This is a genomic window from Chlorobium sp. (assembly GCF_036528655.1).
GTDB lineage: Bacteria > Bacteroidota > Chlorobiia > Chlorobiales > Chlorobiaceae > Chlorobium.
Genome location: NZ_JAIGND010000012.1, coordinates 1 through 57,671 on the forward strand (window position 1 = coordinate 1; position 57,671 = coordinate 57,671).

Below are 57,671 nucleotides of genomic sequence, written 5' to 3' on the forward strand. Positions count from 1 at the left end.
GGAGAGTGACGAATAGGACAGATGGGACGTATGAAAGTGCTCAGCAAGTTGTTTCTTGCTTTCAATAGTTCTATTCCATAGGTCACATAAGTCTCATTCGTCCCATCTGTCCCATTCCCCCAAGCCCCCGGCAGCGCCGGGTTCAACACGAAAATCACATAAAAAAAAGGCCCCTCGTATGAGGGGCCTGCGAAAGAACTGCGCCGTAGCGCTGTGCCGTTTCGGCTCAGTAGGTCAGATCCACGCCAAGCACGAAGCTTCTGCCCGGAGCGCGGAACCATTCGGCTTCTTCATACTGCTCGTTCGTGATGTTTTTCACGAGGAAGTTCAGGCCGATGTTGTCGGTCGCCTGGTACTTCGCGCCGGCATTGAATACCACGAAGTCGCCGGGGTAGTTCTCTCCGTCGATGTTCGAATAGGTGCTGACAGCTTTGTACTTGCCGACATAACGACCGGTCAGGTTCAGGGCGAGTTTCTCGACAGGTTTCCATGTCGCGCTGACTGAACCAGTGTGTTCAGGCCGGTAGGCCAGCCATTCCGGGTCCGGATTGTCGGATGCAAGCGATGCCCCGTCACCCGTTTTGTCCTTTGCGTTCATGTAAGCATAGCCAAGGCTGAAGTTCCACTGCGGATTGGGGCGATAGTTAAGATTGGTCTCGATGCCCCAGATACGGGCTTTTGCTATGTTCTGATACTCGAAAACGATCACAGGTCCCGAACCGATATTCCTCGATTCTATCAGATTATCGTAATCGTTGAGATAAGCTGCGACGTCAACAGAGACCTTGTCACCAAACTGTTTGTATACGCCGATTTCATACCCGGTCATGGTTTCCTTGTCAAGAGCCGGATTCGGGTTGCCCATGAACAGTCCTGCATCACGTACAAAGCGCTCGGCAAGCGTCGGTGCCCGGAAACTCTTGCCCCATGACGCCCGGAAACTCATGTCATCCATGGCTTTGTAGTTCAGAGCAATACGAGGGCTGATTGCATCGACAGACTTGTTTTCAATTTTTTCTGTGATGTAAGTATACGGAGGAATATAATCCCGATAGTCGCGATAGGAAACCTCATCGGCATCTATGCCGCTCCAGTCATAACGCAAAGAAAATAGTGCAGTTAGCCTATCAGTTATTTTCCATTCGTCCTGCAGGAATACTGCTATGTTTTTCTCCTCAACCTCACCAAATTCGTTTGGTGCTGGAATCGTAGCGCTGTATTGGGTTGATTTTACATTAATAATGTTGCCATCTACACCGAAAAGTAAACGATGGTTTTCGGCAGCACGCCAGTCGAGCTTCACGCCTGCACCATAACGGCTCGAACGGTTCTCGTTGAATTCGCCCGGATCACGGTTATAAATGAAGCCATTAAAAGTTTCCATTGGATGACCCGGTGGAAAATACGGGTAAAGCTGAGTATCTTCAGTCGGATTATAATCGATCCTGTATTTGTTGTAGGTATAGTACAGCCGTCCCTCAAGAGTCAGCTTGTCGCTCAGCATGTTTGTATATGTCAGGCCCGCGAACGCATCTTTTCTACTGACGATGTCGTCGGTATAAACATCATCGGCAAGATCATAGGCATACTCGGGATGGGCAATAAACATGCCACCCGGTCCACTGCCACCAGCACCTAGCTCATACGGCCATGTGCTCACATAACCGGCCTCGGTTTCACTATACGAAGCGCTGAGCTGCAGGTACTGCTTCGCGTTGATGTCGTAGCGGGCTTTCAGCTTGACGTCGTTGAGCAGGGTCTGCGAGTTGTCGCGGTAGCCGTCGTCGTCGCTGTGCGTGTAGAGCAGGCTGTAGCTGAGCTTGCCGGCTTTATCGCCGATACCGACATAGCTGTTCCAGAACCATGGCGTATAGCCGTCGCGATAGACGCTCTGGTCGCTTGAAGGAGGAGCATCGTAGAAACCGCCGCTGATGCCGGCTTTCACTTCGAACTTGTCGGGCAGGTAGCCGTATACATTGACGACGCCGCCCATTGCGCCGGAACCGTAGAGCGTGGTCGATGCACCTTTAACCACTTCCATCCTGTTCGCGGAGTTCATGTTGATGTTGGTCCAGACGATACCGCCGGTTTCAGGTGTGGCCAGAGGGATGCCGTCATAAAAAGCCGCTACGCGGGTGCCGATGCCGCCGCCCTGGAAGGTATTGGAACCGCGGATCTGAACGGTAGATGCGCTGTAACCGCTCGATCGGTTGATATTGACGCCGGGAACGGTCTCAAGCGTCTTGTCAAGCGAAGGATTCGGCTCTTCCTTGATCTTTTCTGCCGAAACAACGTTGGTCGTTGTCGGTACATCAAGCCTGTCCTGCTTGTAGAGCGCTGCGCCGACTACCACTTCGGAAGCCATGATGGTGGTCTGGCCGAGCGAGAGGTTCACGACTGCGGTCTGGTCCGCGCCGACGTTGACGACCTGGCTTGCTGACGCGTAGCCGACGATGGAGACGGCGATTTTCTGCTGTTTTGCGGGAACGCCTTTGAGCGTGTAGTTGCCGTTCATGTCGGTAGCGGTACCGATGGTGGTGCCGGCAACGGTTACGGATGCACCGTAAACGCCCTCTCCGTCAGCTTTGTCTGTGATTTTGCCTTTCACGGTGCCTGTATCCGCTGCGAACGACGGAGTCGGCACCAGAAGGGCCAGCAGGCAGAATGCTGAAAGCACAAAACGGACAAGGGGGATCACTTGCGCTTGTTTTGTTTTCATTGTTTTGTGTTGTGTGGTTGCAATGTTAGGTACTGCTAAAGAACATGGTTAGAATTTCCGTCTGTCAGGCATCAACATAAACATCGGCAAGCACGTACAGCAATCTGGCCAATAGAAATAAGCAATCATTCATCTGGTTTTCACGCATACCGTAAATCTATCAAAAAAAAAGAAAAGCGCAACTAATACGGTATGAGAGCAATTTGTCCCATCAGTCACATTTTCCTGAATCTGCGGGGTGCTTTGGCTGGCATTGAAATGCAAATCCCCGGTGGCAGCCGGGGATTGCAAACAGGATGTGAGAACTGGAGTGCCGGCTCAGATAACGCCGAGTTCCCTGCCGATGGTGCAGAATTCGGCGACGACCTTGTCGAGATGCTCTTTTTCGTGAGTGGCCATGAAGCTCGTGCGGAGCGCTTCGTGGCCGGGCATGACGCCGGGACGGATGAAGGCGTTAACATAGACGCCGGCATCGAACAGCTTTTTCCAGAATACAAGTGTTTTCATCTGGTCGCTGATAAGCACGGTGACGATTGCCGTCCGCGACGGCATGAGCTTGAAGCCTGCCTTGAGCAGTCCCTGGCGTACGTAGTCGGTATTGGCGATGAGTCTTTCCATGAGGCCCGGTTCGGTGCGCAGGATATCGAGAGTGGCAAGGACCGCGGCCACGCTTGCCGGAGTGGGCGAAGCGCTGAAAATGAGCGATGAGGCGTTGTGCTTGATGTAGTTGATGACCGAGCGGTCGCCGACGACGTAGCCGCCGAGCGAACCGAAGGTTTTCGAGAAGGTGCCCATGATGAGGTCAACTTCGCTTACCAGGTCGAACTCGGAAGGGGTTCCGCGTCCGCCCTTGCCGATAACGCCGACGGCATGCGCGTCGTCGATGACGATTCGGGCATTGTATTTCCTTGCCAGTTCCACAAGCTTCGGCAGATCGACGATCTCGCCGGAAACCGAAAAAACGCCGTCCGAAACGATCAGTCTGCCTGCGTTTTCAGGAATTTTCTGAAGCACGCGCTCCAGGTCTTCCATGTTGTTGTGGTTGTATCGTACCTGGTTGGCTCCTCCTCCTATGGCCATGATCGAAGCGGCTACGAGGCTTGCATGGTTGTCGCGGTCGGATACGATGTACTCGCCCCTCTGCACAAGGGTGGGAATGATGCCCTGTCCGGTCTGGTAGCCGGTACTGAAAAGAAGGCAGCGTTCCTTTTCGAAATAGTCGGCAAGCCTGTCTTCGAGTTCGATATGCAGGTTGACCGTTCCGGTCATATAACGCGAACCGGAGCAGCTGGTGCCGTATTTGTTGATGGCGTTTATCGATGCCTGCTTTACACGCGGGTCGGCAGTAAGCCCGAGATAGTTGTTGGAGCCGGCCATGACGAGCTTTCGTCCGGCAAAAGAGACTACAGGCCCTTCGGTTTCGTCGATGGGATGAAAAAAAGGATATATCCCCTGCGCCTTCACTTCGTCTGCAAGGGTGAAGTCAAAACATTTCTTGAACAGATCTTTAGGTTTCTCCACAGTCATGCAAAATTTACTTCAGCTGTAGCGGGGGATCAAGCTGGAATTTCTCGTTTTTACGGTCGTCTCTTTTTGTTATTCTTCTCGTTGACCGGGTTTCAGTGTCGGGGGTTTACCCCGAACCGAAATGTATTAAAATTTTTAAATTTTCGGTAAAACGCGGTTTCGTTTTTTTAACACCGGCGGCAGGGTGACGATATATAACGGGTAAATACGGGATATGGTTGAAACGATACTGATTACGGGGTCAACGGGGTTTATCGGCGCAAGGTTGCTGAAGCATCTTGAAACGGAGGGCGCCAGGGTGCGGGTATTCCTTCGCCCCGAGAGTGCGGGGGGCCTGCCGAATGAAAAAATTACGGCAGTGAGAGGCAGGTTCGACGATCCCGAGGCTCTCCGGCAGGCTGTAGCGGGCGTCGACCGGATCGTGCATCTTGCCGGTGTTACCAAAGCCGCCGACGAAGCCGCTTTCGATGCGGGGAACGTAGAGCCGGTGCGCAATCTGCTTGACGCCGTCAGGGAGCATAATTCCGGCCTGAAGCGGTTCGTGCTTGTTTCGTCGCTTGCCGCGGCCGGTCCTGCAGCGGAAGGGACGCATGGCGTGCAGGAATCCGACGAGCCGCGTCCGGTAAGCGCTTACGGGCGCAGCAAGCTGCGGGGGGAGAAGCTGTGCCTGGAAGCGGCAAAGAGCGTTCCGATCACCATCGTACGTCCTCCTGCGGTTTACGGTCCGGGGGATCGCGACGTGCTGCAGGTCTTTCAGATGCTCGCAAGAGGGGTTCTCGTATCGGCCGGCCGGCCGGAGAGGCAGCGCTTCAGCATGATCTATGTCGACGATCTCGTGCAGGGCATCATGGCCGCGGCTCGTTCGGACAGCGCGACAGGAAGCACCTACTATATCACCTCCGCGCAGTCGTGGTCATGGGAGGATGTCATTGCCGCCGCCCGTCCGGCGCTGGGTTTCGGCAGGCTGCATAGAATCAGGCTTCCGCAGCCGCTTGTCCGGCTCATCGGCGTCGCGGGAGGACTTCTCGGCGCGCTTTCCGGCAAGCCCCCGCTTATCAACCGCGACAAGGCGAACGAACTCGTGCAGGACTACTGGGTCTGCTCGCCCGAAAAAGCCGCTGCGGAACTTGGATTCATAGCCGGCACTACGCTTGAAGAGGGCGTTTCGAAAACAGTGGAATGGTACCGGGAAAAAAGGTGGATGTGAGGGAGGAGAGCGGGTAGTAGGTAATGGGTAGTGGGTAATGGGTAGTGGGTAATGGAGACAGGAGGGAGGAGTTTCTTATGTCCTATAGGTCTCATTTGTCCCATAAGTCCCATGCATCGAAGTCCCATGCATCGAAGTCCCATGCATCGAAGTTCATGCATCGAAGTCCCTCGGGTGAAAGCCTTCAGGCTTTTCCGAGAATTTTCTGCATCAGGCAGAGGAGCAGGTGGCGTTCGTCGGAGTATGGCAGAAGTCCTTTGAGCGCGGCATCGGTTTCCCTGAGCGCAATGATTGCCGCTTCCGTTTCTCTGAGGGTGAATTTTTTCGCGTAGCCGAGGTAGTTGCGTACGAAGAATTCCTGTTTTCCGTACATGCCGAGAATTCGCGCGATGTCTGCTTGCGGGAGCTGCTGGACGGCAGGTACGGAGAGCTTCCAGATGCGCATGAAAAACGTCGTCATGTAGCGCACGATGCCTCCGAGTCCATCCTTTGCTCCTTCGTGCTCCATGATCATGAGGGAAATACCGCTTGAAAGCCTGAGGTTCCGTTCGGCAAGCGCTTTTTCAAGCTCGAAGACGTTGTAGGTTTTGGATATGCCGACGCATTCGCAAATATCTGTCGAGGCAATGGTGTTACCCGCATGTTTCGACGATGCGTACAGGATGATTTTATCGATTTCATGGGCGATTTCCCGCGAAGAGGGCTCTACGTAGGCTGAAAAGAGTTTCAGGGCTTCGGGTTCGAAATCCCAGCCGGCGGCACGGGCCCTTTCTGTTGCGAATGCGTCGGCGCTGCGGATTGCGGGAAAATCCGTCCTGAATTTTTTCAGCTCGCTGAACGGTGATTTGTCGAGCTCTTTTTTGTCCGCGCTGTCGGTATCGAGGATAAGTACCGTAAAATCCGCCGGGTCAGCCAGGTACGAGACGAACCGTACCTCCTGATGCTTCTGCTGTTCTTTCGATCCGGTTCGTTTGATTTTATCGAATTGTCGGACCACAAGCAGTTTTTTCGGGGTGAACATGGGGTACTCCGATGCTTTCGACGCGAGTTCTTCGAGCGTCATGTCCTGACCGTACGCCACCGAAGTATTGAATGCGGCTTCTTCCGGCGACGGAAAAAGAGCCGCCTTGATCAATCCGGCAAGCTCTTCCTTGATATAGCTTTCCGGGCCGGTAAAAAAGTAGACCGGATCTATTTTACCCGACCGGATTTTTTTCTTCAGGGCTTCCATGATATCACTGTACGCTCATGTGCGGCATGGCCGACGCAGACGGATTACCCCGGAAGGGGGGGAATGTTTCCGTCGGCCATGCAATGCGCCACGAAGTTTCAGAAAGGCAGGTCGTCCTTGTCGTGTTCCATCGCCGGCCCGGAGGGCTGCGAAGAAATATCGGAGGAGCTTTGACGGGTCTCGCGCGACATCTGGTTGTATTGCGGCTGCGGACGCTCGAACGAGGTACCCGTTTCGCCATATCCCCCGCCCTGTTCCTTTGCCGAACCGAGCATCTGCATGTCGGTGCAGACGATTTCTGTCGCATATTTTTTTTCGCCGCTTTTGCTGTCGTCCCAGCTGCGGGTCTGCAGGCGCCCTTCAATGTATACCTGACGTCCCTTTTTCAGGTACTGGCTGCAGATTTCGGCGAGTTTACCCCAGACGACGATGCGGTGCCACTCGGTTCTGTCCTGCCAGTTTCCGGAGGCATCCTTGAAGCTCTCGCTGGTCGCTACGGTGAAATTTCCTACCGATTGTCCGGATGCCGTCGTTCTCAGTTCCGGATCGTTGCCGAGGTGGCCGATGAGCATTACTTTGTTAAGACCTTTTGCCATAATAATCCAAGCTGCTGATTAAAATAATTTATCTTCGTAACCGGACTCCAGTCATTCCTGATGAAATAGTATTGCGTCAGACAAGTTACAAAACAAGTCGTTCTCCGTCAATGACCGGCCCTTCGCGACACAGAAGAATCGTACCGATGCCGCCATCAGGCGTTCTGACTTCGACTGAACAACCGTAACAGATTCCTATGCCGCAGCCCATGACCGATTCCAGCGAAAGCTCGCAGGGTATGGCGTGCGTTCTGCAGAAAACCGCTACGGCTTTGAGCATCGGGTTGGGTCCGCAGGCAAACACTTTAAGCTTTCCTTTCGATTTCAGTGCCGTTATATCGTTAGCCAGCAGATCCACCACCGTTCCCCTGAACCCCGCCGATCCGTCGTCGGTAGCGATTCGACAGTTCGAGAGGTTTTCCTGCAGCAGATCTTCCGATGTTCTTCCACCAATATAATTAATGCATGAGATCCCGCTGGTTGTAAGGGTTTTTTCAAGAAACAGCATCGGAGCGGTTCCAATGCCGCCTGAAACCAGCAAAGCGGTATCAAACGAGGCATCACTGGTGTTGAAATTGTTTCCGAGTGGTCCCAGAACCTGCATGGTTTTGCTGCACGGCGAATCGGCGAGAATAGCTGTTCCGCAACCGACAGTTTTTGCCATGATGTCTATTACTGTTCCGCGAACATCATGGATGGAAAAAGGGCGTCGCAGCAGTGGCTGCGTCGAATCGTTGACCTTGATATTGACAAAATTGCCCGGCTGTGCAGCTATGGCAATTCCAGGACAATCGAAAGTGATGATGGAGACGTCCCTGCTGATCTTTCGCGAAGCGGTGATCGTGGCAGTCACATCTGCAATCGTTGCGTTTTCTTGCATCATGGCAGGAACGGTATAAAAAAGAATATGGATGTGAAAAACTGTTCAGCGTAATAACGCAACATACTGCCGATTATGCAAATGGAGACAGGAGGATCCGCTCCGGAGTACATTTTTGTCCCATATGTCCCATTCTTCACTCAGCACTCATTTCCATTCTCCCCGCAGCATAACAAAATGCCGGTTTAATTTTTTAACGTGGCCGGAAGTGTGTATGTTAGATCTTTTGTAGAGTCCAGAGAGAGTTATATCTTTTGTCTTTCGATCGTATTCACAAAACCAATGTCCGGTTCATGCGTATCTTAACATTTACAGGTAAAGGCGGAGTAGGCAAAACCAGCGTGTCGGCAGCAACTGCTGTCCGTTTATCAGAGTTGGGCCATCGTACCCTTGTCCTTTCAACCGATCCGGCTCACAGCCTTTCGGATTCATTCAACCTGCCGCTCGGCGCCGAACCCACCAAGATCAAGGAGAACCTGCATGCCATCGAGGTCAATCCCTATGTCGATCTGAAGCAGAACTGGCAGTCGGTTCAGAAATACTACACGAGAATTTTTATGGCTCAGGGCGTCTCCGGCGTCATGGCCGACGAGATGACCATTCTTCCCGGAATGGAGGAACTCTTCTCTCTCCTGAGAATCAAGCGGTACAAGACCGCCGGCCTGTACGACGCGCTTGTGCTCGATACGGCGCCTACCGGCGAAACGCTCAGGCTGCTTTCTCTTCCCGACACGCTCTCATGGGGTATGAAAGCGGTCAAGAACGTCAATAAATATATTGTCCGTCCTCTCAGCAAGCCGCTGTCGAAAATGTCCGACAGGATTGCCTACTACATTCCTCCCGAAGACGCAATCGAATCGGTCGATCAGGTATTCGACGAGCTCGAAGATATTCGCGAAATCCTTACCGATAACGTGAAATCGACGGTGCGTCTTGTCATGAACGCCGAGAAGATGTCGATCAAGGAGACCATGAGGGCGCTGACCTACCTGAACCTGTACGGCTTCAAGGTCGATATGGTGCTGGTCAACAGGCTGCTCGATACCAACGAGAACAGCGGTTACCTGGAAAAATGGAAAGGCATCCAGCAGAAATATCTCGGCGAAATCGAAGAGGGCTTCTCACCGCTGCCGGTCAAGAAACTGAGGATGTACGAGCAGGAAATCGTAGGTCTCAAGTCGCTCGAGATGTTTGCCCGCGATATGTACGGCGATACCGATCCGTCGGATCTCATGTACAACGAGCCGCCGATCAAGTTTGTCCGTAACGGAGATATCTACGAGGTTCAGCTCAAGCTCATGTTTGCCAATCCCGTCGATATCGACGTATGGGTAACAGGAGACGAACTCTACGTGCAGATCGGCAACCAGCGCAAGATCATCACACTGCCCATCAGTCTTACGGGGCTCGAACCCGGCGATGCGGTCTTCAAGGACAAATGGCTCCATATTCCGTTCGATCTTAACCATCAGGGCAAGCATCATCGCGAGCGCGAGTTCAATAAGGTGTGATTCTGCAGTTGAATGGCTGTTTGTATGATGAAGGATTTTTATTAATTTTCATCATCAATAAGAAGGTATCCAAAAACCATGAAAACAGGGGAAAGCAGCAGCATTGCCCTGATTAAACCGGAGAGAAAACATGTCAGAATCCTATCAGAAACTTCGCAAGGATTTTAAAGAGCTCGATTTTACCGACCGCCTCACCTTTCTTGCAGAAAGTGTGCTTCTTACCGGCCAGAGCGCTGTTGTGGGCGGCCTTGAGCTCGCAGGCAGCGTCGTTGAAACCGTAACCGGCACCGTTGGCTCGCTGATCGACGCTACGGGTATCGGCAACATGCTCGGCCGCACAGGCGGAGTCGTCGGCGAAACCATCGACAGGGTTGCCATTACCGTCAAGGATGTTTCCCGTTCCGCAGGCGAACTCTACACCGACGCGGTGAAAAATGTCGAAAATGTCACGGACAACGCAGCCAAGGCGATTGGCGACGCAGGCGTTACCGCTTCCGAAGCGGTTAAGAACATCGCAGGCTCATTCCAGAAAGGCGGAGCCAAATAAATAAAGACGAAGAGGCGCTCCCGGGAGCGGGCCTGAATTCTTTGTTTGTGTTTTTCTTTTTATTGCTGTAAATTAGGTTAAAGTTTCTATTTCCAAATCCGGGTAAATTTCCAATAATAAAATTCCAAAAGGAGGAATTATGAGTGGTGGAGGTGTATTTACCGATATCTTAGCTGCCGCCGGCCGCATTTTCGAGGTTATGGTTGAAGGGCACTGGGAAACTGTCGGGATGCTGTTCGATTCTCTGGGCAAAGGCACCATGAGAATCAATCGCAATGCTTACGGCAACATGGGCGGCGGCGGCGGAAGCCTCCGTGGTTCGTCACCTGAAGTTTCTGGTTACGCTGTACCTTCCAAGGCAGTCGAATCGAAGTTTGCAAAATAAGCAGATTTTCGAAACGGTATTTCTGGCAGTGAAAAGCTCATGTTTTCACTGCCTTTTTTTTTGCCTGTCAGATATCGACACCGTCTGCATGAGGTGCAGAATCCGGTATTGGTTAGAATATCCCGCTGTTTTTCCTGCGCATCCCTGTCTGTAAGGTTTATGCCGACCTGCAATCACTTTTCGGAGGAGTTTCACTTTCTTTTCATATTTTATTAGATTTAAAGTTCAACCGATAACACGTCTAACGCGATCAGGACACTGGTAATGGCCACAATTTCTTTATATGTATCCGGACAGACAGAGCTGAACGATGTCACTGAGTTTTTTCAGAAGAATCTCATGAGTGCCGGAGAGAATCCTGTCGCTTTTTTCGATGGGGTTTTCTATGAATCTCATCAGGAGCGCGTAGGAAATATCGTTTTTCAGGACTACCTGATCTATACCGATAAAGCTGTATATCTCTGGGCAAGAGGCGCGAACAAGGATTTTCTCGATCGTTTCAGTCTTGGTTCTGTTTCCGTCAACAGCCGGAACAAGGACGGCGATTTTGCAACGCTCAACCTCAAGATCAGGCGGGAGGAGAAAGATCCTGTCTATGTTATTTTCGATATGGTTGAAATACGAGAGGCCGAGCTTATCACCAGATTGCATACCGTCGTTGAATCGACTATCGAGGATGCTCTCGGTGTCAACTTCAGGAAGGAAATTCCCGATGCCATAGCGGCAAGAGTGCTTCAGGCGGGAAGGGCTGTCTGTCCTCCCCACTCATTTTCCATTGCAATGGCGCCAGCGGCGCCGAGCCATCAGGACAGTTCGATCGGTTATGGCCAGGACCTGCTTGAACAATACAAGGCATCAATCGGTTATCCGCCTGCGGATGATCCGCAGCAATACAGCGAGCATGCCCGGGACAGGCAGAGCGGCGCACCTTCCGGTCAGGCCGGGCAAGGCAATCCTGCCGGAGACGCATTGAAAGGACTTGAGAATATTCTTCCAACCGACCCGGCAGCTCTCAAGAGAATCGCATCGTCTATCAAGGATATGGTCGGCGAAGCACCCTTCAAGCTTCGCGAACAGGTAATGAAAGATCTGCAGCATGTGCCGGGCGATGTGGCGACGGTACTGACAGCAATGAATGAACTGCTGGCCAATATCGCAGGAAACCCCCAGGCAGAGCGTTTCGTTATGACCGCCATAACAACGGCAGTCCGCAATGACGGCGTACTCGGTTCTATCGGCAAAATGCTCAAGCTGACGACAGGATTCGGCAGCGATAAAAAACAACCATCCAGAAATGATCGTCGCAGCCGCAGCGATAATGCCGGAGGCCAGGAGCGAAGGCCGTCTTTCGATGAGGATGACGACAGTTCGACAATCAGAAGAAAGAAAATCAGCATCAAGGACGATGACGCAGGTTCCTCCTCTTCAGGTATGTTTACAGCTGGACTTCCTGACGACGAAGGTTTGCCGCTTCCCGAAGAACGCATCAGAAAAAGCGCGGTTTCCGGGGATGACGATTCGGATAACAACATCAAGCGCAAAAAAATAAGCATCAAGGCTGAAGAGAGTTCGGCATCGGCGCTTGTGCGGGATATGATGGCCATGGACACGCCGCCCTCGGATGTTCATGCCGGAGAGAAGCATCGTGATGAACATCGCCCTGCACCTGTATCGGAAACCGATCAGGAAGTACGCCGAAAAAAAATCCGGATAGTCGAGAACAGCGATGCGCCGACGCATCGGCAGGAAGATCTTTCCGGAGCTTTTAACGAAGAGCCGTTATCGGGATCTGTTCCCGACGAAACCGAAACGTCCGGGGTACAAAATAAAAAGATATCGATCAGGGATGAGTCAGCCGACGATGCCGGCTTTTCCATTTCTGAAGAGATGCTTGCTGGCGCGCTTTCAGAAGTTTCATCCGGGTCCGGGAACTCCGATGTATACAATACAATCGAATCCGATGGAGACGCCCATGCCGGGCACACTGATTCTGCTGAAAAGAAACATGCAGCGGACTCAAGCGATCCTGGTGCCGCAGCAGATCCGAAAACATCGGAAGAGCAGCCTGCAAAACGTTCAATAAAGGTCAAGTCTACTCAATAGTTTCGTAAAAAACATGAGAATTATTCTTTATCTGGGGAAGGGCGGAGTGGGAAAAACCACCGTATCGGCTTCAACGGCTACGGCAATTGCCCGTCGGGGAGAGCGCGTGCTGATTATGAGCACCGATGTGGCTCACAGTCTTGCTGACGCGTTCAGCAGAGAATTAAGCCAGACTCCCATAGAGGTCGAAAAGAACCTCTTTGCCATGGAAGTGAATGTCCTTGCCGAAATCAGGGAAAACTGGACCGAGCTCTATTCCTATTTTTCATCGATTCTCATGCATGACGGAGCCAACGAAGTAGTTGCCGAAGAGCTTGCCATCGTGCCTGGTATGGAGGAGATGATCAGTCTGCGTTACATCTGGAAAGCAGCGAAATCCGGCAAGTACGACGTCGTTATCGTCGATGCCGCCCCGACAGGAGAAACCATGCGCCTGCTCGGTATGCCCGAATCTTACGGATGGTATTCAGACAAGATCGGAGGCTGGCATTCGAAGGCTATCGGTTTCGCAGCGCCGCTGCTTTCGAAGTTCATGCCGAAAAAGAACATCTTCAAGCTCATGCCCGAGGTCAACGAGCACATGAAAGAACTTCACGGGATGCTTCAGGACAAAAATATCACCACCTTCCGCGTCGTGCTCAACCCCGAAAACATGGTTATCAAGGAAGCGCTTCGCGTGCAGACCTATCTGAACCTTTTCGGATACAAACTCGACGCTGCCGTGGTAAACAAAATTCTTCCGGAAAGTTCCGCCGACCAGTACCTGCAGAGCCTCATCGATATCCAGCAGAAGTATCTTAGAGTGATCGACAACTGCTTCTATCCTCTGCCGATATTCCGAGCGCATCAGCAGACGTCCGAAGTGATCAATACCGACCGGCTGCATGTGCTGAGCCAGGAAATTTTCGGCGACAAGAACCCTGCGGCAGTGCTTTACAGCTATGATAAAACCCAGACGCTCGAAAAAATCAACGGCAAATATGTGCTCAGCCTTCATCTTCCGAACGTCGAAGTCAAAAAGCTCAACGTCAATATCAAGGGCGACGAACTGCTTGTGGACATCAACAACTTCCGAAAGAGCATCATTCTGCCGAACGTACTGGTAGGAAGGAAAACCGAAGGCGCCGATTTCGCCGCCGGCAACCTGAACATAACCTTCGCGAACTGAGTCATCTTTGTGATTTTACCACATGAAGCGGGCGGCATCATAAGTGCCGCCCGCTTTTTTGTTTCACCGGGGAATGGGACGAATAGGGCGTATAAGACGAATAGGACTGATAATAGTGCCATTGAACTCCGAAAACTGATTCCCGGGGTCTTTCATACGTCCCATTCTTCAAGCCGACAGCCGACAGCCGACAGTACTCAGCGTGGTATCGCTATCCCTTCGCGGAGCCTGACCGGCACCGACCGATCCGGGCATTGTTTCAGGAGCGAAGAGACAGGGCACTGCAGCGCTGGATGCAGGGGATCGGCAAGATCGAGCAGGGGTATCAGCACAAACATCCGTTTCGTCAGTTCCTCGTGCGGAATGCTGAGCACGCTGTTTCGCATGACGAGGCTGCCGTAGAGCAGGATATCGATATCGATCACCCTCGGACTCCATCGTATATACTGTTCAGGTCGGCCGAGGTTTCTTTCAATGGCCTTGCAGTGCGAACGAAGTTCATCCGGCGAGAGTCCGGTGTCGAGTTTAACGACACCGTTATAGAAACGTTCCTGTTCGGTAACGCCGACCGGTTCCGTCATATAGATGGCCGAAACATCCGTCACGCAGGTATCCGGCAGCAGGTCGAGCAGGTTGACGGCTTCCTGGAGATGAGTCAGGCGGTCCCCGATGTTCGAGCCGATGCCGAGGTAAACCGTCTGACGTCGTCCGGTTTCAGCTCCGTGTCGCCGAGAAGCATGCTTCAGCATAGTCGCAGATTCCGTTCAGGGGAGGATTTCGTTTTCTGACCTTGATCGTTGTTTCCTGCAGAACCGGAAAGTCCGACAGCAGCTCGTGAACGATATCTCTTGCCACCGCCTCGATCAGGAAGTAGCGCTTCTGGGTCAGTACTGCCTTGATTTTCCGGTATACCGTGCCATAATCGATGGTTTTCGAAATATCGTCCCGGAGTGCGGCTTCGGTGAAATCGAATACCAGTTCTGCATCGACCTCATACTTCGCTCCGACAGTATGCTCCTCCTTCAGTACGCCGTGGTGCGCATAAAAAAGGAGGTTGACCAGCCGTACTGACGAGCGGGTTGTGACAGTCATATCGGTTGTTGTTTTTGTCATAAAATACAATGTGAGCAACTCGCGGCGAAAGTCAAAATTCTCACTGCAGAATGCATCGATTGCCCGATCGTGCCTGATCCGGATTCAAGGGAAAAATGTTACCTTTACATCAAAGGCTCTTCTGCGTAACCCGGCAAAGCGCCGACATCGGCGGTAAGAGATGCCCTGACGATTAACCCTTATGCTTTCTAACAGATACATTCCGGACAGTATGACACACAATCTCTCCGATTTCTATGCAGGATGCCGGTCGCGTGCCGTAATTCTCGCACTCGAAGAGGACCGGTATACCGGCGATATCACCACTCTTGCAACGATTTCGCCCGAACAGCAAGGTCACGCCGTGATCAGGGCAAAGGCATCCGGAACGCTTGCCGGAGCCGGCGTTGCGGAAGAGGTATTCAGGGCATGCGATCCTGGGCTTACGCTCAGTTTCTCCTGTCGCGACGGCGATGCCGTGGAAGCGGGAACGACCATACTCGACGTTTCCGGCAACATCGCTTCGCTGCTCATGGCCGAGAGAACGGTTCTGAATTTCATGCAGAGAATGTCGGGTATCGCCACGCGTACAGCGGCATATGTCAGCAGGGTCGCCCATACGGGAGCAGCGATACTCGATACCCGGAAAACGGCGCCCGGCTTGCGTTACTTCGACAAAGAGGCAGTACGCATAGGGGGCGGCAAAAACCACCGTTTCGGGCTGTTCGACATGATTCTCATCAAAGACAACCATATCGACGCTTCCGGCGGCGTGGCCAATGCCCTTGGCAATGCTGTTGTATACCGGGAGCGTAACGGGCTCGATGTACAGATTGAAACCGAAGTCCGTTCGCTTGCAGAACTTGCCGAAGCGTTGCCCTGTGGCCCCGATATTGTGCTCCTCGACAATTTTTCCGTTGAACTGCTTCAGCAGGCGGTTGCCTATTCCCGGTCATGCGCTCCCGCAGTCAGGCTTGAGGCTTCGGGCAATGTTGGCATCCATAATGTCGCGGCGATTGCCGAAACCGGCGTTGACTTCATATCCATCGGCGAACTTACGCACAGCGTGACGGCGCTCGATCTTTCCATGACCATAGCGTTCGTCTGAATCCTGTGGAAATAGGCGTTGACATTGTTGAACTCGAACGGATAGGCAGTGCCTGGAGCCGTTACGGCGAAGCGTTTCTGAAACGATTTATGACCGTCCGGGAAATCGAATACTGTCTGAAGAAAAAAGACCCCGTTCCGAGCATTGCCGGAAGGTTCGCCGCGAAAGAATCGCTGGTCAAGGCTATGGGGACGGGTATATCGGGGCCGGTTCACTGGAAAAGCTTCGAAGTGATCAACGACAGCCGGGGAAAGCCTGAAGTACACCTTCACGGCATGGTGGCTGACGCCGTCAGCAACGCGCAGGTATCCATTTCCCATGACCGCCGCTCGGCCGTAGCTATGGCGGTGGTTGTGAAGAAGGAGGGAGGAGAGTGGGTAGTGGGTAGTGGGTAGCTTGAGCGGTGGGATGGAAGCTCATCCCGCCAACCAGCCATCAAGCTAACAAGCCATCTCGCCAACAGAAAAGCAGAGGCAACGGACCTCTGCTTTTCTGTTGTGATTTCTGTCTGCCGGTCTCAGCCTTTGTGTTCCGGGATGGGTGTGGGCTCTTCGGTGATGGTGACCTGGCTTTTGATGATGTCGTAGACTTTGTTCTTGAGGATCGAGTCCGAGACGTAGTCCCTGAATTCGCTCGACATGTAGGCGTTCAATGCCTGTTCGACGCTGATCGACGGGTTTTTCCCGGCTTCATTTTCTGCAAAAGCCCGGATGTCTTCATCGGTTACCTCGAGGCTGTTCATCTCGGCGATTTTCTGGCTTATCAGGAGCCAGCGGGCGTGCTTTTCGGCATTCGGAGCCATGGCAAGGGTGAACTGCCTGACGTCGAAACCTTTCGGGAAATTGCCGCCCATCTGACGTTTGGCGTTTTCCACCAGCATGTTCGAGAACGATGCGATCATGGACTTCGGCGCCGGTACCGGGTTTTCTTCGATCAGTTTCGCTGAAATCGATTCGAGCAGTTCGTCTTCCGATTTCATGGTGAAGTGCTGTTCGAGCTGGATGCGGACATCGGCGGTGAAATCTTCGGCGTTTTCGAATCGCTGGCCGGTTATATCCTTTACCAGCTCGTCGGTAAGTTCGGGTAGTTCGAGGCGTTTCACCTCCTTGACGACGATGCGGTAGTGCTGTACCGGAGTTTCCTCGTCTTTAGGCTCCGTATTCACGTCAGCGCTCTCGCCGGATTTTTTACCGAGGAGTGCCTTGCGGAACGGGTTATCTTCGGGAAGGTATGCGAGATTGAAATGGTGGTTTTCCATTCCGGATTCCTCCTCCGCCTCGCCGGACTCGTCGATTTTCGTGACGTCGCCGATGACGGTATCGGTTTCTGTTGCGGCCTCGTCGACGGAAACAAGCGTTCCGTGTCCCTTGAGGATCAGGTTGATCTCTTTGCGGACATCCTCGTCCGTTATAACGTAGCGCGGCTGGCTGAAGCTGTAGCCTTCGAAGCTTTTCAGTTCGAATTCAGGGTGTACTTCGTATGAGAGCTGTATTTTGAGCTGGCCGTCTTCGAAGCTGAAGCTGTCTATGGCCGCACGGCTTGCCGGTTTGATTCCGTCCTCTTCGGCGATCGCGGCGAAGTGCTTCGATGCCATTTTTTCGGCGATCGACGCCTCGATTGCCGGACCGACCAGCTTTTTGAGCATTCCTGCCGGAACATGACCTTTTCTGAATCCCTTGATCTGTACCGTTCTTTTTGCCTCTTCAAGTTCCTGATCGTATTCCGTTCCGAACTCTTCGGCTGCCAGGATTATTTCCAGCTGCTGTTCGGTGTCGCTGATTTTCGTAATGTTCTTTTGCAAGGCTGTCTCGGTTTGTTGATGAGTATGATAGTCAAAAATAAAAGTCCATAAGATACAAAATAATCGTCGGATAAAAAACAGGCGCGCTGCCGGTCGGCTAACGCGACGGTTTGAATACCAGCGTCGAAAGTCTCGATGCATCGAGAAGCAGCGCGGCTGCCTTGGCGATATCTTCGCTGCCGACCGCCTCGATGGCGGCAATTTTTTCGGCAAGCGGCACATGCCGTCCGAAATAGGAGAGATCGGTTGCAAGATGCGACATCCGGCGCGTCATTTTTTCGGTACCCATAAGCAGCGACCCGAGGAGTTTCGATTTGGCCGAGCGCAGCTCATCGTCTGACGGCACGGCAAGGTCCGGTCTTTTGAGCACCTTTGCCAGAACATCGAGAGTCAGCTCGACCTTGTTGCCGTCGGTTCCCGCATAGATGTTCATGACGGTAAGATCGTCGAAGAACGCAACGGTCGAATAGACGCTGTAGACAAGAGCGAGCTTTTCGCGCAGTTCGAGGTTCAGCATCGAGCTCATGCCGTTGCCGAGTATGGTATTGAGCAGCATCAGGGCGTGGAACGACGCGTCATCCCGCGCAATGAGGGTGCCGAGCACGATCTGGGCCTGATGAATCCGTTTTTTCGGGGCGCGTCTGAACGGTTTGTATGCTTCAGGAAGAAACGGCTTGCGTACGGGCAGCGGACCGTCGGCGGCAGGGAGCGTCGAAAAGCATCGTTCCGCCAGGCGCACGAATTCGTCGTGCCGGATATTGCCCGTTGCGGTGAGGAACATTTTTTCCGGTCGGTAAAAATCCGACATGAAGTTCCTGAGATCGCTGCCGGTAAAGCCGTTCACGCTGTTTTCGGTTCCGAGAATCGCCCGCCCGAGGGGGTGGCTGCCGAAGAGGCTGCGGTCGAAATCCTCGAAAACCAGCTCTTCGGGAGTATCGTTCACGCTGCTGATCTCCTCGAGCACAACCTCTTTTTCTTTTTCAATCTCCTCTTCAGGGAAAACCGGGTTGCATACAAGATCGGCAAGCAGGTCGAGGGACGGGCCGGTAAAGGTATCGAGGCATCTGAGGTAGATGCAGGTCTGCTCTTTTGTCGTATAAGCATCGAGATATCCGCCAGTGCGCTCGATACCGCAGGCTATTTCGATATAGTCGCGGTTTCCGGTGCCTTTGAAGAGCGCATGTTCGATGAAATGTGCCAGTCCGTTTTTCCGGGCAGGGTCATCGCGAGATCCCGCGTCGATATGGATGCCGAGGGTGACGCTCTGTACCCACGGAACATGGTCGGTTATGACACGCAGGCCGTTGGAAAGAATGCCGCTTTCGATGTTTTCTGCAAGGCATCCCGGTTCCGGTTCCTGATAGCGTTCGGGCATAGGGCGAAAAATTTATGATAGCGATGATTGGAATTAAGCGCAATGTAGTTTTAATTCGTATTTTTATGAACAGACTACTCTTTGATATCGTTGCATGAATACGGTTCAAGGAACCTGTCCGGCTGACGCGTAAGGCTCATTCCGGAACGGCTGAAAGATACGGTTTTCTCTTGCATGGTCACGACATCCATTCTTATTACCGGCGCAACCGGATACATCGGTTCACAGGTTATGCTGGAACTGCTTGCACGCTACGGCGACAGGTTCAGGCTGAAAATACTGGCCAGGCAATCTTCGGACTGTTCGTTTCTTTCCGATCTTCCCGTCGAGGTTTTCCGGGCCGATCTGCTCGACGCGCCTTCCATAAACGAGGTTTTTGAAGGGGTCGATACGGTTTTTCATTGCGCAGGGCTCATCGCCTATACCAGAAATTTCAGGAACCGGCTCTATGACGTGAACGTAGTCGGAACGCGCAACGTCGTCAATGCCTGTATCGAAAATCGGGTACGTCGTCTGGTCGTGACCAGTTCCATTGCCGCCATAGGCGGTACCGAAGACGGATCTCCCTCTTCGGAGTCCTCTTCCTTCATGGAGTGGCAGCGCAGGAACGGTTATATGGAGTCGAAACACCTTGCCGAACTTGAAGCGCTCCGCGGGGTTGCCGAGGGGCTCGATACCGTGATGGTGAACCCGGGAGTGGTCATCGGCGTCGATAGCGGCAACAAAGCTTCGGTAAGTTCTTCGAACGAGGTGCTCCGGCTGATCCATAAGGGTCGGCTGCCCTTCTGCCCGTCGGGCGGCACCGGATTTGTCGATGTGCGCGACGTCGCAGCGGCACATCTGGAGGCCTGGCAGAAAGGTTCGACCGGTCAGCGCTATATCGTTGTCGGTCACAACCGGACTTTCGCTGAATTGTTCGAAGCAATACGCAGAACGCCCGGAAGCTCCATGAACCGGGTCTATCCGCTGCCGGGAGCCGCAATTTCCCTTGCCGGTCTCGGAGGGGAACTCTGGTCGCTGCTCTCCCGGAAGCCCTCCTTCATAAGCATCGAAAGCAGCCGGACGGCCTCAAGAACGCTTGTTTACCTGAATGACCGCTCGATAAAGGAGTTGGGGATGGTCTACCGTCCGCTCGACAATACGCTTGCGGCAGCCCTTGATTGATCGTTTCGTTATCGATTTTCTTAATCTTTTATGACCGGAACATACCTATGGACAACAGCAATAAAGAGCACGGAGCTGAGGCGGTCGATCCCGCGAAACTCAAGCAACTGAACATTGCCGTCGACGCGCTTGAAAAACAGTTCGGCAAAGGCACCATTATGCGCATGGGCGACGGCGCGCCGATACTGCAGGTGCAGGCCATACCGACCGGCTCGATGACGCTCGACTTTGCGCTCGGCGTCGGGGGTTTGCCCCGCGGCAGAGTAACGGAAATCTACGGGCCCGAATCGTCAGGAAAGACCACCCTCGCCCTGCATGTCATAGCCGAAGCACAGAAAGAGGGGGGGATTGCCGCAATCGTCGATGCCGAGCATGCCTTCGATCCAGCCTACGCACGAAAGCTCGGCGTCGATATCAATGCGCTGCTCATCAGCCAGCCGGAATCGGGCGAGCAGGCTCTCAGCATCGTCGAAACCTTGGTGCGGAGCGGAGCCGTCGATGTCATTGTTGTGGACTCCGTCGCAGCCCTCGTTCCGCAGGCGGAACTCGAAGGCGAGATGGGCGACAGCGTCGTCGGTCTTCAGGCCCGTCTCATGAGCCAGGCTTTGCGCAAGCTCACCGGCGCAATTTCAAAATCGAGCGCGGTCTGCATTTTCATCAACCAGCTGCGCGACAAGATAGGGGTCATGTACGGTTCGCCGGAAACCACCACCGGCGGCAAGGCGTTGAAGTTCTACTCCTCGGTACGTCTCGACATCCGCAAGATCGCCCAGATCAAGGACGGCGACGAAATCGTCGGAAACCGCACAAAAGTTAAAGTGGTCAAGAACAAGGTCGCGCCTCCGTTCAAGAGCGCGGAGTTCGATATTCTCTATGGCGAAGGCATATCAGTGCTCGGCGAACTGATCGATCTGGCCGTAGAGTTCGGCGTGGTGAAAAAATCCGGATCCTGGTTCAGTTACGGCCAGGACAAACTCGGCCAGGGACGTGAAGCGGCCAAGAAAGCCCTTCGCGAAGACCGTTCGCTCTTTCAGCAGATATACGTGCAGGTCAGGGAACTCATGACCGGTACGGCTGAAATTCTCAACGGCTGACAATGAAAATAGGCACGATCGATATAGACCGCCCGGTCATTCTCGCTCCCATGGAAGATGTGACCGACCAGGCATTCCGGCAGCTCTGCAAAAGGTGCGGGGCCGACATTGTCTATACCGAATTCATCAGCGCCGAAGCGCTGCGCAGGGGGATCGAAAAAACCGTGCGCAAGCTGCAGGTCGATGCCGTCGAACGTCCGGTTGCCGTCCAGATTTTCGGAAGTACCGTCGAATCGATGATCGAGGCGGCCGCGGTCGCCGAAACCTACAGTCCGGACTTTCTTGACATAAACTTCGGCTGTCCCACAAAAAAAGTAGCCGGAAAGGGAGCCGGCGCGGCTCTGCTCAGGGAGCCCGATAAAATGCAGGCAATCGCCGAAGCCGTCGTCAGGCGTGTAGGGATTCCGGTAACGGCCAAAACCAGGATAGGCTGGGACCACGATTCCATCAACATCGTCGATGTTGTGCATAGGCTTCAGGATGTCGGTATCCAGGCTCTTGCCATTCACGGGCGAACCCGCAGCGATATGTACAAAGGCCGCGCGGATCGGGGATGGATAGCGGAAGCGAAACGTCATGCGACGATTCCCGTCATCGCCAACGGCGACATCTGGTCTGCCGACGACGCTCTTGCCATGTTTACCGAGACCGGCGCCGACGGCATCATGATCGGACGCGGGTCGATCGGGAACCCGTTCATTTTCAGCCAGATCAGGCACCGCATGAAAACCGGCGAACATGCGCCTCCGCCGGGTTTCCGCGAGAGGATCCATGCCGCGATCGAGCATCTTCGTCTCTCCGTGCGCTTCAAGGGAGAAAAATACGGCAATCTTGAAATGCGACGGCACTATGCCACCTACCTTAAAGGGCTGCCGAAAGTATCGCATGTTCGCAACCGGATCGTCCGCGAGGAGAACTGGGAGCATGTCATCGAAATCCTCCTGGCCTATGAAACCGAATGTGAAGGGTATGCCCGCGAGGGGCGCATAATGGAATATGCGGAGTACCTTAACGACCATTCGGAAAAACTTGTCTTGAATTATTAATGAACCTTTATATCCACGTATGAGCAGTTCAGATTTCCGCTACCGCGTAGCGGTGCTCGGCGCGACCGGACTTGTCGGCCGCACCATGATCCATGTCCTTGAGGAAAGGAATTTTCCCGCAGACGAAATCGTGCCGCTCGCTTCGTCCAGAAGCGCCGGCCAGATCGTCCGGTTCAAAGGCCGCGAGTTCGTTACTGCAGTTCCATCCGAAGATATTTTCCGTAATGTCGATATCGCGCTTTTCTCCGCCGGAGCATCGGCCAGCAGAGAGTGGGCGCCGGTTGCCGCAGCGGCAGGGGCCGTCGTCATCGACAACTCCTCCGCTTTTCGCATGGAGCCAGGTATTCCGCTTGTCGTACCGGAAGTCAATCCCGAAGCCATCTTCAAAGCCGACGGCAAGCCCGCGGGCATTATCGCTAATCCCAACTGCTCCACCATACAGATGGTTGTTGTGCTCAAACCGCTTCACGACCGGTATCGGGTGAAGAGAGTCGTCGTTTCGACCTATCAGTCGGTTACCGGCAAAGGCAAGGCGGGACGCGACGCCCTCGAGAGCGAGCTTGCCGGCCAGACGCAGGATCAGTTCACGCACTTCCACCAGATCGCCTTCAACGCCGTGCCGCAGATCGACGCCTTCACCGACAACGGCTATACCAAGGAGGAGATGAAGATGGTGAACGAAACGCGCAAGATCATGGCTGACGACGCTCTTGCGGTCTCTCCTACCACGGTGCGCATACCGGTCTACGGCGGTCACGGCGAATCTCTGAACATCGAGTTCGAAAACGACTTCGATATCGACGAGGTGCGTTCCATTCTTGCGTCAGCCCCCGGAGTGATTATTCAGGACGATCCATCCGCCCGCATCTATCCGATGCCGCTTACCTCATACGAGCGCGACGAAGTATTCGCCGGCAGGATCCGCCGCGACTACTGGAACCCGAAGACCCTGAACATGTGGATCGTAGCCGATAACCTCAGGAAAGGCGCGGCGACCAACGCCGTACAGATCGCCGAGGTCATAGCGGCCCGGCAGCATAAGGCCTGAAAGAAGAATGCCGGGGTGGGGCTCTGAGAGCCTCTTTCAGGAGGAACGCGGCTGCCCGTGCTCGAGGGCCATCAGCGCGGTTTCGATGGCCTTCGAGGCTGCAGCGGTCATGCGTGAGGAAAGGCTTTTTCCGGTAATTCCGATCTCTTCGGAAATACCCGGCGGCACGATACGACAGGAGGTCTCCCGTTCGAGCAGCCGCGTCATCGCCCGGTCGGCAAGAAAGCCGCCGACCCGGACTGTGCACCCGGTGCAGGCAATAGCGTTCCGGAGTTCGTGAATGGCGAAATACTCCGCTTCTTTTCTGTTCTTTACGCTCCTGCAGTTGAAATATTCAGCTTTTCCGTTTCTGGCGACCGTCAGAGTGATACGGGCGTTGTCGAGATCGAGGTATGCCGCGACCTCTTCGGAACGGGACCGGAAGACCGTCGGCAGCAGCGGCGAGCCGCAGAAATGGAGCGGATGGTTTTGCGCAAAACCGGCCGAAAGCGTTACGAGCGGTTCCGCCCTGTAAAAGAGTATAAGGTTTTTTTCAAGCCCGTCGGGTTCAGAGGCATCTGCACAGGGAATGTGATCGTGCAGGTACTCTTCGGGTCTGTGCAGAAAATGAGAGGCTTCGATTCTGCAGTAATCGGTACGGGAGGCACCGGTCGCTCCACGAGGAAAATAGGCTTTCAGCGGCAGATAGGCGTCGGGGCAGTAGCAGAGCGCAAGATCTTCTCCCCGGTGTTTTCCGGTCAGCGAAACAAGTTTTTTCAGGGCCCGCTGCCGATGCTTTCCTTCAAGGTACTCTCCACCGTATGGCACTGTTCCGGATGCGGTAATCACGCACGCACCGTCGATACCGGGAGTTTTTACTCTCACGAAAGCACTTTCCGTGCGATCGATAACACATGCAAGGAGACTTTTACTCATTTACTCAAGCGTAAGATGCTTTTTCAGGACTTCGAGCTTTTTTTCACCGATACCCTTCACTTCAAGCAGATCCTCATGCCGCTCGATGCGTCCTCCTTTCGAGGCCCTGAAGGCGACAAGGCGTTTTGCCATGACCGGTCCGACTCCTGGAATCTGCTGGAGCTGCTGTTCGGTTGCCCTGTTGAACGAGAGCGTTCCGTTAAAAATCTTTCTGTGCGAGCGGGTTGTTTTTTTTCTTTCGCGGGGCGGTTCCTCACTTTGCCCTGCCACGCCTGGCGACTCGTCGGAACCGGTCATCGGTTCCGTCATGCCCCCTGAACCTCCATGGGAGCTTTCCCCGGGGAATATCGACGCGACGGCAAGCATGCTGTCCACCTCTTTTTCCGATAGCCTCTCCTGTTCTTTCTCTTTAATGACGGCTTCGGCATCGCGTGCCGTTCGGAAATTTTTCACTGCGCCGCCAAGCAGAAGAAATGCCACAAGGAGTGAGATGACCGATATTTCGGCTTTGGTCAGGCTCAGCCTGACAGCGAGCCTGTCAAGAGGGTTCATGGTTCCGGAATGTTGAGTCTTCAGATAAAAACCCTGCAAACCCTGTTCGAAACCGAACAGAGCACTTCGTAACTGATACTTCCGGTAATGCGCGCGATGTCGTCGGCCGAAGGGCCTTCCCATCCGAACAATATAGCCTTATCCCCGATTTTTACATCGCTGTTTGTGCCGAGATCCACCATGATCTGGTCCATGGTGACGGTACCGACCTGCGGACAGGATTTTCCGCCGATAACCACGGTTCCCCTGTTTGACAGCGATCTCGGGTATCCGTCGGCATATCCTGCGGCTATGGTGGCTATCCGTCGAGGGCCGGGCGCCGTCCATGTGCGATTGTAGCTGACCGTATCGCCGGTATCGAGAGTTTTAACGAATACCACTTTCGCCTCCATCTGCATGACCGGCACGACCGGAACCGATGACTCCATGACGGGATCGGGGAGATAGCCGTAAAGCATGATGCCGGGCCGTACCATGTCGAACCAGGAATCCTTGCGGCAGAGCATGGCTCCGCTGCTTGCCGCATGCTTGCAGACGGTTCTGCAGGATTCCGATTCATACTGCGTCACCAGTTCCCTGAACCGGTCGAGCTGCAGGGCGGTAAATCCATCCGGTCTGGAACCTTCGGCAAAATGGGTATAGACACCCTTCAGATCGAGGTATCCTGAATTCCTCACGGCGCGGAGCAGTTCCATTGTTTCCGCAGGAGGCAGACCGAGACGGCCCATGCCGGTATCCGTCTTGACATGAACGGACAGCCTTTTCCCGTTAGCCGCTGCGGTCGCTTCTGCGGCATGCAGGATCTCGAAACTGCACAGGGTCATCGCTATGTCATAGCGGAGATAGCTCTCGATCTGCGATACGAGCGGCGAAGAAAAAGCAAGGATGGCCGACTGCTGCCGTACTCCGCCTCCAGTTCTCAGGGCCATGGCTTCCTGAATATTGGCGACGCCGAAATCGCTTATTCCGGCTGTTTCGAGCGAAGCGGCGACACGATCTGCGCCATGTCCGTAGGCGTTGGCTTTGACAACGGCCATTATGCGGGTTTTACCCTCGGTCCACTGCCGGATACGGCGAACGTTCCCCTCGAGGTGCGAGAGTGCGATGCGGGCTTCCGCCATCGGAAGGGGAGCGGGATCGGTCATGGTGTGCGGCAGGAGGTTGTCGATAGTTCGATTGTGCTCGGGTGGCTCATGTTACGTCCGGTAATAAAACATTTTTTATTGCTGATTGTCAAACCTTCCTGTCCGCAGAATTTTTTCGATTGCCGCTAAGCCGGTCGGACCTGAGGGTCGAAAGGCGAATGATTCATTTCGAGTTTCAGGAACCGTCCGGTATGGGAGTGATCGATTCCGGCAATGACCGCCGGGGGGCCTTCGGCAGTCAGCCGGCCGCCGCCGCTGCCGCCTTCGGGTCCGAGATCGATGATCCAGTCGCTGTTTCTGACGATATCGAGGTTATGTTCGATGATGATGACCGTATTTCCCTTATCGACAAGTTTTCGCAGCACCTCGAGCAGGTGCTGTATATCCTGGAAATGCAGGCCGGTGGTCGGTTCGTCGAGAATATAGAGCGTCCTGCCGGTCTGGATTTTGGCAAGTTCGGCGGAAAGCTTGATACGCTGCGCCTCTCCGCCCGAAAGCAGCGGCGAGGGCTGTCCGAGCTTGAGGTAGCCGAGCCCGACGCTCTCCATGGTCGAGAGTATGCGTCGGATGCGCGGAAAATCTTCGAAGAAAACAGAAGCCTCCTCGACAGGCATTTCAAGCACGTCGGCGATCGACCTGCCCTTGTATTTAACCTGAAGGGTTTCGCGATTGTACCGATGACCTTTGCAGTTCTCGCACGGCACATACACATCGGGCAGAAAGTTCATCTCGATTTTCATGGTGCCCGCACCCTGGCAGACCTCGCACCGCCCCCCCTTGACGTTGAAGCTGAACCGGCCGGCCTTGTAGCCGCGTATCTGTGCTTCGGGCAAACGGGTGAAAAAATCGCGGATGAAGGTGAACGCTCCCGTATAGGTAGCCGGATTGGAGCGCGGCGTGCGACCAATAGGGGTCTGATCGACGCTCACCACCTTGTCGATAAGTTCGATGCCCTCGATTGCGGCATGCGGCTGGCTGACAAGCTTCGAACGGTAGAAATGACGGGCAAGCACCGGGTAGAGGGTTTCATTGATCAGCGTCGATTTTCCGGAGCCGCTCACGCCGGTAACGGCGACGAGCGAACCGAGCGGAAATCTTACGTCGATATTCTGCAGGTTGTTGCCGCGGCATCCCCGCAAGGTGAGCCATCCGGGTTCTTTCTCCACCCGGGGCTTTTCGTGTTCGAAAGAAACGGTTTTTCTGCCCGAGAGATACGCTGCGGTAAGGGAATCGTCGCCAAGCTCCGAAGCAGGACCTTTTGCTACGATCCTGCCGCCATGTTCTCCCGCGCCGGGTCCGAGATCGATGATTTCGTCGGCAACGAGCATGGTGTCCCTGTCGTGTTCAACGACGAGCACGGTGTTGCCGATGTCGCGGAGCTGCTGCAGCGATGCGATAAGCTTGTGGTTATCCCGCTGGTGCAGGCCTATGCTCGGTTCGTCGAGCACATAGAGCACTCCGCTCAGCCGGGAGCCCAGCTGCGAGGCCAGACGGATGCGCTGCGCTTCGCCTCCCGAAAGCGTGCGAGCGCTGCGACAGAGAGTAAGATAGCCGAGTCCGACATCGAGCAGGAACTCGATACGCTTGGTGATTTCGTGCAGCACGGGCAAAGCGATCAGTTTTTCCCTGTCGCTGAGCCGTTCAGGAAGATCCCTGAAAAAAACAAGCGAATCCGGCAGCGGAAGCGACTCGGCTTCGGCAATGTTCAATCCGTCTACTTTCACATGCAGGCTCTCCTGCCTCAGGCGTGCCCCCTTGCAGACCGGGCAGGGCTGATGTGACATGAAGCTCTCGCTCCACTCCCGTATTCTTGCCGAGCTGCTGTTGCGGAGCATCTCCTCCACATAAGGCAGGGCGCCCTGAAAAATCTGCGGATAACGGTGTTCCTTGCCGGCATAGGCATACGCAACGTCGAAGGTGCGGCTGCCGGAACCCAGCAGAAGGATATCGAGCGCCGTCGGAGGAATCTCCGAAACCGGCGTATCGAGCGTGAAGCCGTACTCCCTGGCGATGGCCTTGACGATCTGCCAGAGGTTTCGCTTGCCGGGTTTGCCGAAAGGCTCGATCGCTCCCTGATTCAGCGAAAGTGACGGATCGGGCACCATCAGGTCGGTCGAGAGCTGCATCAGCTCGCCCAGACCGTTGCACTCCGGACAGGCGCCGTAAGGGGAGTTGAAGCTGAAATGATTAGGCGCAAGCGTATCGACAGGTACCGAACCGTCCGAGTATGCGTACTGCGTGCTGAAAAACAGCTCCTTTCCTTCGCCCTCAAGCGGAAGGCAGATGAGCGACGAACGATGTTCCGACATTCCGATAGCCATGTCGACGGCCTGCCGCAGCCGTTCCACGCTGCCCGCTCCTGTCACCAGCCGGTCAACAACCAGTTCTATGGTATGCGTCTTGTAGCGTTCGAGCTGCATATTCTTTTCCATCATCCGCTCCTCGCCGTCGATACGAACCCGCAGGAACCCTTTCAGCAGCAGTCGCTCGAACAGTTCGCGATAGTGACCCTTGCGTCCGGTGACAAGCGGAGAGAGAATGGCGATCCCTGAGCCTTCGGGAAGCGACATGATCGTCTCGACGATGCTCTCCCGGGACTGCTTCTGCAGCATCTGTCCGGTAACCGGATCGAATCTTCTTCCTGTCTTCGCATAGAGCAGGCGGATGAAATCGTGTATTTCCGTAATGGTGCCCACCGTCGATCGGGGCGAGCGGCTGGTGCTCTTCTGGTCGATGGCGATAACCGGAGAGAGTCCTTCGATGAAATCCACGTCTGGCCGTTCGATATTGCCGATAAACTGTCGGGCATAAGGCGAAAGCGTTTCCATGAACCGCCGCTGGCCTTCGGCGAAAATCGTATCGAAAGCAAGGCTCGACTTTCCCGATCCCGATATACCGGTAATCACCACGAAACGGTTCCTCGGTATGTCGAGCGAAATATTTTTCAGATTGTGGACACGGGCTCCTCTGATGGAGATATGGCTGAATTCCATTGATTCTACGGCACTTCTGTCGGGAAAAAAAATCTGTGTACTCAATTATAGCGATTTGGCGGCTGAATTCCTGTTCAGGGAGAGCGCTTTAAAGCATTAACCCGGAATAACGGTCTTCGGGTAATGATGGTTTCCCCTTTTTCAGAAATTTGTGAAAACCCGACTCAGCCTCTATATTCCCGCCTGCCGGTATTGACCGGCATTAACACACATATCCGATGAACACATCAGGGTTCCTCTGCAAGCGTAAAAACCGACCGGTGCGGCACGCATCTCTGCGCAAAGCTTTCGCAGTCACCCATAACCTGAAAACAGGAATTACCATGATCTATCAGAAACAGGCGGAAAAAGGAAAACAGTGCCAGGACTGCCAGAGTTTTATCGTCAGCGCGGACAACCCTTCAGAAGGGATCTGCAACGGAAACAACGTGCTTGCCGAAGGCGGCTGCATGTTCTTCAAGAAAAAGGAAGAGAATGCGGAGCAGCAATAACCGACAGCTTCTAAGCGGTTTGCAGGATCCCCTGGAAGTCAGCTGACCGCCGATGAACATTTCCTGAAAGCAGACAAGGCGACCCGATGGTCGCCTTGTCTGCATATGAAAAGAAAAACAGGTTCAGTCCTGCAGTGCAGCTCTTGCCGCCGCAAGGCGCGCGACAGGCACGCGAAAAGGGCTGCAGGAGACGTAGTTCAGGCCGGTATTGTGGCAGAACCTTATCGAGGCAGGGTCGCCTCCGTGTTCGCCGCAGATGCCGAGCTTCAGGTCCGGCTTTACCGAACGGCCCGCACTGGCCGACAGGGCTACCAGCTGGCCCACTCCCTCGATGTCTATCGACTCGAACGGGCTGCGGGGGAAAATTTCCTGCAGCTGGTATGCCGGCAGGAACTGGCCCGAGTCGTCGCGGCTCATGCCGAGGCCCATCTGTGTGAGGTCGTTGGTGCCGTAGCTGAAGAAATCCGCGGCTTTTGCGATTTCTGCGGAAGTGATTGCTGCCCTCGGCACTTCGATCATGGTGCCGACGAGGTACCTGACGCCGGTACCCAGTTCGGCGATCACGCTCCTTGCGGTCTTGTGGATGATCTCCGCAGTCAGTTCAAGTTCCTTTACCGTCGATACGAGCGGCACCATGATTTCGGGAACCACTTCATGCCCCTCTTTTTTCAGGCGGCAGGCGGCTTCGATGATTGCGCGAACCTGCATGACGGTGATTTCCGGGTGCAGGATGCCGAGCCGGCAGCCGCGCAGGCCGAGCATGGGATTGAACTCGTGCAGGTCTTCGATCCGTTTGTTCACGTTCTCCGCCGTTTTGCCGATTCTTGCGGCAAGGTCGGCGATTTCGCTCTCCGTATGCGGCAGGAACTCATGCAGGGGCGGATCGAGCAGCCTGATGGTGACCGGTCGGGAACCCATGGTTCTGAAGAGACCGTAGAAGTCTTCGCGCTGGTAAGGCAGCAGTTTGTCCAGAGCGGCTTTACGGCCTTCGATGTTCTCTGCCAGGATCATCTCGCGCATCGCATGGATTCTCTCGCCGCCGAAGAACATGTGTTCGGTGCGGCAGAGACCGATACCCTCGGCTCCGAAGGCGATGGCGTTTTCAGCCTGATCCGGCTGGTCGGCATTTGTGCGGATGTCAAGCTTGCGGTAGCGGTCGGCCCACTCCATGAGCCGGTTGTAGATGGCCCATGCCGGCGCATCTTCCGGCTTCAGGCTTTTGTCGATCAGCACCTCGATGATTTCCGAATTTTTGGTTGGCACCTTTCCGGCAATCACTTCACCGGTGCTGCCGTCTATGGAGATGTAATCGCCTTCCCTGAGTACCAGATCGCTTCCCTCGACTTGCATTTCGCCTTTTCTATAGTCGATGGAGAGCGCGCCGCATCCCGCCACGCAGACCTTGCCCATCTGGCGTGCGACGAGAGCGGCGTGTGAGGTCATGCCGCCGCGTTCGGTCAGAATTCCTTCGGAAACCGCCATACCCTTGATGTCCTCGGGCGAAGTCTCGATACGTACGAGAATGACCGGCTCGCCCCGTTTGTCGGCATCCACAGCATCGGCGGTATTGAAGCAGATGCGGCCTGTTGCGGCTCCCGGACCTGCGTTGAGCCCGGTTGCGAGCAGGCGGCCTTCATCGATGGCCAGCTGTTTCTCCTTCAGATCGAACACCGGCCTGAGCAGCTGGTTGAGCTGTTCGGGTTCGATGCGCATGATAGCCTCTTTCTCGTCGATCAGACCCTCATTGACCATATCGACGGCGATCTTGATTGCAGCTGCGCCGGTGCGTTTTCCGACGCGGCACTGCAGCATGAACAGTTTGTCGCTTTCGATGGTGAACTCGATGTCCATCATATCCCGATAGTGCTTTTCGAGAATGGTTCGGATAACTTCGAGCTGGGCGTATATTTTGGGATTATCCTGCTTGAGCTGCTCGATTTTCAGAGGGGTTCTGATGCCGGCGACCACATCCTCTCCCTGGGCGTTCATGAGGAACTCTCCGTAGAAGATATCCTCGCCGGTCGCCGCATCGCGGGTGAACGCCACGCCGGTGCCGCAATCGGTACCCATGTTGCCGAATACCATGGCCTGTACGTTGCATGCCGTACCCCAGTAGCCGGGGATGTGGTTGAGTTTGCGGTAAACGATAGCGCGTTCGTTGTTCCAGCTGTTGAACACCGCACCGATTGCACCCCGGAGCTGTTCATAAGGATCTTCCGGAAAGGCCCTGCCTGTTTTTTCAAGGATGGCCGCTTTATAGAGGCTCACCAGATCCTTGAGATCGTCGACGGAAAACTCGGTATCGAGCCTGATGCCGCGCTCGTGCTTTTTCGCTTCGAGGATGGCCTCGAAAGGATCGACCTGTTTTTTATCGGCGGGCTTCAGTTCGAGCACCACGTCGCCGTACATCTGCACGAAACGGCGGTAGCAGTCCCATGCGAAACGGGGGTTGCCCGACCTGCACGCAAGACCTTCGACGGTTTCGCTGTTGAGGCCGAGGTTGAGGATGGTATCCATCATTCCGGGCATGGAGGCTCTGGATCCTGAACGCACCGAGACAAGGAGCGGATTATCCGGATCGCCGAACTTTTTGCCCAGCGTAGCTTCAATTCTGGCGAGAGCAAGGGGAATATCCTCTTCGAACAGGCCGGCCGGGTAGGTTTTCCCGTGGTCATAGAACCATGTGCACACTTCGGTGGAAATGGTGAAGCCTGGAGGAACGGGCAGGCCGATATTGGCCATTTCCGCCAGGTTGGCGCCTTTGCCTCCGAGAAGGTTTTTCATGGAAGCGTCGCCTTCGGCGCGGCCTCCTGAAAAACTGTAGATGTACTTTTTGGCGTTGCTCGATGCTGTTCTGCTGTCTGGCGCACTCATGGATTTCTTGTTGTGAAATTGTTATTTTGGGCTTGAATCAAATGAAAATTAAAATACGCACGGCACACGGTACCGATGTCGGCGCCTGCAGTGATGTAACGATGATAAAAAATCAATATAACAACGGCGCATGATATTTTCATGAGCCGCAGAAAGCATTCGCCATGGGTCTGGAGCTTATCGTCATTCTGCAGCAGGTAGTGCGCATCGCGGTGCCGTATGTGCTGACCTCGGTCGGCGCATCGTTTTCCGAGCGCAGCGGCGTAGTCAACCTCGCGCTCGAAGGCATGATTCTTGCCGGTGCGTTCGGTGCGGCCGTCGGACAGCATCTTGTCGGCTCTGCCGCTGCCGGACTCGCACTGGCAGTTGCCGGCGGTCTTGCCGTTGCGCTTCTGCACGCGTTCGTCTGCGTCACCATGAAAGCCGATCAGATCGTTTCGGGTATCGCCATCAACATTCTCGTGATGGGCGCAACCCGTTTCGCATCAGGCATTCTGTTCGGAAGCGCCATGAACTCGCCAAGAATCGCCGGCATCGAGGTGTCGTCGATATTCCTTGATCCGCTTTTTCTTGCCGCTGTCATTTCGGTTGCCGCAGGGCAGTTCATCATGTTCAGGACTCCATTCGGTCTCAGGCTTCGCGCAACCGGTGAAAGTGCCGCAACCGCCGACTCCGCAGGAATAAGGGTCGGCGCCATGCGTTACGGCGGAGTTGCCATCTCTGGAGTGCTCGCCGCGCTTGCAGGAGCTTTTCTGGCCTTTCAGCAGCACTCTTTCAGCGAAGGCATGTCGGCCGGCCGAGGCTATATCGCCCTTGCTGCCATGATCATCGGCCAGTGGAACCCGATAGGCGCCGCGCTTGCAAGCCTGATGTTCGCCTCGGCCGAAGCCGCCGAAATGTGGCTGCAGACAGGTCTTCTGCCTTCCCAGCTCGTGCAGTCGCTGCCCTATGTGATCACCCTGCTGGTGCTTGCAGGCTTTGTCGGCAGATCGGCCGCGCCTCGAGAAGTCGGCATTCCGTACGAAAAAGGGAGAGGCTCAGAGTAAGCTCATGATATCGGCGATCAGTTTGTCGATGCCTTTCGAGACCTCTCCGATTGAAGGCCCGAGCATATAGGCCGGCGTGCTGACCACGCGGCCCCTGGAACTGACGACCGTGTTCCACACCGGACAGTCGATATGTTTTGCGCCGAGCTTTTCGATCGCCAGAGCGGTATCCCGGTCGTTACCGATGGTCAGCTCCACCTGCTCGTCGCCGAGCACCTTTGCGGCAATCGCCGGAGCGATGCAGATGAAGCCGAGCGGCTTGCCGGCCTCGTAGCAGGTGCGGATAACGTCGGCCACCTCGGCATTGACCTCGCACTCCGCGCCTTTGAAGGCGAAGTCGCTGAGGTTCTTTGCGGCTCCGTACCCTCCCGGCAGCACAAGCGCGTCGAGGCATTCGATATCCGCCGCGCCGAGAGCACAGACGGCTCCCCTGGCGATGCGGGCCGACTCCGCAAGCACATTCCGGGTTTCGCCGACAGCCGCTTCGCCGGTCAGGTGATTGACTACATGGTGCTGCTCGATGTCGGGGGCCATGCAGACCGCTTCTGCGCCTGCACGGTCGATGGCAAGCAGGGTAAGCACGGCTTCCTGGATTTCCGCGCCGTCGAGAAATCCGCACCCCGAAAGGATGACGCCTATTTTTTTCATGGCGGTATGGTCAATTGTTGCATGGTAAACCGTTTTGGAAGGACTACAGAAAAAAGTATCATGCCGGTAATAAAAAAACAATGCTTTCTTGCCGTTAATCTCCTTGAAAAACGCTTATATGCGCAATGAACGGTCACTGCGGACCCGGGCTTTTTTCCGCATGCTTCTGTTTCTGATCCTTCTGTTTCCGGCCGCCTGTTCGCAAAGGCAGGAACAGAGCCACGTGACGATAGGCTCCCAGGTATGGTCGATCCGCAATCTCGACGTCGATCGCTATCGCAACGGCGATGCCGTCCGTCATGCCCGGACCGAAGCCGAGTGGCACGATGCCGCCTCGAAACAGGAAGGGGCATGGTGCTGGTATGAGGACGACGCCGTGAACGGGAATGCGTACGGAAAGCTCTACAACTGGCATGCCGTCAACGACAGAAGGGGATTGGCCCCTGCGGGATGGCATATTCCTTCGGACGATGAGTGGCGGCAGCTTGTCGAATCGCTTGGCGGCGATGCCGTTGCCGGCTCCCCGATGAAAAAAACATCCTCATGGGATTCTTCAGGCGGAACGACGCCGAAAAGCAGCGGCTTCGACGCGCTTCCCGCGGGCAGCCGCAACTGCCTCGGCGGTTTTTTCGCCCTCGGCCGGGACGCTTTTTTCTGGTCGTCCACCCCGTCCGGCGAATTCGAAGCCTGGAATCGCGAGATCGGCAGCCGAAACGAGAGCGTTCGGCGGGTCAGCGTCGGGAGAAGCATCGGTTTTTCCGTAAGATGCGTGAAGGATTGAGCGCTCGGGGCGTTCAGTAAATCCAGGGTATGAACTTCTTCACCTTTCGGGCATAGGTGATGTATTCGGGGTGTTTTTCAGTAAGCCAAGCCTCTTCTTTCGATGCCTTGTAGTTGAAAAAGAGGAATGCGACGACAAAAAGAACCATGTGCGAGAGGCTGAGCGAAAAGAGGGCCCAGCCGAACGCAGCAAAAAGCTGGCTGCTGTAGAGCGGATGACGGACAAGCCCGTAGACGCCGGTCGTGACCAGCCGGTTATGATCGACCGGGTAGGGGAGCGGCGTGAGAAACTCCCTGATGTGGTGAGAACCAAAGCCGCCGAGAGCCAGAGCCGTCACCCAGAAGAGCGCGAGCACAGGCCATCGCAGCGGCGAGGAGTCGCCGAAGAGTGCGGTTTCGCCGAGGTCGGGCCAGACAGGGGTAAGGATGAACGCAGCCAGCAGAAGGAACTGCAGCGCCACAAGGTATTCACCGCGCGATCCTTTCGGCGGGAGGTTTTCTTTACGGGTCAAAGCTGAAAATATTAGTTTACAAAGCTACTTTTATGTAGTATTTGCGGTTCAATCCGGCGATCGCTTCCGGCCTTGCCGATTTCATTTAATACCATACCAATCAGATGCACCATGATCGTTCCAAGTGAGACACTCCTGCTGTTGATCGACATACAGGGAAAGCTTGCGCAAAGCGTCTGCCAGCCGGAACTGGTGGAGCGCAATATACAAAAACTCATCAGAGCCTGCGGGATTCTCGAGGTTCCTGTGCTCTACACCGAGCAGTACCCGAAAGGGCTCGGCGCGACGGTCTCTCCTCTCAAAGAGCTGCTCGGCGATCTGGCTCCGGTCGAAAAAATCACCTTCAGCTGCTGCGCCACCGAGCCCTTCATGAAGCAGCTGCGTCTGTTCAACCGCAACGACATTCTCGTAGCCGGCATGGAAACGCATGTCTGCGTTTACCAGACCTCCGTCGAACTCCTCGAGTTCGGCTACAACGTGCATCTCGTCACCGATGCGGTTTCGTCGAGAACCCCGGAAAATCGCGATATCGGCATCCGCTGCATCGAAAAGGCGGGAGGCAGCCTCACCAGCACCGAGATGGCGATTTTCGAACTGCTGCGCATTGCCGAAGGCGAACGGTTCAAGGCGATTTCGAAAATCGTCAAGGAGTGATTGCCGCCATCAAGCCTTCCTGAAGTTCCTGATGGTGGCAATCAGCATCTCTTCGAGAACCTTCCGTCCTTCGGTGAACGCAATCGAGATTTCAAGAAAGTGCAGCGGGTATTCTGCCGAAAGATCTGCAAACCAGGGTTCCCCGAGCATCCGGTAGTAGTCTTTTTCCGTCGTGACGGGCAAGATCCCTTTTTTTCGGGCCTCTTCCAGCATCGGCAGGAGTTTTTCCCTGGTATAAGGTTCATGGTCCCTGAAAAAACGGTGCGCATCAACCCTGCAGCCGCATGCTTCAAGGCTGCCGACAAACCCTGCGGGCGAGCCTATGCCGGCAAATGCGAGTACCCTGCATCCCGGTCGGGCAGCTTCGGGTTTTCCGGCATCGATAAACGGCACCAGCGATCCGGGAGTGGTTCTCGCCTGTGCAACCTGCAGACCCCTGCGTTCAAGATCCGCGGCAATGGCCGAAGCTGTCTTGCGGTCGTTCGCATTGCTGATCACGGCAATATCCGCCCTCCGGATATTGGCAAGGGGCTCGCGCAGCCTTCCCACCGGCAGCATTGCCGCGTTGAAATAAGCTTCGGTGGCATTGACCACCACGATGTCGAGATCGCGATGGAGCTGTCGGTGCTGGAACGCGTCGTCGAGCACGATCACCGAAGGCGGACGACCGGCGAAGCGGCGCATGATGAACGCAGCACCCTCCGTTCGCTTTTCGGCGACAACCGCGACGATTCCGGGATTCCTGGCCGCAAGCATTGCACTCTCGTCTCCGGATTCACGGCTGCCGCAGAGCAGACGCTCTCCGTCCGACACCAGTACGATCCCTTTCGTCGATCGTCCGTAGCCTCGCGATAACAGCGCCGGTCTTTCGCCGCACGAGATCAGGAACCTGATGATCCAGTCTGCAAGCGGTGTTTTTCCAGTTCCTCCGGCGGTTATATTCCCTACGGATACTACCGGAACAGGCGTGTGCCGCGATCGCAGGATCTTTTTTTCGAACCAGAGGTTCCGTACCTGAACGACGGCCCGGTAGAGCAGCGCGGCAGGTCGAAGCATCCCGCTCATAGACTTATTCATGGTCCAGCTCCCGGGACAAGCTCTCGCACCATGAGCGGAGATCGTCTTCAGTGGCGAATTCAGGCACTTCGATGCGCCGGAGAATAACATCGACCCGGCTGAACGGTTTCGGGACTTCGAACCGGTCCCAGCTTTTCAGACGCCAGGCGCTGCCGTAGCGTATGTCGGCAAAAAGCAGCGGAGTGCGGAGTTTCGAGGCGATCCGCACCGACCCGTACTTGAACCGGTGCTGCGGCCCCCTGGGCCCGTCCGGCGTGATGGCGATCGCCTCTCCCTGCAGGAGACATTTCTCGATCCCGTTTCTGACCTGATCGCCCTTGCTGGAACTCGAACCCCGTATGAGGGAAAATCCGAGCGCGTCGAGCGCGTCGGAGAGTATCGTCCCGTCTCCCGAGAGGCTGACTACGGCTTTCAGCGGTCGCATCCCGAAGAGCGTCCGGGCCAGCAGCCATCCGACAGCCATCTTGCCGTGCCAGAATGCGAACACCGCCGCTCCCTGAGAAACATTTTCCTGAGCCGGCCGGAAATCGAGCTTCAGGCGCAGGCTGCGGTAAAGCAGGTCGAGCGCCGCGGGGAGCACGCCGCGTGTTATGAAGGAGGGTAATTTTCGGCTCATCCTTCTCTTTTCAGGAAAAATTTTTTAATTGTTTTTTTAATGCAACCTGTTTTATATAGATCCTCCCTCCGGCATGCCATTGCATGGATTCCGGAAGTAAATGTAAACAATCCGGCTTGATAAACCCTATGGCCTCCTGTGGCCATGCCATTGACCGAAAAAAGCTATGAATCTCCTCATTATCGGCAGCGGAGCCCGTGAACACGCTTTTGCGGCGGCTCTGACCGCAAACCCGAGGACGGAGAAAATCTTTATCGCTCCGGGCAACGGCGGCACGGCCATGATGGGCGGCAAGGTTTCAAATGTGCCGCTCAAAGCGCTGCAGCTCGACGAACTGCTCGAATTCGCCGGACGGAACCATGTGGAACTTACGGTGGTAGGCCCGGAGCAGCCGCTCGAAGCCGGCATCGTCGATCTCTTTCGCGCGGCCGGCATGAAGATTGTCGGGCCCGTTCAGGCAGCGGCGAGGCTCGAATCGAGCAAGGTCTTCGCCAAGGAATTCATGCGGCGTCACGCAATTCCCACTGCCGAATACAGGGTGTTCGGCGACGAAGCGCCCTCCCTGTCTTATGTGGCCGACCTTCCTCCGGAACGGTTTCCCCTGGTCATCAAGGCCAGCGGCCTCTGTGCCGGCAAAGGGGTAGTCGTTGCCATGAACCGCGACGAGGCACTGACCACACTGAAAGAGATATTCGAAGATCGCATTTTCGGCAGCGCAGCCGACGAGGTGGTTATCGAGGACTTTCTGCGCGGCCAGGAAGCCAGCGTTTTCGCCCTGACCGACGGGAAGGATTATCGGCTCTTTCTTCCGGCTCAGGACCACAAACGCATCGGCGAAGGCGATACCGGCAAGAATACCGGAGGCATGGGAGCATACGCTCCAGCCCCTCTGGTTACGCCCGAGGTTCTTCGGAAAGTCGAAGAACGGATCATACGCCCGACCCTTGCCGGCATGTCGGCTGAAGGTTACCCCTATACGGGTTTTCTTTACGTCGGCCTCATGATCGATCGGGGAGAGCCGTCCGTGGTGGAGTTCAACGCCCGTCTCGGCGACCCGGAAACGCAGGTTGTGCTTCCGCTTCTGCAGAGCGACCTCTGCGATGCGCTCCTTGCAAGCGTCAAAGGAGGGCTCGATACCGTTCCCTTCGACATGCGCACCGGTTCGGCGGCAACGGTTGTGATGGCTTCCGGCGGGTACCCCGATGCATTCGAATCGGGCAAAAGGGTTACCATAGAACCGGATGCCGAAAAAACCGGCGACGTCATGATCTATCATGCCGGCACCCGCTTCGACGGGGAGAACCTGGTAACGTCCGGCGGCAGGGTGCTTTCGGTCACAGCGATCGGCGCATCGCTCAGGGAGAGCCTCGAACTCGCTTACCGAACGGTAGGACTCATCCGTTTCGACGGAGCATGCTACCGCCGGGACATCGGAGCGAAAGCGCTCTGACAGCTTATGTTTTTCATTCAACCGTTTTCCAATGAAGTTACCCCGGCGCAAATTTGAAATCATCCAGGAACACGCTTTTCGTGAAAAGCCCTACGAGTGCTGCGGCCTGCTCGCAGGAAAACGGTATGTCGATCACCGGGGCAATATCGAAAACGTGGTTCATGAGATAGCTCCCTGCCGCAACGCTCTTTACTTCGGCAGGGAGAACGGTTTTGAAATTTCGTTCGGCGAATACGCCGATGTCGAGCGGGAAGCCGTCGCTCTCGGCTACGAGATCGTCGGTTCCTATCATTCGCATATCAACTCTCCGGCAGTGCCTTCGCGAAACGACATCGATTTCGCGCGTCCCGGCCATACCATGCTGATTATTTCCCTCATCAACGGCGTACCCAGGGAGGTAACGGCATGGCTGAGAAGGGATGCCGGCGGATTTCATCAGGAACCTATCAGAATTATCGAGTGAATCCGCCGCATCATCCGGGGCGGAGGAAACTCTCCTGAATATTTTGTACATTATGTTCGAAAAAATCTTACCAAGTCATTAATCCTGGGAAAACAGTGCCAAAAAGGGAAGATATCAAGTCTATTTTAGTGATCGGGGCCGGCCCTATCGTAATCGGCCAGGCCTGCGAATTCGACTATTCGGGAACGCAGGCATGCCGTGCCCTCAAGGACGAAGGATATCGGGTCATACTGGTTAACAGCAATCCTGCGACCATCATGACCGATATCGAACTGGCAGACGCCACCTATATCGAGCCGATCACGCCGGAATACGTGCAGAAAATCATCGAAAAAGAGAAGCCCGATGCGCTTCTGCCCACAATGGGGGGGCAGACCGCGCTCAATACCGCGGTCAGCCTTGCAGAGTCGGGCATACTCGAACGAAACGGCGTCGAACTGATCGGCGCGAAGCTCAGGGCCATCAGAAAGGCCGAGAACCGCGAGTTCTTCAGTGACGCCATGAAGAAAATAGGGCTCGAACTGGCCAAGGGTTTCTTCGTGCGAAACGAAAAAGAGGCGCGCGAAGCGCTTGAAGAGATCGGGCTTCCCCTCGTCATCCGTCCCTCCTTCACCCTTGGCGGAACCGGCGGCGGTTTTGCCGAAACAAAGTCCGACTACTACGAAGCCGTGCGCAGGGGGATTGCCGAAAGTCCGATAGGCGAGGTGCTGGTCGAGGAATGCCTTCTCGGGTGGAAGGAGTTCGAACTTGAGGTCATCCGCGATACGGTCGATAACGTCATCATCGTCTGCTCTATCGAGAATGTCGATCCCATGGGCGTGCATACCGGCGACAGCATTACCGTCGCTCCGGCACAGACGCTCACCGATCGCCAGTACCAGGTGCTCAGGGACGCATCGATACGCATCATCCGGGAAATCGGCGTCGAGACCGGCGGCAGCAACATCCAGTTCGCCATCAACCCCGAAAACGGGCGCATTGTCATCATCGAAATGAACCCGCGCGTATCGAGAAGCTCAGCGCTGGCCTCAAAGGCAACCGGTTTCCCGATCGCAAAGGTCGCCGCCAAGCTCGCCGTAGGCTACACGCTCGACGAGATCCTCAACGACATCACAAGGACGACGCCGGCAAGCTTCGAGCCCGCCATCGACTACTGCGTCGTCAAGATTCCCCGATGGGATTTCGAGAAATTCAAAAACGTCGACGCCCGCCTCGGCGTACAGATGAAATCGGTCGGCGAGGTGATGGCTTTCGGGCGAAACTTCCGCGAAGCCCTGCAGAAATCGCTGCGCGGCCTTGAAATCGGCCGGGCGGGTCTTGGCTCGGACGGCAAGGACCTCATGAACGTGGTCGATATGACCCAGCAGCAGAAAATCTTCGCCAAGGAGGATATTCTCGAAAAGATCAAGGTGCCGAAAGCGGACAGGATGTTCTATCTCCGTTACGCCTTCCAGGCCGGCGCGACGGTCGAAGAGGTGCACCAGTCAACGAAGATCGATCCATGGTTTCTCGACAACATCCGCCAGATCGTGGAATTCGAAGCGGAACTAAGGGAGCTTGCCTCGGCAGGGTAACGGCTATGAGCTATCTCCGGAGGATACTCGACGAAAAACAGAACGAGGTCGCCGAACTCAGGAAACAGCGTCCGGCGCAGCGCTTCCTTGAGCGGCAGCACGACATTCCGCCATGCCGCGATTTCGCCGCCAGTCTGAAGCGGTCGGAAGAAAACCTGCGGCTCATCGCCGAAATAAAAAAAGCCTCTCCCTCGCGCGGGGTCATCGTGCATGATTTCGATCCGGCGGCAATCGCCCGCCGCTACCTCGAACTCGGTGCATCGGCCTTTTCCGTGCTTACCGACAGGCTGTTCTTCCAGGGGGCGAACGACTATCTTCAGACGGTAAAACGGGAGTTTTCCCTTCCTGTGCTCCGCAAGGATTTCATTATCGACGAACACCAGATTTACGAGTCGCGGCTTATCGGCGCCGACGCCATTCTTCTTATCGTCGCCGCGCTCGATCCGTCGCAGCTTCGCGACTATCTGCAGCTTGCCGGGGAGGTCGGCCTTGCGGTTCTTGTCGAGGTCCACGACCGTCGGGAGCTCGATACGGCAGCAGACGCCGGTTCCCGGATCATCGGGGTCAATAACCGGAATCTCAGGGACTTCAGCGTCAGTATCGATACGGGCATCGAACTCAGGCCGCACTTTCCGGAGGGCGTTATAGCCGTCGCGGAAAGCGGACTGAAAAGCGCCAGCGACATCGCAAGGATCAAGGAGGCGTCATTCGACGCCGTACTGATCGGCGAAGGGCTCCACGTCAGCCGGGAGCTGCATGACCTTACCTGGCAAAAGCCTTGATTTTCGCGGCTGTCGCAATCGGGTTCTCCGCCTTGAAAAACGCCGTTCCGGCAATCAGGGAATCGGCGCCCGCCTTCACCAACGCTTCGGCATTTTCTTCCGTAACGCCGCCGTCAACAGCTATAACCATTTCCGGATTCAGCTCCAGACGCATTGCGTGAAGCTTCGCGATTTTATCAATAGACGAAGGTATGAACTTCTGACCGCCGAAACCGGGATTGACCGACATCAGGAGCACGAGGTCGAGATCGGGCAGGATAGATTCCAGCGTCGACACCGGCGTGGCAGGGTTGATCGAGACACCCGCCCTGGCTCCGAGGCTTCTGATATACTGCACGGTACGGTGAAGGTGCGGGCAGGCCTCCTGATGCACGGTAATCTGGTGCGATCCCGCCCTGATGAAATCCGCGATGAACCGGTCGGGGTCGGCGATCATGAGATGGGTATCGATCACCATGTCGGTGCAGGAAGCGACAGCCTGGACGATGAACGGGCCGAACGTGATGTTCGGTACGAAAACGCCGTCCATAACGTCGCAGTGCATCCAGTCGGCGCCGGCTTTTTCGGCCAATGCGACTGACGAACGAAGATCGGTGAAATCCGCCGAAAGAATCGACGGGGCAAGAAGCGTTCCTGTTGCGGGCATAAAGCAAGATGGTGAAAGGTTCCGAGAGAGATACCGTAAATATTAAAAAGCCTCTCCAATTCCAAAATTGAAGGTAAAATCGAGCGGATTCCATTTGCTTATCAGCCATGAATCCTCTTCCGCAGGATCATGGATCTTCCAGGCGAAATCGAAACGGAACGGACCTATCGGTGATCCTACCCGGAGTCCGACACCGAAATCCCATGCAAAATCGTTCATGAGGGAGTTCAGGCTGAAGCCGTATGGACCGGTACGGTCCCAGATATTGCCGATGTCGGTGAAAAATGTCACCCCGGAGGGCTGGTCGAACAGGGTGAAAAATTTCCAGCGGTATTCAAGGCCGAGTTCAAGCTTTATATCGGCTCCGAAGTTCGCTGCTACCTCGCTCGCGCTGCTTCCGGGACCGAGGGTATTGAACAGCCACCCTCGCATGCTGTTTGCTCCGCCGGCGTAGAAGCGCCTTTCTTCAGGAGTCGCCTCCGCTTTGCCGTAGGGCATCATCCACCCCAGGTGCAGTCTTCCTGCCAGCTGCCGTTCGGGCGACAGGTTTCTGAGGAATCCGAGCCTCGTTTCAGCTTTCAGATATTGCGAATACTGGGTTCCGAAAATCTGGGGATCCTTATCGGTGAATCCTTCATACGATTTCGTGTCGATTATCTGATCGACGAGCCAGGCAAGGCTTCCGGACTCTTCAACAAGAAGATCGAGGTTCCAGATGTTTTTCGGAACCGGGGCTCTGTTCAGGTTCGTATAGTTGTAGCGCAGCCGGAATGTCTGGTTGATTCGCGTTTCAAGCAGGCTGTCTATGCCTGCGTCGACAGCGACGTCGTTGTCGGGATCGATGCCGATATTTTCGGCCAGATCGGTTTTGAAGAGTTTCCGGAATCCTCTGAGCGAATCTTTCTGCACCAGTTCGAATTCAAAAAAGTCGAAGCTCAGACGCGAAGACGGACCGGGTTTTGCGCTGTATGAGCCTCGTACAAGCCCGTTGACCGTCGAGAGCAGGATAGGCGATCTCGACCGTGAATATTCGACATAAGCCGAATACACATTGTCGGGCCGCTGCAGCACCGGCATGATGAGGCTGCTTTTCGCGCTGAATTCGTAAGGAATGAACTTGTCGTAGTCATCTTCCTCGAGATTATCGAGCAGGTTGTTGCTGTAGCTTGTCTGCGTACCGAATTCCAGGGATGCCTTGAACTGTTCGGCGCCACCGAGCAGGTTTCTGTTTTCATAAGCAGCCGAAACCCCGAAAAAAAGCGATCCATAACGGTTATCGACAAGCAGTTTCGGTTCTATCTGGTGTTTCGGCGCTGGCTCCAGATGAACCGTCGTATAGAGTCTGCCGTCGCGGACCGAATCCGGTTTTATGACGATGGAGGAGAAGACGTTTGTTTTGCCGAAATTCTGCAATGTTTTCTGTTCGAGGCTCTCTTGCGCGATCTGATCCGGACGGAACGCGATGGCGCTGGTGATGAGATCCGGATGCACCTTCTGGGATCCGAATACGACGCCGGATATCGAATCCTTCAGGAACCTGCGTTCGCTGCTCAGGGTATCCCTTCGTACCGGATTGTGCACCACAGCATGCACCGGACTGCCGTACACCAGCTTTTCCGGCAGTCTGAGGCTGTAGCGAACGCCGGCATTGGTTCCGACGGTATCCACCCTGATGCGGATACTGTCTTCGTGAAAAAACGCGTAGCCCTCGTTACGGAAAAACGTCATCGTCCGATCGCGCTCGGCAATCAGTTTTTCAACCGAAAAAACATCTCCGGTTTTCAATATGCCGCTCCTGACGTACCGGTCCCTGATTTCTTCGTCGACGGCTTCAAGTCCTTCGTACGCAAGAGAATCCATTCTTGCCGGCTCGTTTTCGGCGATTGTTATGCTGATATCGATCCTTCCGTTCTTTTTCCTGTACTGCATGGATGAACGGATATCGGCAAAAAAGTATCCCTTGTAGGTATAGAGCTTTTTAATGACGCCCAGATCCCTCTCGAAATTTTCCGGATCGAACGGTTTTCGCGATTTCCCGAAAATGCCGAGACCGAGAAACGAGGTGGGTTCAGTCGTTACGATGATCTCCCTGAGCTCCTTTTCGGGAACGGAATTGTTTCCGGAAAATCGGATGGAGTTGACGTAGAGAGTGGTTGTGCCTGTCGTATCCGGTACCGATTCAGGTAATGCGTCTGCCGGCGATGCGGAAGCATCGACAAAAAAAAGGGCAACGACCAGAATTCCGGCGATTGCCCTGATAAGCGTTCCTGGAGAACACACGCGGAAAAGAATTTTTCTCAGCTTAACAATTCTTCGTCACCGTAACAGAAATCCTCGTCGGTAGGGTAATCAGGCCAGACCTCGTCGATGCTCTCGTAAACCTCGTCTCCTTCGGGCAGGTCGTGCAGGTTTTCGATAACCTGCTGCGGCGCGCCGGTTCTGTTCGCATAATCGAGAAGTTCGTCTTTTGTCACCGGCCATGGAGCATCTGCAATATATCGGGCAAGATCGAGATTCCAGTACATAATACTAACGCTTGAATTAATCGTTTTAAGAGTTGCCGCCTTCGGTTTCGGAAGAAGGCTTCTGGATAGTCAGGAACTTGTCCGGATCGCTGTTGTCGAAAAAGTATGCAGCCGGATTGACCCTGACGTTGTCTTTATGGATTTCGTAGTGGAGGTGCGGGCCGGTCGAAACGCCGGTGTTGCCCGAGAACGCGATGATTTCGCCTTTCGAAACGCGCTGTCCCTGGCGGACGAGCGATCGGGAGAGATGGGCATAGATCGTTTTGAACCCGTAGCCGTGAGAGATGGTCACTTTCTGACCGTAGCCTCTTTCATATCCTGAAAAACTCACGACCCCGTCTCCCGTCGAATGCACGCGCGTTCCCTCAGGAGCCGCAAAATCGATTCCATGATGAAACAGGACGCGTTTGTAAACGGGATGCATGCGCATGCCGTATTCGCTTGTTATATGGCCGTTGACCGGCTTGATGTTGGGAATGGATGTGAAGTAGGGGCTGTTGCTTTCTGCAGGCTGGCTGATCTCGGGATGGCTCTCTTTCTGTTTGTCTATCTGGAGAATCAGGTGCTCGATCATCTGCTCGGTCGTTGCCAGCAATCCTTCAGCCGATCCGGTGGGGGCTGGAGACTTTTCTTCTGCATGCAGGGAGGAAAATGGCGCACATGAAAGGAGGAGAGCGGAAAAAAGGCAGACAGACTTTACGAAACACCGCAAAGACGCAACATTGGGTGTTGCGTTCCGCTTGTTTCTGCCGCAGCCCGTCAGGCTGAAAAACAGTTTTACTGTAAACATGCAATGCCGGGTTGATTGTCAGGTCAGGCAAGCTTTCGTTGTTATCAACTAATATAAACAAACTTTTTATTATAAATCAAAGGGCTAATGAGCCTCCATCCAGTTTTTTCCCGTTCCGGTATCGACTTCCACGGGAACGGTTTTCATACCGCAATACCGGGCGGCTTCGATCATGGCATCAACGACAAGAGCTTCCATAGCCGCTCTTTCGCCGGGCGGCGTTTCGAAAAGCAGTTCGTCATGTACCTGCAGCAGCATGACCGACTGCATCGCCTGCTCCTTCATCCTCATGCTGCAGAGGTTCATCGCATATTTGATGATATCGGCGGCTGTCCCCTGAATAGGGGTGTTCATGGCTGCGCGTTCTGCCGCTTTTCTGCGGATGCTGTTGCTGCTGACAAGGTCCGCCATATATCTGCGGCGTCCGAGCAGGGTTGAGACGAACCCTCTTTTCCGGCCCTCCTCGACGATGCCGTCAAGCGCGGCGAACAGATCCGGATATTTCGATTTATAGATATCGATTATCTCTTTCGCCTCTTTCTGCGGAATGTTCAATCGCCTCGACAGCCCGAAAGGCTGAATGCCGTAAAGCACGCCGAAGTTGATCTCCTTGGCTTTGCGCCGCATATCCGGAGTGATCGTTTCCGTGTTGAAGATCGTTTTTGCCGTCGAGCTGTGGATATCCTCCCTGCGGCGGAATGCTTCGATAAGCTTTTCGTCTCCCGAAATTTCGGCCGCGATGCGCAATTCGATCTGTGAATAGTCCGCCGAGAGGATGAGATTCTCCGGGTTCGAAGGGATGAATGCCCGACGGATCTCTTTTCCTGCAGGGGTCCTCACCGGGATATTCTGCAGGTTCGGGTTGGACGACGAGAGTCTGCCGGTAGCGGTAATATGCTGGTTGAACGAGGTGTGCAGGCGGCCCGTTCGAGGATTGATCATTTTCGGCAGCGCATCGATATAGGTGGTTTTGAGTTTCTGCAGACTGCGGTATTCGAGAAGGTCGACTGCCACAGGGTGGAGAGGGGCAAGCTCTTCGAGCACTTCGACATTGGTCGAAAAACCGGTTTTCGTGGTTTTTCCTGCAGGAAGGCCAAGCACGTTGAAAAGAATATGGGAAAGCTGCTTCGGAGAATCGATGTTGAAGACCGATCCGGTCGAAGCGAAGATGCGTTCTCTCAGATCGCCGATCTGGCCGTTGACGAAAAGCGCGGTCTTTTCGAGGTGAGCGGTATCGATCGAAATACCCTGATATTCCATTCCGGCAAGCACTTCGACAAGCGGAAATTCTATGCTCCTGCACAGGTGGAGCAGCCGGTCGTTTTCCTGAAGCCTTGTTTCGAAAACGCCTTTGAGCCGCAGCGCCACGTCCGCATCCTGGCAGGCGTAGTCCGAAAGCCGCGGCGGAGGTACTTCGTGGATAGGAATCCGCTTTTTTCCCTCGCCGGTCAGTTCGTCGAACGTCGTGGTTCTGATGGAAAGGTGTCGTGCGGCAAGGTCGTCGAGGTTGTGTTTTTCCTCCGGATCGAGCACGTAGCTCGCCAGCATGGTATCGAACGATACCGGAGAGAGCGAAATACCGTAGTTCTTCAGGACGAGCATATCGTATTTCAGGTTCTGGCCGGTTTTTCCGATACCCGGTTTCTCCAGAGTCGGTTTCAGCATGTCGAGTGCATGGCGCACGTCGAGCCCGTTTCTGCCGAAATAGACGAAAACAGCCTCTTTCGGTTCGATCGAGAACGAAACACCGACAAGTTCGGCCTGAAAAATATCGAGGCTTGTCGTTTCCGTATCGATTGCGAACGATTCCGACCTTTCGAGCCGGCCGACCAGCTCGCCGACCTCTTCGAGCGTATCGATCATGCGGTAGGACGCCCCCTCGAGGGGCGAAAGAAGCGGTTCGTCGCCGGCCTGATCCCCTGAATGTACAGCGCCTTCCATGGCGCTTTCTTCTTCGGAAACGGCAGCGATGCCGGGAAAAGCTACCTGCATGCGTGCGGCTATGCTTTTCAGTTCGAATTTTTTCAGAAACGGAAAAATCCTCTTCCTGTCGGGAGTCCTGCAGGCAAGCTGCTCCAGATCGAGCGCAAGGTCGATGCCCGAATCGATGGTGACCAACCGGCGCACGAGATCGAGCTGAGGCCTGAACGCCTCGAGGCTTGCGCGCGTTTTCGGGGCGAGTTCCCCGATATGGTTGTAGATACCCTCGAGCGAACCGTATTTCGTAAGCAGGGCGGCAGCGGTTTTCGGGCCGATGCCTTTCGCGCCGGGTATGTTGTCGGAGGTGTCGCCGGAGAGGGTGAGCAGATCGACGAACCGCTCGGGTTCCACGCCGAACTGTTCGACGATCTCCTTTCGTCCGAACGGTTCGAGATCGTTCTGTTTCCTGGACGGCTTGAGCATGGTGACGCCCTCGTGCACCAGTTGGGCGAGATCCTTGTCGGGCGAGACGATAAAGACTTGACAGCGTTCCGAGAACTGTTTTGCTGCAGATCCTATCAGGTCGTCGGCTTCGTATCCCGGCGTTTTGATAAGCGGTACGCCGAATGCTCCGATAAGACCGATAATCGCCTCGATCTGCGCAAGCAGATCTTCGGGTGGAGCAGGACGATTCGCCTTGTAAGGCTCGTACAGGTCGTGCCGGAAGGTTTTTTCACGGCTGTCGAACGCAACGGCAAGATAGTCCGGATGCCAGGTTTCATAAATTTTCAGCAGCGTCGACGCAAAGCCGTGTATTGCTCCGGTTGGAATGCCCTCGCGGGTTTTCATGCCGGCCTGCTGCAAAGCGAAGAATGCCCGGTAAACCAGAGCCATGCCGTCGAGGAGGAAGAGTCCGGGTTTCCCTTTCCGTTCCGACGGCGTCGCTCCGGCAACCGCGGCATGATACGTATCACTGAAAAAATCGAATTGCCGTTCGTCCGTCATGCAATCACTCCGTAGCTGCCCAGAACTTTGACCATGGTTGCGAATTCTCCCAGGTGGCGAAGCGCGTTTTCGATGTTCGGATCCTCGCGGTGCCCGATAATATCGATATAGAAAAGATATTCGAAAGCCTTTTTTCTGAAAGGGCGCGATTCGATTTTCGCCAGATCGATGTTCCGCAACGCAAGCGTCGCAAGAGCCTTGAAGAGCGATCCCTGTTCGTTCGGCAGGGTAAAGACGATCGACGTTTTCGGCTGCGAGACGTCGGGCCGGCTTTTCATGATCGGGTTCGCGGCCTCTTCGGCATGGGCGATGCAGAAAAACCGGGTGATATTCCACTCCTCGTCGGCGAGGTTTTCCTGGAGGATTTCCAGTCCGTATAGCTCTCCGGCACGTTTCGACGCGATCGCAAGTTTCGATGGATCGCCTTCGGCTGCGATCATTTTCGCGCTTCCGGCGGTATCATAGGCGACCTCTGCCTTCAGGTGGGGATGCAAGGTGAAAAAATTTCTGCACTGTGCAAGCGCCTGCGGATGCGAAAGCACTTTCACGGCATGTTCTGCCGAAGATCCGTGAATCCCGAGCAGGCAGTGCTCGACTTTTACGAAAGTCTCCGCGACAATTGCAACAGGGTGCTGGAGGAGCAGGTCGTAGTTGTGATGAATGCTGCCTCCAAGCGAATTTTCGATGGGGATGACCGCAAAGTCGGCTTCGCGGCTTTCGACCGCGGAGAATACTTCGTCGAAGGTTTCGCAGGGTTTCGGTTCTCCGAGCCTGAGCGCGGCGATCTCGCTGTACGCTCCTGGTTCTCCCTGATAGGCGATCATCGGGTTTGTCATTCTTTGTTCTTGTAGTTAACTTGCGGCAGAGCCGTAGCTTTCAATGGAAACCGTTTTCCGGTCGCGTCGGCAGCCCTCTTCTCTATGTTCTGAAAAGAATATACGGTCAAATATCGAAAACGGGGGATATTCCAGGGAATTTAAAATCAGTGATATCTTTATTATGTCCGGACACAGTAAATGGGCCACCATCAAAAGGAAAAAAGCCTCAACCGATCAGAAAAGAGGCAATCTCTTCACGAAACTGGTCAAGGAGATCACCATTGCCGCAAAAATGGGCGGCGGCGATCCTTCAGGTAATCCCAGGCTTCGACTGGCAATCGATACGGCTCGCGCCAACTCCATGCCTATGGACAACATCCAGCGGGCGATCAGGAAGGGAACCGGCGAACTCGAAGGCGCCAGTTACGACGAGATAACCTACGAAGGATACGGCCCCGCAGGTATCGCCCTCATCATAGAAACCGCAACCGACAACCGCAACCGGACGGTTGCCGAAATCCGCCATATCATGAGCCGCAACAATGGTTCGCTCGGCGAAAGTGGCAGCGTCGGCTGGATGTTCCAGCGCAAGGGATCGATCGATGTCCCGAAAAGCGCGATCGAAGAAGACGCGCTGATGGAACTGCTTATCGATGCCGGCCTTGAAGACCTCGATACCGACGACGAAACATATTATACGGTGCTCACCGATCTGCGCGATCTTGAATCCGCCAAAAAAGCTCTCGACGATGCGTCGATCGCTTATGAAAACGCGCGGGTCGATCTCGTACCCGAAAACTATATCGAACTCGAAGCGGAAGACGCCGAAAAAGTCATCAGGCTGATCGACGCGCTTGAAAATAACGACGATGTTCAGGCCGTCTACAGCAATATGGAAATCAGCGAAAAGGCGATGAACAGTTTAAACGGATAATAGACGCATGGTTGTGCTCGGGGTGGATCCCGGTAGCCTGTATACCGGATACGGCGTTATCCGGAAAGATGCGGCAGGGTTTCATGTTCTTGCATGCGGCGTGATCCGGCTGAATCGCCGGAAAAGCTATCCCGAAAGGATAGGCGAGATATATCGCGAGCTTGAACTGGTCATGGAAGCCTTCCATCCCGGGTGCCTTGCCCTTGAAACAGTTTTTTTAAACAGGAACGTCCAGTCGGCTCTCAAGCTCGGGCAGGTCAGGGGAGCCATTATTGCGCTTGCTATGAACCGTAAGGTGGAGTTGCGCGAGTATGCTCCCCGCGAGGTCAAGGCTGCTGTTACCGGAAGAGGTTCCGCCGGCAAGCAGCAGGTGGCCTGCATGGTACGCGGCATGCTTCGTTTCGATTCCGGGCCGGCAACTTTCGATATGACCGATGCGCTCGGAATCGCTCTTTGCGATCTGCTTAAAACGGGAGGGAACAAGTTGCCGGAGATACGTGTTCACTCCGCATCAGGCGGCGCGAAGCGGAAAAACTGGGCGCAGTTCGTCGAGTCGCGGCCGGATATGATCATACGCTGAAGGATGAGCGGCCGGTTTGCCTGCCCTTGTCATGAGAACGAGAATATAAACCGATAGAATCTGTGGAAGGCCATATTTTCAATCTTCCGAACTTTCTCAGCCTGTTGAGAATCCTGCTGATTCCGTGGTTCATATACTACTATCATGCCGGCCAGCTCACCATTGCCATCATCCTTATGATCGTTGCCGTGCTGAGCGACTGGTTTGACGGGCAGGCCGCCCGATGGACAAACGAGGTGTCCGAGATGGGCAAGATTCTCGATCCTCTCGCCGACAAGCTCTGTCTTGCCAGCGCCGCGCTTTATTTCCTCTGGATCGGAAAGCTTCCTCTCTGGTTCGTGCTCTTCGCCATCCTGCGCGATATGCTGATTTTTTCCGGCGCGGCGTACATCCGCTATCGGCACAAGGTGCTCACGACATCGCTCTGGCCGGGCAAGTGGGCCGTCGGTTTCGTTTCGATCATGTTCATCACCATGGTTTGGCCGCATCCCCTCTTTGAGCGTTACCCGATTCAGGAATTTTTCATGTACCTCTCCGTGCTCATGCTCTCCTATTCCTTTGCGGAATACTGCGTGCGGTTTTACCGCATACGCAAAGGCGAGCCTGAGACCGGTACGTCATGACCATTCGTGGTTGAGCATTCTCTATCTATCCCCTTTATTCCGATGAACACGTTAGTGCCATATCTGCTTCTTCTGTTTCTGACGCAGATTTTTACCCTGCCGGTGCAGGCATTCGCGTCCTCGTCGGGTGAGGATGCGATTCTCATGAACGCCGCAGTCAAATTCCGGAAAGGCGACTTTTCCGGCGCCGCCGAAGCATACAGCGAGGCGTTGAAAATAAATCCCGGGCGTGCCGAAGCATACAACAACAGGGGACTTTGCAAAGCGGCATCCGGCGATGCCGAAGGAGCAGCATCCGATTACAGCAAAGCCATCGGTATCGAACCCGCGCTGACCGAGGCATACAACAACCGGGGACTTGTTTTTGCGGCAACAGGCAGGCACCAGGAAGCGATCGCCGATTTCAACCAGGCGCTCAGGATCAACGCCGTTCAGGCTGAAGTCTACAACAACCTTGGACTGTCCAGAGCTGCGCTTGGCGATCATGTCGGAGCGCTTGACGATTTCGCCACCGCCATTGCCCTCAAGCCTCACTATCCCGAAGCTTTTTACAACAGCGGCTGTTCCCGCCAGAGTCTCAGCGATCATGAAGGTGCGCTCCGTGATTTTCTTAAGCTCACCGCATTGCAGCCAGGCTACGCCGAACCCTTTTACCGATGCGGCACGTCCCGTGCGATACTCGGGAACCATAAGGCAGCGCTTCTGGATTTCGACAGGGCGATTTCCATTAACGGAAACTATCGCGAAGCGTTTATCGGCAGGGCTGTTTCCCGGATCAGAACAGGAAACTTCCCGGGAGCGCTTGCCGATTATGATAAAGCTATAGCCCTGAACCCCGAAAATCCGGAAATATATTACAATCGTGCCCTTGTAAAAGTCAAGCTGAACGATTACGCCGGTGCCGTTGCCGATTGCACCGGCGCGCTTGAAAGAAGAAAAAACTATCCCGAAGCGTTGTTTTTAAAAGGCATCATGCTCGGCGAACTTGGAGACCGCGACGGCATGCTTGCCGATCTGCAGCGTTCAGCGTCTTCAGGTTACGCGCCGGCAAAGAAGCTGCTCCGGAAAGAAAGAAACCGATAACCGCATTCTGTCGGCGCATACGGAGGCGGCAAAAAGACCATCCGAAAACGATAAAAGCCGGAGGACGGGCAGTCTTCCGGCTTTTATCGTTATGATTTCCGGTTTTCCCCGGAGCATCAGAGCGACTTATGGCAGAACCACCAGTCATAACAGTCGTACTGCGACGGGCGTTTTTTCGCATCTTCGATGTTGTTTGCCGGCGGAATGATCACCCGGTCCTTCAGGAGGGTGTTCTCCGGCCAGTTTGCCGGAATGGCAACCTTGTTGCTGTCGGAAACCTGAAGGGCTTTGACGGCACGCACGATCTCTTCGATATTTCTGCCTATCTCCTGCGGATAATAGAGGATCAGTCTGACCTTGCCTTCCGGGTCGCCCACGAACACGGCGCGGACTGTATTGGAGCCCTTGCCTGGATGCAGCATGCCGAGCTGCATTGCGATGCGGTCGTTGGCTGCAACGATGGGGAACGTGATTTCGGTATCGAGGTTGTCCTTGATCCACTCAACCCATTTGATATGCGAAAACACCTGATCGACCGACATGCCTACGAGTTTGCATCCGAGCTTGTCGAAATCCGGCACGCGTTCCTGAAAAGCGAGGAACTCGGTCGTACAGACCGGAGTGTAATCCGCCGGATGGCTGAAAAGCACGAACCATGAACCTTTGAGATCGCCGGGAATGTTCATCTGTCCATGGGTCGTCTGCACCTGCATTTCCGGAAAAGCGTCTCCGAGCAGCGGCATGCCCGCCTCGCTGTAATAAAACTGGTCTTCGATATGTTCCGACATGATTGTGATCCTCCTTGAATGTTTTGTTAAGAAACGTGATGTACTTCTGCAACGAACTCCTGTATTATAGAAATATTCTCAAATAAGAGCAAATCCTTTTTAGATTTTTTTTATCTTTTCATGAACAGGCGGTGCGGAATGCGAGTTCATAATTGTTATATTTATAATGAGATTAAAAAAATCCTGTTTTAAGCCCCCGAGAGCAGGAACAGTTTAAAAACATAATGGGAAACTCTGAAAAGTGCGATGAAAGATCAACGCGCAAGGCTGACGCAAGGGAGACCGGAGTGTACAGGCAGGTACATGAGGATTTCCATTACCGGCCAACCCGGGCAATCCGGTCGCTTGCTGCGTTATAGAGGTTCCCGCAATGCTATGAACAGATGGAGGATAAGGTTATGGCAGAAGTAAACACAGTTCAGGGCGATCTCGAACGTTTTTTTGCCTTCTGCAGGGAGCACAATTTGAAGGTAACGCCTCAGAGGACGGCGATTTACTCTCTCCTGAAGGGATGTCCCGATCATCCTTCGGCAGATTACGTCTACCGCCGGATCAGGAAAGACTTTCCCGGCATTTCCTTTGAGACCGTCAACCGTACTCTTCTGACGTTTGCTGCTCAGGGGCTCATAGCCATCGTGGAGTCGACGACTGGCGTCAGGCGGTTCGATCCCGATACGGAAAGCCACCATCATATTCATTGCGTGAGGTGCGGACGGATTTTCGATTTCAGGCATGAGGGGTACGACGGGATTTCAATTCCTGAAAATCTTTCCGATACGTTCACGGTTATCGACAAGCGCGTTGTGCTGCACGTGATCTGCCCCGAGTGCAAAAAACAGGATGAGGCTCACCAGGGCGCCGATCATGCCGGGTATGGTATGACAACCTCGTGAGCCTCGGTATTGCTATGCTGCCTCAGTCTCTGAGGCAGCGTACCGAAAGCCCGAGCGACTTGCTGCTGCTCACCCGGTAGACGGCAGAATAAGCGTTGAACAGCTGTCTGTGCCATGCAGCGTAACCATTGTTGTCCGTAGCGCTCCAGAAGCTGGCGTTGGTGCCCATAAGGTGAAAGTCCCCGTTGCTGCTCCGGTATCCTGCCGGAATTGCCGTGAAACCGCTGCTGTTATCGGCTCCTACGACAGGAGCCTTCCACAGCACCATCGATTTCAGCTTCGTTCCCGATGCTTTTTCACCTCCTGTCGCTTCTACAAGCTGCTGCCATTCGGCATCCGTCGGAACATGCCACCCCTGGGGAGCAAGACCTCTCGGATCGTTCACCGCATACCAGTTGTAAAGCTTACCGTAGGTCACTCCGTTTTCGCTTCTGTTTTCGTAATAGCACCAGGCCCCGGTTTTCAGGCTGTTCCACAACAGGGGATCCTGTACCTGCGGAATTTCGTCGCCGTTCCGGTAACGGGTAACGTCGAGATTATCTCTCATCCATACCTGATTGCCGATTGTAACCGCAAGGATGCCGACGGCCGGACTTCCTTTTTCTGCGGCTGAGGCGTAATAGTCGGGCATGAGCAGTGCGACAATCATGAAAACCACTGCCGGAACGCTGAATTTGTGGCTTCTTTTCATTATGTTAAGGTGTTTTGTTGGTTTCTGCAGGTTTTGTATTACAGGATTTCCAGTCATCCGTTGCAGGAAAGGACGAATGTGCCGATTAAAGGTTTAGTACTAACGCGGAAAAGATTCTTATGGTTTCTCGGAATGGCTGCCCCCCGTTCTGAAGAGTCCTCGGCCCCGGCACACAATACACATTAAAAATTATTCAGAGTGGCAAGACAGCGTCATAACCGCAAGCCCGGAGCATCGGGAAAAAAGAGAAACAGGACTAATCCGTCGCAGAGCGCGGACAGGGTCCGTCCGAATGACCACATCCTTATCAACGAATTTCTTTTCAAGAGGGGAGAAAGCTCTCTTGCCGCTGAAATCGTCAATTTTCTCTCCGACCACGAAGGTGAAAGGTTCAGGTCAGTCGAACTTGCAAAAATCATGGGTTACACCGAATCCCGGCAGCTGCCCGGTTTCTGGTACGTGCTTCACAAACTGCAGGAAGACGGAACGGTAGACAAGGACTCCAACCGTTGTTACGGCATGCAGTGTCTCGAGCCCGCCACCTATGAAGATCTGCTGGAGCACACCAAACAGTTTCCGGCTCCCGGAAAGGAGCAGTTCAGGGTCGACCAGACCTATACGGGAAGGCTTTCCACCCATCCCAACGGATACGGGTTTATTGATGTGGAGGGTTTCGACGACGATATTTTCATCAAATCCGGCGACATGAACTCAGCCATACACGGCGACGAAGTCGAGGTTGTCGTGACGACCGTGCCTGAAACCTACACGACGAAATCAACTCCTCACCAGCGGTGCGAAGGCATCGTCGTCAATGTCGTCAGCCGTAAACTGAACACCATTGTCGGCACGCTTATTCGGGCGAACCGGAAGTTCACCCTCAAGGCCGACGACCGCAAGCTGCTGCCGGAAATCTCCATCCCCATCAAGCAGGCTGGCGGCGCGAAAGACGGTCAGAAAGTGCTGGCAGGTGATCTCGATTTCCGCAAGCCCGGCATCATACAGGCCAGGGTGCTCGAAGTGCTCGGCGCCGCCGGCGAGTCCCGGGTGGAAGTCAGCGCCATCGCCCGCAACCACGGCATCGACGAAACGTTTGACGAAGAGATCGTCCGGTTCGCCGAGTCCATCCAGGAAGGCATCGCCGGCGCCGACCTTGAAGGACGTCTCGATATCCGGGACAAAACGGTGTTCACTATCGATCCCATTGACGCAAAGGATTTCGACGACGCTCTTTCGGTCGAACCGCTCGAAGACGGCCTTTACCGCATCGGCGTGCACATAGCCGACGTTTCGCACTACGTGCCCGAAAATTCGCCGCTTGACCGCGAAGCCATGAAACGCGCCACATCGGTCTATCTGGTAGACCGCGTCATTCCCATGCTGCCCTCCAGGTTATCCGAACAGATCTGCAGCCTGAATCCCGGCGTGGATCGTATGGCCTTCAGCGTTTTCTTTACCATGACGGAGAGCGGGGAGGTTAAGGAGCACGAGTTCCATAAAACCGTTATCCATTCGAAGCGGCGTTTTACCTACGAGGATGTCCAGGATATTATCCTGAAAGGCGAAGGCGATTATGCCATGGAACTGCAGCTGCTCGAAAAAATCAGCGTCCGGCTCCGCGAAGAACGTTTCCTCCATGGCGGACTCGATTTCGAAACGGAGGAGGTCCGCTTCAGGCTCGGCAGCAAAGGCGAGCCTGTCGAAGTGATCAAAAAGGAGCGGCTGTCGAGCCACCGGCTTATCGAAGAGTTCATGCTGCTGGCGAACCGGAAGGTCGCCGAATATCTCACCAGAACCTTCCGCGAGCGCAAGAAGAATGCGCAGCCGGTAATCTACCGGGTGCATGATTCGCCTCAGCATGAGCGTGTAGTCATACTCGCAAACTTTGTCAGAAAGATCGGCTACACCCTGAAGCTGAACCGGGAGAAAACCGGTCCGGTGGTAATGGCCAAAGCGCTTCGCCAGCTGCTGCAGCAGGTGCACGGCACCAATGTGGAGTTTCTCGTCAACGAACTGGTGCTTCGCTGCATGTCGAAAGCCATCTACACTGACGAAAACAGCGGCCATTACGGGCTCGGTTTTTCGCACTACACGCACTTCACCTCTCCGATCCGCCGTTATCCCGATCTTGTCGTGCATCGGCTGCTCTTCGAATACGAGCATCTCCGCAGCAAGAAAAAGAAAATCAGCCCGAAACGTCT

At 54.7% G+C, this 57,671-nt stretch carries 52 protein-coding genes (1 of these 52 running past the window's edge); 26 read left to right on the plus strand and 26 right to left on the minus strand.

The window, feature by feature from the left end; translation table 11 throughout:
• Positions 1-226: 226 nt before the first annotated feature.
• Positions 227-2,719 carry a TonB-dependent receptor gene (locus K4305_RS04025; RefSeq protein ID WP_331561077.1) on the minus strand — a complete coding sequence of 831 codons (2,493 nt, stop codon included), beginning with the start codon at positions 2,717-2,719 and terminating at the stop codon, positions 227-229.
• A gap of 318 nt (positions 2,720-3,037) precedes the next feature.
• Positions 3,038-4,240, minus strand: a complete 1,203-nt coding sequence (locus K4305_RS04030; protein WP_331561187.1) for an aminotransferase class I/II-fold pyridoxal phosphate-dependent enzyme — start codon at positions 4,238-4,240, stop codon at positions 3,038-3,040.
• A 220-nt stretch (positions 4,241-4,460) separates the two neighbouring features.
• Between K4305_RS04030 and K4305_RS04035 the strand changes: the two genes are divergently transcribed.
• Positions 4,461-5,453, plus strand: coding sequence for an NAD-dependent epimerase/dehydratase family protein (locus K4305_RS04035; RefSeq protein WP_331561078.1), 993 nt, complete (start codon positions 4,461-4,463; stop codon positions 5,451-5,453).
• A gap of 184 nt (positions 5,454-5,637) precedes the next feature.
• Here the strand turns inward: K4305_RS04035 and holA are convergent, their stop codons facing one another.
• The 3 genes from holA to K4305_RS04050 form a co-directional block, all read right to left on the minus strand.
• Positions 5,638-6,684, minus strand: coding sequence for a DNA polymerase III subunit delta (holA, locus tag K4305_RS04040; protein WP_331561079.1), 1,047 nt, complete (start codon positions 6,682-6,684; stop codon positions 5,638-5,640).
• Positions 6,685-6,782: 98 nt separating this feature from the next.
• Positions 6,783-7,280 carry a single-stranded DNA-binding protein gene (locus tag K4305_RS04045; RefSeq protein WP_331561080.1) on the minus strand — a complete coding sequence of 166 codons (498 nt, stop codon included), beginning with the start codon at positions 7,278-7,280 and terminating at the stop codon, positions 6,783-6,785.
• Positions 7,281-7,365: 85 nt separating this feature from the next.
• Complete coding sequence (locus tag K4305_RS04050) at positions 7,366-8,160, minus strand: dihydroorotate dehydrogenase electron transfer subunit (protein WP_442880423.1); 795 nt, start codon at positions 8,158-8,160, stop codon at positions 7,366-7,368.
• Positions 8,161-8,453: 293 nt separating this feature from the next.
• Here K4305_RS04050 and K4305_RS04055 point away from each other — a divergent pair, with 293 nt between their 5' ends.
• The 5 genes from K4305_RS04055 (at position 8,454) to K4305_RS04075 (ending at position 13,874) form a co-directional block, all read left to right on the plus strand.
• Positions 8,454-9,671 carry a TRC40/GET3/ArsA family transport-energizing ATPase gene (locus K4305_RS04055; RefSeq protein ID WP_331561082.1) on the plus strand — a complete coding sequence of 406 codons (1,218 nt, stop codon included), beginning with the start codon at positions 8,454-8,456 and terminating at the stop codon, positions 9,669-9,671.
• A 130-nt stretch (positions 9,672-9,801) separates the two neighbouring features.
• Positions 9,802-10,218 (plus strand): chlorosome protein C, encoded by a 417-nt coding sequence (locus K4305_RS04060; protein ID WP_331561083.1) that lies wholly within the window; start codon positions 9,802-9,804, stop codon positions 10,216-10,218.
• 139 nt (positions 10,219-10,357) lie between these two features.
• A complete protein-coding gene (locus tag K4305_RS04065; protein WP_331561084.1) occupies positions 10,358-10,603 on the plus strand; it encodes a bacteriochlorophyll c-binding family protein in 246 nt (81 codons plus the stop codon).
• Positions 10,604-10,867: 264 nt separating this feature from the next.
• On the plus strand, positions 10,868-12,706 hold the full coding sequence (locus K4305_RS04070; RefSeq protein WP_331561085.1) for a hypothetical protein: 1,839 nt from the start codon (positions 10,868-10,870) through the stop codon (positions 12,704-12,706).
• Positions 12,707-12,719: 13 nt separating this feature from the next.
• Positions 12,720-13,874, plus strand: coding sequence for an ArsA family ATPase (locus K4305_RS04075; RefSeq protein ID WP_331561086.1), 1,155 nt, complete (start codon positions 12,720-12,722; stop codon positions 13,872-13,874).
• 197 nt (positions 13,875-14,071) lie between these two features.
• Here K4305_RS04075 and folK read toward each other — a convergent pair whose 3' ends face one another.
• Together folK and folB are read right to left on the minus strand one after the other, a co-directional pair.
• Positions 14,072-14,623, minus strand: a complete 552-nt coding sequence (gene folK / locus K4305_RS04080; protein WP_331561087.1) for a 2-amino-4-hydroxy-6-hydroxymethyldihydropteridine diphosphokinase — start codon at positions 14,621-14,623, stop codon at positions 14,072-14,074.
• Entirely contained in the window at positions 14,589-14,966 is a 378-nt protein-coding gene (gene folB / locus K4305_RS04085; protein WP_331561088.1) for a dihydroneopterin aldolase, read from the minus strand. The genes folK and folB overlap by 35 nt, the downstream gene beginning before the upstream one ends.
• Positions 14,967-15,198: 232 nt before the next feature.
• Between folB and nadC the strand changes: the two genes are divergently transcribed.
• Positions 15,199-16,074, plus strand: a complete 876-nt coding sequence (gene nadC, locus K4305_RS04090; RefSeq protein ID WP_331561089.1) for a carboxylating nicotinate-nucleotide diphosphorylase — start codon at positions 15,199-15,201, stop codon at positions 16,072-16,074.
• A 5-nt stretch (positions 16,075-16,079) separates the two neighbouring features.
• Positions 16,080-16,469, plus strand: coding sequence for a holo-ACP synthase (gene acpS / locus K4305_RS04095; RefSeq protein WP_331561090.1), 390 nt, complete (start codon positions 16,080-16,082; stop codon positions 16,467-16,469).
• Positions 16,470-16,591: 122 nt separating this feature from the next.
• Here the strand turns inward: acpS and tig are convergent, their stop codons facing one another.
• Positions 16,592-17,875 carry a trigger factor gene (gene tig, locus K4305_RS04100; RefSeq protein WP_331561092.1) on the minus strand — a complete coding sequence of 428 codons (1,284 nt, stop codon included), beginning with the start codon at positions 17,873-17,875 and terminating at the stop codon, positions 16,592-16,594.
• Positions 17,876-17,972: 97 nt separating this feature from the next.
• Entirely contained in the window at positions 17,973-19,250 is a 1,278-nt protein-coding gene (locus K4305_RS04105) for a M16 family metallopeptidase (protein WP_331561093.1), read from the minus strand.
• A 174-nt stretch (positions 19,251-19,424) separates the two neighbouring features.
• Here K4305_RS04105 and K4305_RS04110 point away from each other — a divergent pair, with 174 nt between their 5' ends.
• The 4 genes from K4305_RS04110 to K4305_RS04125 are packed head-to-tail and all read left to right on the plus strand — an operon-like array spanning position 19,425 to position 23,602.
• Positions 19,425-20,414 carry an NAD-dependent epimerase/dehydratase family protein gene (locus K4305_RS04110; RefSeq protein WP_331561094.1) on the plus strand — a complete coding sequence of 330 codons (990 nt, stop codon included), beginning with the start codon at positions 19,425-19,427 and terminating at the stop codon, positions 20,412-20,414.
• 47 nt (positions 20,415-20,461) lie between these two features.
• On the plus strand, positions 20,462-21,508 hold the full coding sequence (gene recA, locus K4305_RS04115; protein WP_331561096.1) for a recombinase RecA: 1,047 nt from the start codon (positions 20,462-20,464) through the stop codon (positions 21,506-21,508).
• A 2-nt stretch (positions 21,509-21,510) separates the two neighbouring features.
• A complete protein-coding gene (gene dusB / locus K4305_RS04120) occupies positions 21,511-22,554 on the plus strand; it encodes a tRNA dihydrouridine synthase DusB (protein WP_331561097.1) in 1,044 nt (347 codons plus the stop codon).
• 19 nt (positions 22,555-22,573) lie between these two features.
• Positions 22,574-23,602, plus strand: a complete 1,029-nt coding sequence (locus tag K4305_RS04125) for an aspartate-semialdehyde dehydrogenase (protein WP_331561098.1) — start codon at positions 22,574-22,576, stop codon at positions 23,600-23,602.
• A gap of 36 nt (positions 23,603-23,638) precedes the next feature.
• Here the strand turns inward: K4305_RS04125 and K4305_RS04130 are convergent, their stop codons facing one another.
• From K4305_RS04130 to uvrA, 4 genes are all read right to left on the minus strand, one after another.
• Positions 23,639-24,517: a hypothetical protein gene (locus tag K4305_RS04130; RefSeq protein WP_331561099.1), complete on the minus strand. Its 879-nt coding sequence runs from the start codon at positions 24,515-24,517 to the stop codon at positions 23,639-23,641.
• Positions 24,518-25,069 carry a ComEA family DNA-binding protein gene (locus K4305_RS04135; protein WP_331561100.1) on the minus strand — a complete coding sequence of 184 codons (552 nt, stop codon included), beginning with the start codon at positions 25,067-25,069 and terminating at the stop codon, positions 24,518-24,520.
• Between the two features lie 20 nt (positions 25,070-25,089).
• Positions 25,090-26,214, minus strand: a complete 1,125-nt coding sequence (gene alr, locus K4305_RS04140; protein ID WP_331561101.1) for an alanine racemase — start codon at positions 26,212-26,214, stop codon at positions 25,090-25,092.
• A gap of 125 nt (positions 26,215-26,339) precedes the next feature.
• Positions 26,340-29,207: an excinuclease ABC subunit UvrA gene (gene uvrA / locus K4305_RS04145; protein ID WP_331561188.1), complete on the minus strand. Its 2,868-nt coding sequence runs from the start codon at positions 29,205-29,207 to the stop codon at positions 26,340-26,342.
• A 218-nt stretch (positions 29,208-29,425) separates the two neighbouring features.
• Here uvrA and K4305_RS04150 point away from each other — a divergent pair, with 218 nt between their 5' ends.
• Positions 29,426-29,698: a hypothetical protein gene (locus tag K4305_RS04150; protein WP_331561103.1), complete on the plus strand. Its 273-nt coding sequence runs from the start codon at positions 29,426-29,428 to the stop codon at positions 29,696-29,698.
• A 123-nt stretch (positions 29,699-29,821) separates the two neighbouring features.
• Here the strand turns inward: K4305_RS04150 and ppdK are convergent, their stop codons facing one another.
• Positions 29,822-32,572 (minus strand): pyruvate, phosphate dikinase, encoded by a 2,751-nt coding sequence (gene ppdK, locus K4305_RS04155; RefSeq protein ID WP_331561104.1) that lies wholly within the window; start codon positions 32,570-32,572, stop codon positions 29,822-29,824.
• Between the two features lie 164 nt (positions 32,573-32,736).
• Here ppdK and K4305_RS04160 point away from each other — a divergent pair, with 164 nt between their 5' ends.
• Positions 32,737-33,618, plus strand: coding sequence for an ABC transporter permease (locus K4305_RS04160; protein WP_331561105.1), 882 nt, complete (start codon positions 32,737-32,739; stop codon positions 33,616-33,618).
• On the opposite strand, the gene elbB is transcribed toward K4305_RS04160, so the two are convergent.
• On the minus strand, positions 33,610-34,266 hold the full coding sequence (elbB, locus tag K4305_RS04165; protein ID WP_331561107.1) for an isoprenoid biosynthesis glyoxalase ElbB: 657 nt from the start codon (positions 34,264-34,266) through the stop codon (positions 33,610-33,612). The genes K4305_RS04160 and elbB overlap by 9 nt on opposite strands.
• Positions 34,267-34,426: 160 nt before the next feature.
• Between elbB and K4305_RS04170 the strand changes: the two genes are divergently transcribed.
• Positions 34,427-35,047, plus strand: a complete 621-nt coding sequence (locus K4305_RS04170) for a fibrobacter succinogenes major paralogous domain-containing protein (RefSeq protein ID WP_331561109.1) — start codon at positions 34,427-34,429, stop codon at positions 35,045-35,047.
• A 13-nt stretch (positions 35,048-35,060) separates the two neighbouring features.
• On the opposite strand, the gene K4305_RS04175 is transcribed toward K4305_RS04170, so the two are convergent.
• Complete coding sequence (locus tag K4305_RS04175) at positions 35,061-35,558, minus strand: methyltransferase family protein (protein WP_331561110.1); 498 nt, start codon at positions 35,556-35,558, stop codon at positions 35,061-35,063.
• A gap of 111 nt (positions 35,559-35,669) precedes the next feature.
• Here K4305_RS04175 and K4305_RS04180 point away from each other — a divergent pair, with 111 nt between their 5' ends.
• On the plus strand, positions 35,670-36,212 hold the full coding sequence (locus tag K4305_RS04180) for a hydrolase (RefSeq protein ID WP_331561111.1): 543 nt from the start codon (positions 35,670-35,672) through the stop codon (positions 36,210-36,212).
• Between the two features lie 9 nt (positions 36,213-36,221).
• Here K4305_RS04180 and lpxK read toward each other — a convergent pair whose 3' ends face one another.
• Positions 36,222-37,289: a tetraacyldisaccharide 4'-kinase gene (gene lpxK, locus K4305_RS04185; protein WP_331561112.1), complete on the minus strand. Its 1,068-nt coding sequence runs from the start codon at positions 37,287-37,289 to the stop codon at positions 36,222-36,224.
• Positions 37,282-37,905 carry a DUF374 domain-containing protein gene (locus K4305_RS04190; protein ID WP_331561113.1) on the minus strand — a complete coding sequence of 208 codons (624 nt, stop codon included), beginning with the start codon at positions 37,903-37,905 and terminating at the stop codon, positions 37,282-37,284. Before K4305_RS04190 ends, lpxK begins: the two co-directional genes overlap by 8 nt.
• A 166-nt stretch (positions 37,906-38,071) precedes the next feature.
• Here K4305_RS04190 and purD point away from each other — a divergent pair, with 166 nt between their 5' ends.
• The 4 genes from purD (at position 38,072) to trpC (ending at position 42,174) form a co-directional block, all read left to right on the plus strand.
• Positions 38,072-39,355, plus strand: a complete 1,284-nt coding sequence (purD, locus tag K4305_RS04195) for a phosphoribosylamine--glycine ligase (RefSeq protein ID WP_331561114.1) — start codon at positions 38,072-38,074, stop codon at positions 39,353-39,355.
• A 31-nt stretch (positions 39,356-39,386) separates the two neighbouring features.
• Positions 39,387-39,818, plus strand: coding sequence for a M67 family metallopeptidase (locus tag K4305_RS04200; RefSeq protein ID WP_331561115.1), 432 nt, complete (start codon positions 39,387-39,389; stop codon positions 39,816-39,818).
• 95 nt (positions 39,819-39,913) lie between these two features.
• Complete coding sequence (carB, locus tag K4305_RS04205) at positions 39,914-41,392, plus strand: carbamoyl-phosphate synthase large subunit (protein ID WP_331561116.1); 1,479 nt, start codon at positions 39,914-39,916, stop codon at positions 41,390-41,392.
• 5 nt (positions 41,393-41,397) lie between these two features.
• A complete protein-coding gene (trpC, locus tag K4305_RS04210; protein ID WP_331561117.1) occupies positions 41,398-42,174 on the plus strand; it encodes an indole-3-glycerol phosphate synthase TrpC in 777 nt (258 codons plus the stop codon).
• Here the strand turns inward: trpC and rpe are convergent.
• The 6 genes from rpe to pheA all read right to left on the minus strand — a co-directional run bounded on the left by rpe (position 42,155) and on the right by pheA (position 49,896).
• Complete coding sequence (gene rpe, locus K4305_RS04215) at positions 42,155-42,820, minus strand: ribulose-phosphate 3-epimerase (RefSeq protein ID WP_331561119.1); 666 nt, start codon at positions 42,818-42,820, stop codon at positions 42,155-42,157. The genes trpC and rpe overlap by 20 nt on opposite strands.
• Before the next feature lie 42 nt (positions 42,821-42,862).
• The gene (locus K4305_RS04220) at positions 42,863-45,100 is read right to left on the minus strand and encodes a BamA/TamA family outer membrane protein (protein ID WP_331561121.1); all 2,238 of its coding nucleotides are present in this window, start codon (positions 45,098-45,100) and stop codon (positions 42,863-42,865) included.
• Positions 45,101-45,117: 17 nt separating this feature from the next.
• A complete protein-coding gene (locus K4305_RS04225; RefSeq protein WP_331561122.1) occupies positions 45,118-45,345 on the minus strand; it encodes a DUF2795 domain-containing protein in 228 nt (75 codons plus the stop codon).
• A 25-nt stretch (positions 45,346-45,370) separates the two neighbouring features.
• Positions 45,371-46,135, minus strand: a complete 765-nt coding sequence (locus K4305_RS04230; protein WP_331561123.1) for a M23 family metallopeptidase — start codon at positions 46,133-46,135, stop codon at positions 45,371-45,373.
• A gap of 84 nt (positions 46,136-46,219) precedes the next feature.
• Positions 46,220-49,060, minus strand: a complete 2,841-nt coding sequence (gene polA, locus K4305_RS04235; RefSeq protein ID WP_331561124.1) for a DNA polymerase I — start codon at positions 49,058-49,060, stop codon at positions 46,220-46,222.
• A complete protein-coding gene (pheA, locus tag K4305_RS04240) occupies positions 49,057-49,896 on the minus strand; it encodes a prephenate dehydratase (protein ID WP_331561125.1) in 840 nt (279 codons plus the stop codon). Before pheA ends, polA begins: the two co-directional genes overlap by 4 nt.
• 163 nt (positions 49,897-50,059) lie before the next feature.
• Here pheA and K4305_RS04245 point away from each other — a divergent pair, with 163 nt between their 5' ends.
• The 4 genes from K4305_RS04245 (at position 50,060) to K4305_RS04260 (ending at position 53,098) form a co-directional block, all read left to right on the plus strand.
• Positions 50,060-50,812, plus strand: coding sequence for a YebC/PmpR family DNA-binding transcriptional regulator (locus K4305_RS04245; protein WP_331561126.1), 753 nt, complete (start codon positions 50,060-50,062; stop codon positions 50,810-50,812).
• Between the two features lie 7 nt (positions 50,813-50,819).
• Positions 50,820-51,392, plus strand: a complete 573-nt coding sequence (gene ruvC / locus K4305_RS04250; protein WP_331561127.1) for a crossover junction endodeoxyribonuclease RuvC — start codon at positions 50,820-50,822, stop codon at positions 51,390-51,392.
• 62 nt (positions 51,393-51,454) lie between these two features.
• Positions 51,455-52,015 carry a CDP-alcohol phosphatidyltransferase family protein gene (locus tag K4305_RS04255; RefSeq protein ID WP_331561129.1) on the plus strand — a complete coding sequence of 187 codons (561 nt, stop codon included), beginning with the start codon at positions 51,455-51,457 and terminating at the stop codon, positions 52,013-52,015.
• Between the two features lie 42 nt (positions 52,016-52,057).
• Positions 52,058-53,098 carry a tetratricopeptide repeat protein gene (locus K4305_RS04260; RefSeq protein WP_331561130.1) on the plus strand — a complete coding sequence of 347 codons (1,041 nt, stop codon included), beginning with the start codon at positions 52,058-52,060 and terminating at the stop codon, positions 53,096-53,098.
• Between the two features lie 116 nt (positions 53,099-53,214).
• Here the strand turns inward: K4305_RS04260 and K4305_RS04265 are convergent, their stop codons facing one another.
• On the minus strand, positions 53,215-53,886 hold the full coding sequence (locus K4305_RS04265) for a peroxiredoxin (protein ID WP_331561131.1): 672 nt from the start codon (positions 53,884-53,886) through the stop codon (positions 53,215-53,217).
• Between the two features lie 398 nt (positions 53,887-54,284).
• Here K4305_RS04265 and K4305_RS04270 point away from each other — a divergent pair, with 398 nt between their 5' ends.
• Positions 54,285-54,779: a Fur family transcriptional regulator gene (locus K4305_RS04270; RefSeq protein ID WP_331561132.1), complete on the plus strand. Its 495-nt coding sequence runs from the start codon at positions 54,285-54,287 to the stop codon at positions 54,777-54,779.
• Positions 54,780-54,801: 22 nt separating this feature from the next.
• Here the strand turns inward: K4305_RS04270 and K4305_RS04275 are convergent, their stop codons facing one another.
• A complete protein-coding gene (locus tag K4305_RS04275; protein ID WP_331561133.1) occupies positions 54,802-55,470 on the minus strand; it encodes a fibrobacter succinogenes major paralogous domain-containing protein in 669 nt (222 codons plus the stop codon).
• A 198-nt stretch (positions 55,471-55,668) separates the two neighbouring features.
• Here K4305_RS04275 and rnr point away from each other — a divergent pair, with 198 nt between their 5' ends.
• A protein-coding gene (gene rnr, locus K4305_RS04280) for a ribonuclease R (RefSeq protein WP_331561134.1) crosses the window boundary here: on the plus strand, positions 55,669-57,671 show its 5' portion. 373 nt of this gene lie beyond the right edge of the window; 2,003 of the gene's 2,376 nt are visible here — the first part of the coding sequence; it begins with the start codon at positions 55,669-55,671; the stop codon falls past the right edge of the window.

Excerpts from the sequence above, each read along its gene's own strand:
- K4305_RS04025 (WP_331561077.1), bottom strand. The coding sequence starts at position 2,719 with ATGAAAACAAAACAAGCGCAAGTGATCCCCCTTGTCCGTTTTGTGCTT.
- K4305_RS04035 (WP_331561078.1), top strand. The coding sequence starts at position 4,461 with ATGGTTGAAACGATACTGATTACGGGGTCAACGGGGTTTATCGGCGCA.
- holA (WP_331561079.1), bottom strand. The coding sequence starts at position 6,684 with ATGGAAGCCCTGAAGAAAAAAATCCGGTCGGGTAAAATAGATCCGGTC.
- K4305_RS04045 (WP_331561080.1), bottom strand. The coding sequence starts at position 7,280 with ATGGCAAAAGGTCTTAACAAAGTAATGCTCATCGGCCACCTCGGCAAC.
- K4305_RS04050 (WP_442880423.1), bottom strand. The coding sequence starts at position 8,160 with ATGCAAGAAAACGCAACGATTGCAGATGTGACTGCCACGATCACCGCT.
- K4305_RS04055 (WP_331561082.1), top strand. The coding sequence starts at position 8,454 with ATGCGTATCTTAACATTTACAGGTAAAGGCGGAGTAGGCAAAACCAGC.
- K4305_RS04060 (WP_331561083.1), top strand. The coding sequence starts at position 9,802 with ATGTCAGAATCCTATCAGAAACTTCGCAAGGATTTTAAAGAGCTCGAT.
- K4305_RS04065 (WP_331561084.1), top strand. The coding sequence starts at position 10,358 with ATGAGTGGTGGAGGTGTATTTACCGATATCTTAGCTGCCGCCGGCCGC.
- K4305_RS04070 (WP_331561085.1), top strand. The coding sequence starts at position 10,868 with ATGGCCACAATTTCTTTATATGTATCCGGACAGACAGAGCTGAACGAT.
- K4305_RS04075 (WP_331561086.1), top strand. The coding sequence starts at position 12,720 with ATGAGAATTATTCTTTATCTGGGGAAGGGCGGAGTGGGAAAAACCACC.
- folK (WP_331561087.1), bottom strand. The coding sequence starts at position 14,623 with ATGCTGAAGCATGCTTCTCGGCGACACGGAGCTGAAACCGGACGACGT.
- folB (WP_331561088.1), bottom strand. The coding sequence starts at position 14,966 with ATGACTGTCACAACCCGCTCGTCAGTACGGCTGGTCAACCTCCTTTTT.
- nadC (WP_331561089.1), top strand. The coding sequence starts at position 15,199 with ATGACACACAATCTCTCCGATTTCTATGCAGGATGCCGGTCGCGTGCC.
- K4305_RS04105 (WP_331561093.1), bottom strand. The coding sequence starts at position 19,250 with ATGCCCGAACGCTATCAGGAACCGGAACCGGGATGCCTTGCAGAAAAC.
- K4305_RS04110 (WP_331561094.1), top strand. The coding sequence starts at position 19,425 with ATGGTCACGACATCCATTCTTATTACCGGCGCAACCGGATACATCGGT.
- recA (WP_331561096.1), top strand. The coding sequence starts at position 20,462 with ATGGACAACAGCAATAAAGAGCACGGAGCTGAGGCGGTCGATCCCGCG.
- dusB (WP_331561097.1), top strand. The coding sequence starts at position 21,511 with ATGAAAATAGGCACGATCGATATAGACCGCCCGGTCATTCTCGCTCCC.
- K4305_RS04125 (WP_331561098.1), top strand. The coding sequence starts at position 22,574 with ATGAGCAGTTCAGATTTCCGCTACCGCGTAGCGGTGCTCGGCGCGACC.
- K4305_RS04130 (WP_331561099.1), bottom strand. The coding sequence starts at position 24,517 with ATGAGTAAAAGTCTCCTTGCATGTGTTATCGATCGCACGGAAAGTGCT.
- K4305_RS04135 (WP_331561100.1), bottom strand. The coding sequence starts at position 25,069 with ATGAACCCTCTTGACAGGCTCGCTGTCAGGCTGAGCCTGACCAAAGCC.
- alr (WP_331561101.1), bottom strand. The coding sequence starts at position 26,214 with ATGACCGATCCCGCTCCCCTTCCGATGGCGGAAGCCCGCATCGCACTC.
- uvrA (WP_331561188.1), bottom strand. The coding sequence starts at position 29,207 with ATGGAATTCAGCCATATCTCCATCAGAGGAGCCCGTGTCCACAATCTG.
- K4305_RS04150 (WP_331561103.1), top strand. The coding sequence starts at position 29,426 with ATGAACACATCAGGGTTCCTCTGCAAGCGTAAAAACCGACCGGTGCGG.
- ppdK (WP_331561104.1), bottom strand. The coding sequence starts at position 32,572 with ATGAGTGCGCCAGACAGCAGAACAGCATCGAGCAACGCCAAAAAGTAC.
- K4305_RS04160 (WP_331561105.1), top strand. The coding sequence starts at position 32,737 with ATGGGTCTGGAGCTTATCGTCATTCTGCAGCAGGTAGTGCGCATCGCG.
- elbB (WP_331561107.1), bottom strand. The coding sequence starts at position 34,266 with ATGAAAAAAATAGGCGTCATCCTTTCGGGGTGCGGATTTCTCGACGGC.
- K4305_RS04170 (WP_331561109.1), top strand. The coding sequence starts at position 34,427 with ATGCTTCTGTTTCTGATCCTTCTGTTTCCGGCCGCCTGTTCGCAAAGG.
- K4305_RS04180 (WP_331561111.1), top strand. The coding sequence starts at position 35,670 with ATGATCGTTCCAAGTGAGACACTCCTGCTGTTGATCGACATACAGGGA.
- lpxK (WP_331561112.1), bottom strand. The coding sequence starts at position 37,289 with ATGAATAAGTCTATGAGCGGGATGCTTCGACCTGCCGCGCTGCTCTAC.
- K4305_RS04190 (WP_331561113.1), bottom strand. The coding sequence starts at position 37,905 with ATGAGCCGAAAATTACCCTCCTTCATAACACGCGGCGTGCTCCCCGCG.
- purD (WP_331561114.1), top strand. The coding sequence starts at position 38,072 with ATGAATCTCCTCATTATCGGCAGCGGAGCCCGTGAACACGCTTTTGCG.
- K4305_RS04200 (WP_331561115.1), top strand. The coding sequence starts at position 39,387 with ATGAAGTTACCCCGGCGCAAATTTGAAATCATCCAGGAACACGCTTTT.
- trpC (WP_331561117.1), top strand. The coding sequence starts at position 41,398 with ATGAGCTATCTCCGGAGGATACTCGACGAAAAACAGAACGAGGTCGCC.
- rpe (WP_331561119.1), bottom strand. The coding sequence starts at position 42,820 with ATGCCCGCAACAGGAACGCTTCTTGCCCCGTCGATTCTTTCGGCGGAT.
- K4305_RS04225 (WP_331561122.1), bottom strand. The coding sequence starts at position 45,345 with ATGTACTGGAATCTCGATCTTGCCCGATATATTGCAGATGCTCCATGG.
- K4305_RS04230 (WP_331561123.1), bottom strand. The coding sequence starts at position 46,135 with ATGTTTACAGTAAAACTGTTTTTCAGCCTGACGGGCTGCGGCAGAAAC.
- polA (WP_331561124.1), bottom strand. The coding sequence starts at position 49,060 with ATGACGGACGAACGGCAATTCGATTTTTTCAGTGATACGTATCATGCC.
- pheA (WP_331561125.1), bottom strand. The coding sequence starts at position 49,896 with ATGACAAACCCGATGATCGCCTATCAGGGAGAACCAGGAGCGTACAGC.
- K4305_RS04245 (WP_331561126.1), top strand. The coding sequence starts at position 50,060 with ATGTCCGGACACAGTAAATGGGCCACCATCAAAAGGAAAAAAGCCTCA.
- ruvC (WP_331561127.1), top strand. The coding sequence starts at position 50,820 with ATGGTTGTGCTCGGGGTGGATCCCGGTAGCCTGTATACCGGATACGGC.
- K4305_RS04260 (WP_331561130.1), top strand. The coding sequence starts at position 52,058 with ATGAACACGTTAGTGCCATATCTGCTTCTTCTGTTTCTGACGCAGATT.
- K4305_RS04265 (WP_331561131.1), bottom strand. The coding sequence starts at position 53,886 with ATGTCGGAACATATCGAAGACCAGTTTTATTACAGCGAGGCGGGCATG.
- K4305_RS04270 (WP_331561132.1), top strand. The coding sequence starts at position 54,285 with ATGGCAGAAGTAAACACAGTTCAGGGCGATCTCGAACGTTTTTTTGCC.
- K4305_RS04275 (WP_331561133.1), bottom strand. The coding sequence starts at position 55,470 with ATGAAAAGAAGCCACAAATTCAGCGTTCCGGCAGTGGTTTTCATGATT.